This is a genomic window from Aliivibrio sp. S3MY1, from assembly GCF_028765575.1.
GTDB lineage: Bacteria > Pseudomonadota > Gammaproteobacteria > Enterobacterales > Vibrionaceae > Aliivibrio.
In genome coordinates this window covers 57,672-115,342 of sequence record NZ_JARACO010000011.1, presented here as the reverse complement: position 1 = coordinate 115,342, position 57,671 = coordinate 57,672, and the positions used below count along the sequence as shown (strand labels likewise).

Sequence of the window (57,671 nt, the reverse complement as noted above, 5' to 3'; positions counted from 1 at the left end):
ATCCTTACCCGTTAAGAAAGATGAACAGATCATCATCATATCTTGATTAGATAATGACTTTGACTGAGCAAACTCTGATGAGCAATAATTCGTTTGACCTTTTTTAGGACCATCGACAAAAAACGCTGGCATACGAGCGGCACGGTGTAAGTATTTATAAAAGTTCCAACCTTGATCGTATTGACCAGATTCATTTTTATTATAAATGCTACGCTCTTCTGCTAACTTAGCTTCAGATTCCCATAGAGCAATATCAAAGCTATCTTCTGCCCAAACCTTTAGCTGACCAAAGAAATTTAAACGATCGGCATTGGTGCCATCAGCCCACGGATGCTCTCCATTTGCCCACTCTGTTGCATTCTTAATTGATACTTTAATACGTGGCATATCACCAGTATTACGATCTTGAGTATAAAGTGCTAATACATTATTAGCCGTTTCACCAGCCCCTGCAACATTTAACCAATTTGTCGCTTGGTTATGACCGATTTCATGGCCTAACATCCAATTATCAGTTGCTTTAAATAACGATGATTTTTGACGAGGGAAACTCGTACTCATTACTGGATAGCCAGAGTGTGCAGAACCAATTGAGATTTGAATATCATCTACCAAACGCATATTTTGATATTCCAATCCTGATGCAGCATCAGTAAACATAGAGTGAATACCAGAGACTTCATCACGACCATAAAACTCATTAACCCCAATGGTAAACAGATCAAATTGTTTGGTCATCTCTAAAACATCCGCCTCTGAGTGTCCTTTAATACCTGCCGTTGTAGTTGTATAGCTGAAACGATTACCAACAATCTCAGTAATAGGTGCATCACTTTCACTTGGTGATGTAATCCATGAACCTTCTGTTGCTGATGTCATTGTAAACATTGGCGCCGCTATAGCTGAACCACTAAAGTTAACCTCTACTGATTCAGCAGAATTAACCGTAATATAAACCGAACCACCATAAGGCACTTTAAATCCGGCTTCAGCTTCCACATCATTAAAACTCATGCTCACTCGAGGTGGACGGTTAAGCGCCATTTCATGATTTATACGGCCTGTTAAGTTATCCGCCATAGCAACCATAACAGAATCACTTACACTTAAACCGCTTATATAAGCAACTTCACGAGCAGGGATCCACACACCAGCTGATTGACGAGAACCTTTATGAACAGTAATCGTTTTAGCTGGCGTTGTTACTGTTGCTACGCCTGGATAATTACGTACATCAACCTGAACGCCACGATCTTCAGCTGCTCCATTCTTCGCATCGACATCAAAATATGAGCGTCCTAGCATCATTCGTGTTAGTGGTTTTTCCATATAGTTTAATGGGTAAGATGGGTTTAATTTATTTACTCCATCAACCGTTACTAAGAACCCTTTTGCTAACATTTCAGCCTTTAGCGCTTCAGGACAAACAATTACATTATCTGAACTTGGATTACCATAAGTATCATGTGAATAACAATTTAAGAACTCAACCACCGTTTTATGGCCAAACTCGTCCTTAGTTGAGCTATCGTAACGATATTGCTCGTTATTCCACATCCAAGCAGATAAATTGTTATAAATACGGTCTACATCAATACCACTCAAACGAACACCGTTTATACCACCAGAACGATAATACAGCTCATGCTGATAAAGTTCCGTTAGATTAGTGCCCATATTCGCAGCTTCAATCATCGCATTTGATACCTCTTTACTCATTGGTAAACGAGCATAAGCTTGCACCATATCATTAGCGCCAGGATACGTTGTTTTAGAAATAGGGATGCCATTACCTTCACGGCGTTCGATACAATCTAACTGATATTGATAATCACTATTTGTACACATAGGCACGCCATAAATAGTTTGAACATCAGATGTCCATTTATCTAATCCGTCTTGAGCTAGCTTGTTTAACTTAGTATCAATACAAGCCTGTACAGCATCATCAACTAAATCAGGTTGTTGTTGACATTCTTTAGTTGCATTATGACGATTTTCGTCTCTCACTTGCTGAGGGCGATATAATGCACGAAGAATCGCTTTATTATTAATAGATTTATCACCCCAAGAATACGTATTTGTGTCTTCATTGTACTTATATCCTTTCTCAGGGATATTGTTAGCATCGACTGAAGTTGCTTCAAATGCTAGGCCTTCTAATACATACACTTCTTCGGTATAAACAGGACGAAGTGACGTACTACCTTTACCCACTTCTGCAATAAAGTTACTTGGTAGTTTTCCTGCAAACTTCACGACATTATTACGACCAATAGAGCTGATCCCTGCCGTATCTAAAAATCGACCTAACATAGGTAAATCACGATTATATAGACTCTCCATAATCAACACGCTACCGCCTTGATTAACATAATCAATTAATGCATTTACGTCATTATCATCGATTAATGGTGCCTCATAATCTGGACGGTCTGGATTTCGATCTCTTACTGGGTAGGCTTGTAGAATATAAATAGGATTGGTATCTACATTTAGACTTTGAGGTGAAATACCCGATTCCATCGTCATGCCTAAATCCGTAAATTTAGAATTTAACTCAAATGAATAACTATTGAATCCGTGTATTTGAGAAAAATAACCATCAACACGATTGGTCGCAATATTAATACCTCTGTTATCTGTATCTAACCAGCCTAGTGCATTAACAAAGAAATTAAACATATCAAGACTGTCTGTGGTGCCATTCCCATTAGCACAAACTCCATCGTTACTGATTGAATTATAACTATAATTTTCAGGGCAAACTAAAATAGAGTTATATAAGGAATTACCAAGTACTAAAACTTTACCTTCTCCAATTTTTCCTGAAACCACAAATGGTAATTCAAACGTTGCTGTTTCCTTATTCATCTTATATGAACTTTCAACAGAATCAGCTGCAACTGATTGGCCTTTTAAATTCCAATGCGTCTTATTTTTCGCATCAATGTAGGTCGGTGTAGTTAATGAGTTATCCGTTAAATCAAAAAATGGTCGGCTAAATTTATCGGTTACCGCTAATTGACCAAATGGAATATAAGCATTTAGATCACTGCGAGGCATGACTACCGGTGCTGCATTATTATCAATATTAATGAAGGTAGCTGCGTGAGGACTCGGCAAGCGATAACCATCATTTTGATTACCAAAAACATGGAAATGAGTTACGTCATTCTTAACGTCCGCATCATTTTGCCCCATCATGGTTAATAGTGCTTGAGAGGCTGTTTCAGCACGACTCATACTACGCATACTTACATAAGGTGAGAACGTATAACTATCAGCATTAATCGGCGTCAATTCTAATGAAGAAACGATATCAAATGCACTACCACCATCATTAAATTGAGCGATAAATTCATCTTCAATCTTTGGAGGCGTGCCAAAACTTGGATCAAAACTTGATGTATCAGCATTCACCAAGTTCATGTTAATTAACTCAACAATATTATTCGACTCTAAAGCAAAACGATTATGTACGTCTTCTTCTATAGTCCAAGGTGCTGAATGGCTTTTATCAAATTGTTTAATCAGGTTTTCAACATTCTTTGATTTACTTGGATCAGCAGCTAAAGCACCAAGTTGAATATCTAACCCTTTAGCTTTAATTGAACCCAATGTTAATGCTTGAATACCAAAAGTAACGTCATCACCCCAGTTATATTCAAATAAACCATTCTTGTCTGTTTTACCACGATATGTCGGACCATAATATTCCACACCAGCAACAGGCTGACCATCAAACACTAATTTTGATACTTCTGGAATAGCCACTTCTGGTACATAAGCATATTGTTTTTCTGCATTTGAACTCACAATACCACTACTACCAGTAACATCATCAGATCCAGGAGTGATTTCCGGTTCGACATCAGTTCCATGCCCAGGCTCTACACCTACGGGTTTATCGTCTTTTAGATAACTAATATTTTGCATTAAAAAATCATTTTCATTTTTCGTTAATGCTTCAGTCTGGTGCTTAGCAAAATTTATTGTGCTCTCTTCACCATCAATAAACTGATAACCATTCGAGTCAACACCATCAGCATCGACGGTGCTTAATAATGACTGAATATTTGCTAAGGCATCATTATTATTTTCTTTTTTAAGAGAAGAGGTATCACCACTTAATTCAAGAGGTAGACTGATTATATTTGATCTTGTTGCAGAAAGGTCAAATGTAGATAAAGGAGTATTACCAATAAAACACGCAATATTTAATGGTAGTGAGTCATCTTTATACTCAAGAGCAACAAGTCCGGCATTATCAGATTTAATCCCGTCACACGTAGCACCAACTATAGGTTTCGAACCGCTAGTTAATGTAAAACGGTATGGGATACTTTCTGGTTCTGGTTCTGGTGTTGTTGTTGGAGGAGTAATTCCACCGTCACCACCAATATCTGGAGTCGTTCCATTTATACTTATATCTTCTTGATTACAGCCAGCAAGCAGCATTGATATTAACGATGCTAACAATAATTTTTTACTCATGATCCAACCTTTTAAAAGTGCCGAAACAAACGTTCAGTTCACTGAGATCGAAACATATCACAACTTTTTTACTTATTCTCAAAAATAATACAGAAATAGAATTAAAATCATGAACCTGAAATATTTTTCTACAGACATGGTAAATTACCTGTACTTTATTTCACTCTTAATGTTCTAAATTTCCAATAAAAAAGGCTAGCCCATAATAGGCTAGCCTTTTAAAGTTAATCTCGAGAAAAAGTATTAAGCGTATACAGGTAGACGCTTACAGATCTCTAACACTTTTGCTTTTGTTGCTTCGATAACAGACTCATCACCCATGTTGTCTAGAATGTCACACATCCAGCCAGCAAGTTCTTTCGCATCAGCTTCAGAGAAACCACGACGAGTGATAGATGGAGAACCTACACGGATACCAGAAGTAACAAACGGGCTACGCGGATCGTTTGGTACAGAGTTCTTGTTAACGGTAATGTTAGCTGAACCTAGTGCCGCATCTGCTTCTTTACCAGTGATGTCTTTGTCGATTAAATCAACTAGGAACAAGTGGTTTTCAGTAGAGCCTGAAACGATGTTGTAACCGCGAGCAAGGAACTCTGCAACCATCGCTTTTGCGTTAGCAACAACACGTGTTTGGTATTCTTTAAACTCAGGCTCCAGTGCTTCTTTAAATGCAACCGCTTTACCAGCGATAACGTGCATTAGAGGGCCACCTTGACCACCAGGGAATACTGCTGAGTTTAGTTTCTTGTAAAGATCTTCGCCTTCATTAGAAAGGATAAGACCACCACGAGGACCAGCCAGTGTTTTATGAGTCGTTGTTGTCACTACGTGTGCGTGTGGTACTGGGTTAGGGTAAACACCAGCGGCAATAAGACCCGCTACGTGAGCCATATCTACAAAGAAGTAAGCGCCAACTTTGTCTGCGATTTCACGCATACGTGCCCAATCACATACTTGAGAATAAGCAGAGAAACCACCGATGATCATCTTAGGTTTATGTTCTACTGCTAGTGCTTCCATTTCTTCGTAATCAATTTGGCCAGCTTCATCAATACCGTAAGGAATGATATTATAAAGCTTACCAGAGAAGTTTACTGGCGAACCGTGAGTTAAATGGCCACCGTGAGCAAGGCTCATACCTAGCACTGTATCACCAGCATTTAGTAGTGCCATATAAACAGCGTTGTTCGCTTGAGAACCAGAATGTGGTTGTACGTTTGCGTATTCTGCACCAAACAATTCACATGCACGGTTGATAGCTAATGTTTCAACTTTATCAACAAACTCACAGCCACCATAGTAACGCTTGCCAGGATAACCTTCTGCGTACTTATTTGTTAATTGTGAACCTTGAGCTTCCATCACTCGTGGACTAGTGTAGTTTTCAGAAGCAATCAGCTCGATATGCTCTTCTTGACGTACTGTTTCTTCCTGGATTGCTGCAAACAAGTCTGCATCGTAATCGGCAATGTTCATATCACGCTTAAGCATCTGTATCTCCTGACTCAGATAAATATAAAACCCAAAAATAGCCCAACAACGCAAACGATTACGTCACTAGTCTTAACTGCAATGTATTCTACATAATTTGATCTGGATCAGATACCCTAAATTGTATGTTTCTTTGTTATTTTTGTTGCGAATTACTCATTATCAACATGAATGATACTCAATAAGTGTCAATTTTTGACTTTACACGATGTAAAGACTTTATTACAAAAGCAATGCTATATTTACTCTCTAGTAATTGCATAAATTCAAATTCCAACTATTCTTGCGTCCATTATTTTATTGGTATTAAATAAATTTATCATTATGGAAAAAATAAAACACACACACAAGGAAGATGTTATTGCCATACTTACTGGCACCTTCTTAGTTTCTCAAGGTATCTTTTTTTTACAAGCCGCGAATCTACTAACTGGTGGTACAACAGGACTTGCGTTGTTAATTAGCCAAATGAGTAACATCAGTTTTGGTGTTCTTTACTTTTTATGTAATCTGCCTTTTTATGCACTTGCTTGGCAGCGCTTTGGGAAACGTTTTGCAGTAACCAGTTTAATCTCCGGCGCTCTTGTTTCTATCATGACTGACCATTTAAATATGGTAATTTCTGTCGACCATATCAATGATATTTACTGTGCTATTGCTGGTGGATTGTTGATGGGGTTAGGCATGCTGATTCTATTTAGACACCGCTCAAGCCTAGGTGGCTTCAATGTCTTATGTTTATTCATTCAAAAGAAGTTTGGTATCTCTGTCGGTAAAGTTCAAATGGCCATTGACTGTTGTATTTTAACTGCCTCATTCTTCTTTGTTACACCATGGCTACTTTTGGTTTCTATCTTAGGCGCTATTATTCTTAATATTGTATTAGAAATGAACCACAAACCAACTCGTTATATTGTTACTTACGGTTCTTAAATAGATTCTCTCTGATACAAAAATGCCCACGTATTATTTACATGGGCATTGTTACTAATTACTTTACAACAACACAATTGTTGAAAACAACAGGGCCAAGTTCTAACGTAGCTTCGTAACCTTTTCCAAGGAACTCAACTGCAGTACCAGAGTCCTCTATTAACTCAGAAGATACGTATCTCATTCCTGACGCTGTAACAGCATTTTTTAAAAGATATTCTTCCTTAGCTAAAGTTAACAGTGCGTCATCATTATTAAATGTAATATCAAAGTTTCTTCCAGCGTCACATTCATAATGTATTGGTTTTGCAGTCCCCATATCTGTCACGGTTGCTGATGAGCACCCACCAAGCACACCAAAAATAGCCAATACTAATAATCTCTTCATTACTCTTCAACCTGCTTTAATTTTAACTTTGTACCTATAGGATACAACAGAGACACGCAGGTGTTTCAAAAAAGATATTTATTTATATAAATGGCAAGCCACTTCATGCCCATTATCAGAAAGTTCGTGCCTTATCGGTTCTTTAGTGAAGCATTTTGCCTCTGCTTTTGGGCAACGAGTTGAAAAACGACATCCTTTGGGTGGATTAATCGGCGAAGGTACGTCTCCTTTTAAAAGGATCCGCTCCTTTCCTCTAAATTTAGGATGAGTCACAGGTATTGCTGAAAGTAAGGCTTCTGTATAAGGGTGCTTTGGCGAGTGATATAAGGTTTCCGAATCACCATATTCAACAATTTTACCTAAGTACATGACTGCTACTTTGTCAGAGATGTGCTTCACAACCGATAAATCATGAGCAATAAATATCAACGCTAAGTTCATCTCTTTTTGTAAATCGAGTAATAAATTCACTATCTGAGCTTGAACTGACACATCCAATGCAGACACTGATTCATCACACACGATTAATTTTGGTTTTAATGCGATGGCTCTTGCGATACCAATTCTTTGCTTTTGACCGCCCGAGAACTCATGAGGATAGCGCGTTGCTGCGCTCGCAGGTAAACCAACTTTAATCAGCAAGTCTTCCACCCATTGTTTGCGCTCCTCAACTGTCCCCACTCCATGAATAACAAAAGGCTCTTCTAGAATCATCTCTATTGTGTGTCTAGGATTCAGCGACTCGGTCGGATCTTGAAAAATAATCTGCATGTCTTGGCGAAGTGATCGCATCTCTTTATTATTAAGATGAGTAATATCCTGACCTTCAAAAAATATACGCCCTGCAGTTGGTTCAAATAACTTCAGAAGACTACGACCTAATGTACTTTTCCCACAACCAGATTCCCCCACAAGCCCAAGCGTTTCGCCTTTATTAACACTCAATGAAACCCCATCAACCGCATGAACTACATATCCCTTATTAAAGATCCCTTTTCCTGAATAAAAATACTGCTTAAGACCATCAATTTTTAATAATTCATTCATTTAACCACCTCATTATTGGCAATTAATTGATGAGTAAAATGGCAACTTACCTGATGTAATAAACCTACTTCACTTATGATTGGCACCTCAGTGTTACATATGTCTTGCTTGTATTTACAGCGTGTTGAAAATCGACAGCCTGCGGGCATTTCATGCAATGAAGGGACGGTTCCCTGAATGGTTTCAAGCTCTGTTTTTGGCTGTAAATTTAAACTCGGCATAGAAGACATCAGACCTTGTGTGTATGGGTGCTTGGGATTATCAAACAATTCAAAAATACCCGCTTGTTCTGCCACTCTCCCTGCATACATCACGACAACTTCATCACAAATCTCAGCCACCACGCCAAGATCATGAGTAATAAAAATAATCGACATACCCGTTTCATCTTGCAGCGTTTTCATTAACTCTAAAATCTGCGCCTGAATGGTGACATCTAATGCTGTCGTTGGCTCATCACAAATTAAAATGTCAGGTTCACATGCGAGGGCAATGGCGATCATGACACGCTGACGCATACCACCAGACAAATTATGGGGGTACTCATGAATCCGAGATCCCGGTGATGGGATGCCTACTTTTTCTAACATCTCTAAAGAATAGGCGAGACGCTGTTTTTTACCTAAATCAGGACGGTGAAGTTCTAATACTTCGTTAATCTGCTTTCCTATGGTATGCACGGGGTTAAGTGCCGTCATTGGATCTTGGAAGATCATGGAGATACGATTACCACGCATTTCATATAATTTATCAGGACTTAGCTGAACTAAATCCGTCTCATTATATAAAATTCGTCCCCCAACGACATTGCCATACGGCTTAGGTAATAAGCCCATAATAGACATCGATGTGACACTTTTCCCACAGCCTGATTCACCAACAATGCCAATGGTTTTTCCTTTTGGTATTTGAAAGCTAACACCATCTAACACTCTTACTGTGCCATCATCAGTTTGAAACTCCGTCACTAGATTTTCTACTGATAAAACAATCTTTCTATCCATATGCATCTTCACTGTTTTTATTAGTATGTTGTCACTAGGAGATCCCTCTCCTAGCCTTTACGTTACTTCGTTAAACTTATAGTTTGTAAGTGTCATCAATGATGGTCACAGGCTCAAAGGTTTTGCCTGATTTCATTGCTGCTTTGGTTTCTTTCTTCGCGCCGTCATCAATCCAGAAGGTGCTGAATGTTTGAGAGAATCCCCAACCGTGGAATAAATACCCAGTCTGTTTAGTGGCCATCTTTTCTGGCAGTTTCATCCAACGCCAATAACCTGCACGTGCGTATGGCACCATATAACCCGGTACAATCACGTTAGCATCCGCAATCACTTGTTGGATTTCACGGGAAAGCGCTTGTTTTTTCTCAATATCAAATTCATTTTTGAATGAGTCGATCAAACTATCTAGCTCTGGAGAGGTGAAATTAGTGAAATGGTTAGTTTGTGGTTTATTGGCATTATCTGAGTGGAAATATTCCCAATAAGCAGGAATGTCGCCTGTGCCCATATTATGGAAAGAGATATCGTGTTTTTTCTCAAGTACATATTTAAACATACTTGAGCCATCAATAAGATTCAGCTCAAGATCCAGCCCTGCCAATTTTGCCTGCTCTTTTAATACGGCAACACGAGGGGTGAAAGATTGCTGAGAATAAGTGACGGCAAAGCTTAGTCGCTCGCCCTTATCATTAATACGAATACCATCAGGGCCGACCTTAGTGAATCCCGCTTGCTCAAAATATTCGATGGCTTTTTTAGCATCAAACTTAGGCGCTTTAATCTCTGTATTGTCATAACCAATATGACCAAATCCCATGCCATTTGGCTTACGAGAATAATCCCCACGAAGGACTTTCTCTATCATCATGTCAAAGTCAGTCGCAAACATAATGCCTTTACGAACATTAATATCATCTAACATTGGTTTTGCCGTATTCAACCATAGCCCACCCGCTCCCACTGGCGCTTGGTTAAGCACCCATGCTTTTTGAATATAGCCACTTTGATAGTTTTTGCCGGAAGATTTTTCATGCCAAAGATCGGGACGAACCAAATCAAACGAATCCAAATTGCCTTTTTCAAAATGCTTTAGCGCAATATCAGCATCGCGGATCACCTTGATATTAATTTTTTCTACGTTGTAACGATGTTGGTTATACTTATTTTCATAACCCCACCAATCTTCACCTACGTGTTTAAAGGTAATATTTTTACCCTTTTTAATTTTATCAATATAGTAAGGTCCTGTGACAGGCTCTGGCTTGAAGTTGTATTTACGAACAAATTTATCATCAATACCATCGTTGTTTTTATCCACCTTTGGCTTACCATAAAAGTGTTCAGGTCGAGGCATTAAGTTAGTGTACTGAATCAATTCATCACGGTTACGAGCTTTGGCGGACACAACAGCTATCGTATTTTTATCAAAGGTAATGATGTCTGCAATTTCATTAGTAAAAAAGTCGTTATACCAAGGGGCAACAATGTCTGTTGAACGCATTAACTTAAGCATAAACTGATAATCATCCGCGGTGACAGGCTTACCATCACTCCATGTCGCTTTTGGGTTTAACTTAAAATAAACGGTTTTATTATCATCACCAAACGCCCATGACAGAGCTAACCCTGGAAGCCACTCTCCGCTATTAGGATGCTTAATCAATGGGAGTAAATTTGCCTCTAAAATCCACGCTCTAAAAGCCCCATTAGAGTCAGGTCCAACAGTTCGAAAAGTCTGTGGGAAACTTAACGTGTAGGTTCGATACGAGCCACCAAAGGTTGCTTCAGAAGAGGCGAATGTGAGTGCGGTGTCATTGGTTTGCCACTGTAGATTATCAGGCAATTCCGCTGAAAATACATAAGAGCTAAATAACGCAGTAGTGGATAGCGCTAATCTCGTGAGCTTTTTATTCATAGTTATCGATTCCTTTCTTTTTATTATCTCTATTTTCGATATGGCCTAGATCCCTGCTTTCCATCAACCTAGGTTAATACTTAAACGTATCGAGTATGTTTCTTTGGATCAAAGGCTTCTCGTATCCCTTCTCCAATAAAGGTCACCATAATTAATACCGTCACAATCGCAGTCACAACCGAGCTTGCTATCCATGGTGAATCTAAATTTGATTTTCCTTGTTGCAATAGCTCCCCCCAGCTTGGTGTCGGTGGCATTAAACCTAGCCCCAAATAATCCAAAGCAGTAAGAGCGGTGATATTTGCGACAATAGTAAATGGCGCCAAAGTAACAATCATAACCATGGTATTTGGCAAAATATGATGGAACAAAATTCGGCTATTGGATGCGCCGAGAGCTTTGGCTGCCACCACATATTCTCGGGCTTTTTCTTTATAGGTCATGGTTCGCATGTACCATGTCATTCCCATCCAGCCAAACATGACATTAATTAAGGTAAACAATATAAAGCTGGGCTTCATAATAGATACCAATATCATGATGACGTATAAGAAAGGCACCATAGACCAAATTTCAATAAAACGTTGGAAAAACAGATCGAACTTGCCACCAAAGAACCCCATCGCACAACCAACGGATACGCCAATGACATAGGATATTGCCAAGGTAATTAAGGCAAAGCCCATGGCAATCCGAAAGCCATAAACCAATCGCGACACAATATCTCGACCAATCGTATCGGTGCCTAAATAATGTTGTCCTTCAACACTTGGCTCTGTAGGAGGAAAATCCCCTGAAAAATCTTGCTCATAAGGATTCCATGGAACAATAGGCATAATAACAAAGTTACCCTGCTCTTCTTGTTCAAACTTAATTTTCAACTCTCTGTAATTAGTTTCATGGACATAATCTAAACCAAAGATCTCTCCAGATTTTATGTCACCATAGGTTGGAAAATGCCACTCTCCTTGATAACTCACCAATAATGCTCTGCTATTAACGAACACTTCCGCAAAGATAGAAAGCATCAGTAATAAAGACAAAATAAGAAATGACCAATAACCTCGTTTTATCGCCTTAAAACGTTGAACTTTCTTTTGCGTCAGTGGACTTAACTTTAATATCGACGTCATAATTAAGCTCCAAACTTCACGCGTGGATCAACCACTGCAACACACACATCAGACAAAATATTGCCTAGCATCAGCATCATGGCATTAATGGCAAACAACCCCATAACGACTGGGTAATCTCGCTCCATAATCGCTTCGTAACCGAGCAAGCCAATGCCATCAATATTGAAAATAACCTCGATGAGAAATGAACCCGTCATAAAAAACATCAGTGAATTACCAAAGTGACTCGCAACAGGGATCAAACTATTACGTAAGGCGTGTTTACGAACGGCTTTTCTAAATGGCAAGCCTTTAGCGATGGCGGTACGAACATAATCCGCCGCTAAGTTTTCCATTAAGTTATTCTTCATGGTCATCGTAAGTAGAGCAAAATCACCGATGAGATAACAAAATAGAGGTAATACGGCATGCCACATAATGTCTTTTATTTGTTCAAAAGCGCCGAAATCATCAAAGTCATCGCCAACAAAGCCACCCATTGGAAACCATTCCAGTTGATAGCTAAACAAACTAATTAAGAACACACCAATGACGTAACCTGGCAAAGCAAAACCAACAAAAATAGCAATGGAAGAGGTGGAATCAAGAATGGAGCCATGCTTTAACGCTTTTAAATAACCGAGAGGAATGGAAATAAGATAGCTGAGTAGGAAGGTCATTCCCCCATAAAAGAGGGAAACAGGTAAGCGCTCAGCAATCATATCCCATACAGGTTCGTAATAACGGGTCGATTCACCAAGATCGAGAACCACTAATTTTGTTAACCAATCATAATAGGCTTCAAAAACAGGCTTATCTAAACCATAAAACGCATTAAGCTCGGCAATTTGATCTTCTGATAAGGCATTATTTCCATCAGTTACACTGCTTGTTCCACCCGTTTCAGCGCTTCCCTGCATTTGTAAGCTCAGAAGCATACGCTCTACAGGGCCTCCGGGAACAAAACGCGTTAACGCAAAAATAAGTAAGGTAATACCAATAAAGGTTGGGACAACCAATAAAAGTCGTCTAAGTAGGTAAGATATCATCCGTGACTATTGCTCCAAATCCAATCTGCAGACTCCGCTGCATTTGTTTTTTATAATAATTTTATTAACTTAGCTCAATAGTATGCCAACTACAATCCGCTCTATTGAGAGTGTAAGCGAGTTAACAGTTTGCAGAATAGTAAGGAGATTAGAAAGAGAAAGACAAGAATTTGACACTTTTATTAAGAAAGTGTCATAAAATAAACCTCTTTGGATTAGATTATCTACTAATATAAAAGAGAAATATTAAAGCAAGAAAATTACTGAAAAGGGATCTCACTCAAATGAGAAAGGATTTCTTGTTGTTGTTCATCCGTTAATAAATCCCATGTATTCACCGTCTCATCTACGGGCATTTTTTGATGACATAATGCCTTTGGCTGATCATTACCTAAAAGCAGATTTGAACTTTTATCAACGTTATTCATAACTACCACCTTAGTTTACAACTCTACTCATTGAGTCATTTAAAATCCATTTACATAATTAACTTTAAGTAACTTTCTATAATAAAGATACACTCTTTATCTCTTAAAAGTAAGACGGAAAGAAAAAGCCACTTTAAAACAACGTAATAACATAAAAAAACGCCTACAGACTTCTCTATAGGCGCTTAATTACATTCTATTTTCTGGCTCACTTAGTAAAAAACTAAGCAAACAGAAACTTAGGCACATCCGCAATACTATCAAGAACCGTTGTTGCTAACGCTTCGCCTTCTTCGGTTACTGGCTTACCAGTGCGAACAAGAATACGAGTACCAACACCCGCCGCTTGTGCTGCCATCATGTCTTCTTTCTTATCACCAATCATCACAGAGTTTTCCATGTCGATATCTAAGAACGTTTGAGCAGAAATAAACATGCCAGGATTTGGTTTACGGCAATCACACACTTCTTTGTATTGCTCTACTGTTGCTTCTGGGTGGTGTGGGCAGTAATAGATACCATCAAAGTCGATGTCGTTTTCAGCAAAGTTCCAATCCATCCACTCTGTTAGCGTTTCAAATTGCTCTTCTGTAAACATGCCACGAGCAATGCCTGATTGGTTTGTTACCAATACCAGTAGGTAACCCATGTCTTTGCATTTTTTAACAGCATTAAATACACCATCAATGTATTCAAAGTCATCACGCTTATGAACATAGCCACGATCAACGTTAATCACGCCGTCTCTATCAAGAAATACTGCTGGTTTAGACAAGGTGAAACCCTCTATATAATCAAATCGGTTAATAAAAAATTATCGCACGCTTTTGCTTTCTTAGCATCTTATTTATACGTTTAGCCGTCTAGACGTAAAAATACCTATTGACTTAAATCAATATCCGAAATAGCATCAGTAGAATATAAAAAATGAGAGATCGCTCAGATTTTTTAACCTTGGTTATCTTTCTATTTACACTGGCTTTCTATTTACATTAGCTCCCTATTTAAAAATGCAGTTCAAGGCGAATCATGATTGAAATAAACCGCGTTAATAAGGTGTTTTATCAAGGTGCAAAGGAAATTAATGCCCTTAAAGATATTAACCTACATATTGCCCAAGGCACCATCTTTGGTGTGATTGGCTCATCAGGTGCAGGGAAAAGCACACTGATACGCTGTGTAAACATGCTAGAGAAGCCAACAAATGGTGAAGTTATTGTTGATGGTGTTGATTTAACAAAACTCTCTTCAAGCGAATTAAGTAAAGCTCGTCGTAATATAGGGATGATCTTCCAACACTTTAACCTTCTTGCTTCACGAACTGTATTTGAAAACGTCGCTCTACCTTTAGAGTTAGCGGGTAAATCAAAACAAGATATTAAAAAGAAAGTAAGTGAGCTACTCGATCTTGTTGGCTTGTCTGACAAACACAATACCTACCCTGCGAATTTAAGTGGTGGGCAAAAACAACGTGTCGCCATTGCTCGTGCACTTTCAACGGATCCAAAAGTATTGCTTTGCGATGAGGCTACCAGTGCGCTTGATCCTGCAACAACAAAATCGATTTTAGAGCTGATTAAAGATCTAAACCGTAAATTAAACATCACGATTTTAATCATCACTCATGAAATGGAAGTGGTAAAAAGCATTTGTCATGAAGTGGCGATTATCGGTGGTGGTGAATTGGTTGAAAAAGGCATTGTAAGTGACATTTTTGCTCACCCTAAGACCAAGCTTGCACAAGAGTTTATTCGTGCAACATTAGATTTATCAATTCCTGATGATTTCAAATCTCGTCTACAAGAAACCTATGTAGATGGCAGTTACCCTCTTATTCGTTTGGAATTTACTGGTGCCAGTGTTGATGCCCCTGTTATTAGCCAAATCTCTCGCGAATTTGATATTGATATCAGCATATTAAACGCAGATATTGATTATGCAGGCGGCGTTAAATTTGGCCTTATGCTAGCGGAATTTTTTGGTAACCCTGAATCAACAGAGCAAGCAATTGCATTCTTACGCAATCACCACGTAAAAGTAGAGGTATTAGGTTATGTCATTTGATGTGATTTCTGCATGGCTTGATTTAAACAGCAAGCTGTTAGTAAACGCAACGGGCGAAACCCTTTATATGGTTGTGGTTGCTGGTATTGTTGGTTTTGCTATTGGGATCCCTCTTGGTGTTGTTTTACATATCACCAAAAAAGGCGGCTTAATGGAAAATACTGCATTTAACAGTGTGCTTGGTGCGATTGTAAACGTTGGTCGTTCAGTGCCTTTCTTGGTTCTAATGGTTGCCATTATTCCAGTAACAAAACTGATTGTGGGCAGCTTTATTGGTACGACAGCGGCAATCGTCCCACTGACTATTGGCGCAATCCCATTTGTGGCTCGTTTAATTGAAGGCGCATTAATTGAAGTACCAAGTGGCTTAGTTGAAGCGGCACAATCTATGGGCGCAACACCGCTACAAATTATTACTAAAGTATTGCTTCCTGAAGCACTACCTACAATCTTAAATACAGTAACTATCACTCTAGTAACGTTAGTTAGCTACTCGGCAATGGCAGGTACGGTTGGCGGTGGCGGCTTAGGTGATGTTGCTATTCGATATGGTTTCCACCGTTATGATTTAACCATCATGACGGTGACGGTTGTAATGCTGATTGTTTTAGTGCAAATCATTCAATCTGTAGGTGACGCTTTAGTTAAGAAAGTTGATCATCGTTAATCTAATTTTTATATATGGAATTCATTTTTAAGGAGTAAATAATGAAATTGAACCTAAAAACACTAGCAGCTGCTGCTGGCCTAGCATCAGCACTCATTCTAACTGGCTGTGGCCAAGAAGAAGTAAACACAAACCTAATTAAAGTAGGTGTAATGGCAGGTGCTGAAGCGCAAGTAGCAGAAGTAGCCGCTAAAGTTGCAAAAGAGCAATACGGTCTTGATGTTGAGCTAGTGACATTTACCGATTACGTAACACCAAACGCAGCGTTGGATGATGGTTCTATCGACCTAAATGCATTCCAACACAAGCCATACCTTGAGCAACAAGTGGCTGATCGCGGTTACAAAATTGAAATCGCTGGTAATTCATTTGTTTACCCAATTGCTGGTTACTCTAAGCAAGTAACTTCGGTTGACCAAATTGAAGACGGTGCACGTATTGCAGTACCAAACGATCCAACTAACCTTGGTCGTTCTTTACTTCTTCTTCAAGAACAAGGTCTAATCACATTACGTGATGGTTCAGGTCTTGCTGCAACGGTTCGTGATATTACAGCTAACCCTAAAAACATCACTATTGTAGAGCTAGATGCTGCACAACTTCCTCGTTCTCTTGATGACGTTGCTCTATCTGTAATCAACACAACTTACGCAAGTAGCCTGAATCTTACACCAGAGAAAGACGGCATCTTTGTTGAAGATAAAGAGTCTCCATACGTAAACTTAATTGTTGGCCGTACTGATAACGTAAATACTGATAATGTAAAAACGTTTATTAAAGCGTACCAATCAGATGAAGTTTACCAAGCTGCTCTAAAAATATTTAAAGGCGGCGTAGTTAAAGGTTGGTAATCTCTTCTTTTAGCAAGTAGCCCTATAAAAGGTTGACGTGAGAGCGTCAACCTTTTTTAATGTCTAAAGATTATTATTCATAAAGAATACTTCAATGACTTATCACATCGATCCTGTTGCTTTTATCCAATCACCTTACAAAGAAAAGTTTGCGGTTCCTCGTCAGCCTCGCTTAGCGCCTAGTGCCACATCTCGCCTAAAACTGGTGGGCGATGCTAATTCACCAGAAGCGGTTCGTGGAATTGAGCAGTTCTCTCATTTATGGCTTCTTTTCTTATTTGATCAAAATCTCGATGCGGGATGGAGACCAACGGTTCGTCCACCACGTTTAGGTGGCAACGAACGTATTGGTGTTTTTGCTTCACGAGCGACTTTTCGCCCTAATGGCATTGGTATGTCTGCGGTTGAATTAAAAGGCGTTGTTCAAGAAGGCAATCAAACCTATTTAGAATTGGGCAGCGTTGATTTGGTGGACAACACGCCAATCATAGACATTAAACCTTATATCCCCTATTCCGATTCTATTCCTGATGCTCTCGGTGGCTTTGCCGAAAAAGAACCCGATGTTCTTAATGTGTATTTATCAATAGAAGCCCAAAAATCACTTAGCTCACACCCACAAAAAACACATATTGAAACCGTGATAAAAGAAGTGCTTGGGCAAGATCCTCGTCCTGCCTACAAAAAAGGAAAAGCAGATACTAAGGAATACGCGGTAAATTTGTTTGATTTGAACGTAAAATTCACTGTAGATAGCAATTCGATCACGGTAACTGCAATTGATCGCTTTTGAGATCGCTTTTAGGCTGATATCATAGAGGGCTTAATTTTAGATTTGAGCTAATTCTTTACAAGCATACTCAAACTAAGATTAAACTCTCGATTTAACTGTTTAAATCGAGTTATTCCAATATTCATAACTAACAAATGGATGAAAACATGCGCACTAGCAAATACCTTCTTTCAACACTGAAGGAGACTCCAAACGACGCAGAAGTAGTGAGCCACCAGCTCATGCTACGTGCAGGTATGATCCGCCGTCTAGCTTCAGGTTTATATACTTGGCTACCGACAGGTCTACGTGTATTGCGTAAAGTCGAAAATATCGTTCGTCAAGAGATCGACAATGCAGGTGCAATCGAAACTTTGATGCCCGTAGTTCAACCGTTTGAGCTTTGGGAAGAGACAGGCCGTTCTGAAAAGATGGGTCCTGAACTACTTCGCTTTACTGACCGTCATGTTCGTCCGTTTGTACTTAGCCCAACAGCAGAAGAGGTTATCACTAGCCTTGTTCGTAACGAAGTTAACTCTTACAAACAACTTCCGCTAAACCTATACCAAATTCAGACTAAATTCCGTGATGAACGTCGTCCACGCTTTGGCGTAATGCGTGCACGTGAATTCTGCATGATGGATGCGTACAGCTTTGATATCGACAAAGAAGGCTTGCAAAAGTCTTACGATGCAATGCACGATGCTTACTGTAAAGCATTTGACCGTATGGGTCTTGAATACCGTCCAGTATTGGCTGACTCAGGCGCTATCGGCGGCAGTGGTTCTCAAGAGTTCCACGTACTTGCAGAAAGCGGCGAAGATTTGATCGCATTCTCAACAGACTCTGATTACGCAGCTAACATCGAAAAAGCAGAAGCTCTAGCACCGACAACTGAACGTGCTGCTCCTACTCAAGAGATGACAACGGTTGATACACCAAACGCAAAAACAATTGCTGAATTGGTTGAGCAACACGGTATCGCGATTGAAAAAACAGTAAAAACATTATTTGTTAAAGCATCTGATGAAGTTGACGCTGAGATCATCGCACTTATTATCCGTGGTGATCACGAACTTAACGAAGTTAAAGCAGAAAATCTTCCACAAGTGTTATCTCCACTAGAAATGGCAGATGAAGCACAACTTCGTGACCTAATCGGTGCTGGTGCTGGTTCTCTTGGCCCTGTTGGCCTAGAACTGCCATTCATCGTTGACCGCTCTGTTGCTGTAATGAGTGACTTTGGTACAGGTGCAAACATCGATGGTAAGCACTTCTTTGGTGTTAACTGGGATCGTGATGTACAGCTTGGTCAAGTTGAAGATCTACGTAACGTGGTTGAAGGCGATCTAAGCCCATGTGGTCAAGGTACTCTACAACTGAAACGCGGTATCGAAGTCGGTCATATCTTCCAATTAGGTACAGCCTACTCAGAAGCAATGAACTGTGGCGTGCTTGATGCTAACGGTAAAAACTCTATCCTTGAGATGGGTTGTTACGGTATCGGTGTTTCACGTGTTGTTGCCTCAGCTATTGAACAAAATAATGACGAATACGGTATTGTATGGCCAGAAGCGCTTGCACCATTTACGGTTGCTATCGTACCGATGAACATGTACAAATCTGATCGCGTTAAAGAAGCGGCAGAAAAACTGTATGCCGAATTAACAGCGATGGGTATCGACGTTCTATTTGATGATCGTAAAGAGCGCCCAGGTGTTATGTTCAAAGATATCGAACTTATCGGTATTCCACATACCGTTGTGATCGGCGATCGCAGCATGGACGAAGGTAACTTTGAATATAAGAACCGTCGTGCAAATACAAAAGAAGTAGTAGATATTGCAAACATCATTGAGCACATTAAAGCTCAATTAAGCTAATTTCAATTACCATAAATACAGATTAAGCCAAGTCCCAAGACTTGGCTTTTTTGTATCTAAATCAATAGATTTATAATTAATTTTGTTTGAGTTTGGTATTACAAATAGCTCAGTGTAAACTTCATAACAGTTATCATTTTAAAATGGAAAGTCTAATGAAAGTATATGATTGTTGTGAGATGATTCGTGAGCTATATTCATTAATTGGTAGTGGCGATCAGGGCTATATCCCTCAAGCGATTACTTGTGCAATTAAATCATTAAATGATATTGCCGCTGACGAAGCTCTTCCAAAAGCAACTCGTGAAAAAGCTGCATTTGCCGCTGCAAATTTATTAATTTCTGATTTTGAGGATGAGTAATGACACCTGAAAAGATGGCTTCAATGGATCCTGTCATGCTAATGAGCATAGTTAACATGAAGATCCGTGATGAATTTGGTGATCTAAATAGCTACGTTAAATTCTATGAATTAGATAAAGAAGCTTTAATCCAAAAGATGGCTAATGCTGGGTTTGATTACCTAGAAGAAGCAAAGCAATTTAGATAATACCTATGCATTAATGCCATTGGTATAACGCCTAATAAAGGAGAAGAGCTAACCATGCCTTCTCCTTTTTATTTCCTATGACAAAATAAATGACTAAATATTTATATCTATGAGTATAAAACCTCACTCAATCACACATCCTCCCCCTCTTTCAAACACACAAATCCATTTATTTTTATCTGTATCCTTTATTGAAAACAATCAAAGACGCCTAAATAACGGACAATGTTTTTTTGATATTAGTTCCATTATTGCTGCTCGCGTTGACTAGAAAAAAAATCGTGTAAATAAAATGATAATAAAATACGTCGTACTTGTTTGTTTCGAACAAATATCAAACACACTTAGAAAGCACTAAAATTAAACTCAGTCAAATCACTCGATCAAAAAATGAGATCTTAATTCAGGTGACAAACCGTCTTAAAATTAATGTAAAAGCTCTAAAATAATTTTTCCATTTTCCTCTTGATCATATTTATTCATTTTTAAAACCTTAACAAAAAACAATAAAAACAAACAAAATCAATAATATAACCTAACATGTATGTTTTGTGACATGCAGCAAAGCTCGGTAATAATGCATCTTTTTTTTTGATTTTTGTTTGGTTACATTTTGTTACACTTATAGTGTCACTGATTTGAGAATTCACTGGTAAATTTCACTCCATCAGCAAGGAGCTAGAAAACAAAATGTTACATTTAAGTAACATTGGTTCTGGCCTTAATTCTTTAAAGTGAATAAATAAACATGACATTACTAACAAAAAAAATAAAACTTAATGCAATCGCTTTAGCCCTATTTGGTGCAGGTTTCTCAGTTCAAGCTCAAACAAACAACGATATGGTTAACCCAGAAGGTGGTGTTGTTGTGGGTTACTGGCATAACTGGTGTGATGGCCGCGGTTATCAAGCAGGTAATGCACCATGTATGACACTAAAAGAAACCGACCCAATGTACAACGTGGTTGATGTGTCATTCATGAAAGTATATGACACAGCAGAAGGCCGCATTCCAACTTTCCGTCTTGACCCAGCAGTAGGTCTGACTGAAGCTGAATTCATCGACCAAATTAAAGAGCTAAATGCACAAGGTCGTTCAGTATTGATCGCTCTTGGTGGTGCAGATGCACACATCGAATTAAAACGTGGCGATGAAGTTGCTTTTGCTGAAGAAGTAATCCGCTTAGTAGAAGTATACGGTTTTGATGGTCTAGATATCGATTTAGAGCAAGCAGCCGTTACTGCAGCAGACAACCAATGGGTAATCCCTGAAGCATTAAAAATAGTTAAAGATCATTACCGTGCACAAGGTAAAAACTTCTTAATTACAATGGCTCCTGAGTTCCCATACCTGAAAAGTGGTGACAAATACGTTCCATACCTTGAGCGTCTAGAAGGTTACTACGACTGGATCAATCCACAATTCTACAACCAAGGTGGTGACGGTATTTGGGTTGACGAAGAAAACGCATGGATCACTCAAAACAATGATGCAATGAAAGAGAAGTTCATCTACTACATCTCTGATTCATTAATCAATGGTACTCGTGGTTTCCACAAGATCCCTCACGACAAATTAGTTTTTGGTATTCCAACAAATAACGATGCCGCTGCAACAGGTTTTGTAAAGGAGCCTCAAGCACTATATAACGCCTTTGATGCACTGAAAAAACAAGGTCAACCACTGCGCGGTGTAATGACATGGTCAATCAACTGGGATATCGGTACAGACTCAGCGGGTACACCATATAACAGCAGCTTTATCAATGCTTACGGCCCATATATTCATAGCCAAACAACACCGCCACCAGTAGCTGGTAAGCCTGTATTCACTGGTCTAACTGATGTTCGTGTTCAACACGGTACAGCATTTAACCCATTAGCTGGCGTTAAAGCAATGGATAAAGAAGACGGTGACGTATCTGCATCTATCCTTGTTGAAGGTTCAGTAAATACTCATGTTCTTGGTGATAACGTTCTTACTTACAGCGTAATTGACTCTGACGGTAACGAAACAAAACAAGCGCGTAATGTAGAAGTGTACAGCGCATTACCTGAGTTTTCTGGTGTAGCAAACACAACCGTAAAAATTGGCACAACGTTCAACGCTCTAGCAGGCGTAAAAGCAACAGATGCTGAAGATGGTGATCTAACCTCTACTATTAACCTTGAAGGTTCTGTTGACACTACGATTGCTGGTAAATACACATTAACGTACTCTGTAAAAGACAGTGCAAACCAAACAGTAACAGTAACACGCACTGTAACGGTAAATGATGGTTCACAAGTTTGTGTTACCTCTTGGAAAGCAGATCAAGTATACCTAGCTGATGAGACAACAACTCACAATGGCAAAACATGGCAAGCAGGTTGGTGGACTCAAGGTGATGAGCCGGGAAGCACTGGTGAATGGGGTGTATGGAAAAAAATCGGTGATAGCGACTGTGGCGGTGTAACACCAGAACCAGACGTTGAATTAAACGCTAAAGTGACCGATCTTAAAAACGAGTACTCTGTAGCAGATTCTTCAGCAACAGTAACGTTTACAGTAACAACAAATGAAATGGCGTCTATTAACCTTGATGTTATTGACCGTTTTGGCAGCCCAGTAACGACTTACTCTGCATCAGTTAACGGCACAGAAGCTGTATCTTTAAAACTGGCAAATATTGAAGAAGGTTATTACTCTATGCGTCTAATCGCATCAAACGATGATGATTCAGTGGAAGCGCGTTACAGCTTTAACCTTGTTGCTGAAGATACATCTACGCCAACACCACCACCAAGTGATGTTCCTGCGTACGAAGCGGGTGTAAATTACTCCGCGGGCGATAAAGTATTAGCAACAGACGGTGATGTTTACCAATGTAAGCCTTGGCCTTACACTGCATGGTGTTCAAGCTCTGCTTACGCACCAGCAGAAAGCCAATTCTGGGCTGATGCTTGGGATAAACTATAATTGTTTATCATTGGATGAATAATCCACAACAATAAAAATAAGAAGCCAGCATTAATATGCTGGCTTTTTTATGCCTGATAGAAAAGCTATCACATCATTAATTTAAAACGATGCCCATAAAACAGTGATAACTAAAATAGGACACACAAATTTCACATATAAAGGCCAAATTTTACCAAAGAAACCTTGTTGAAATTCAGGATACCCTTGCTCAAGTTCTTTAATTTTAGAATGACGACTCCATACCCAGCCACCAAACACGCAGAACAATAATGCCGCAACAGGTTGTAAATATTGAGTCGCAATCATTGCTACCAAACCAAATAGCTCACCAAAATTAAATACAATTATCACACTGAACACAGCAATCAAAGCACCTAAAACCCAACTTGTTGGCGTTCTTTTTGTTTTGAATCGCTCACTCACTAAAGAGACTGAACACTCAAGCATTGAGATTGAAGACGTTAATGCTGCAATCGTTAATAGTAAGAAGAAAACAATCGAAAACAGATCACCAAACAATCCTAAGCTATCAAACATCATTGGTAATACGGTAAATACCAAAGTATCAGAACTAATTAATGACCCATCTTCTGCATAGATTTGAACGCCCTTGTCCATTGCAACAAACATTGCAGGCATCACCACTAGTCCAGCAATAAATGCCACAGCCGTATCCACTAAAGTAACGTTCATTGCCATCTTAGGGAGGTTCTCTTTTTTACTTAAATAAGACCCATAAATCAGCATTGAACAACCACCAATGGTTAACGAGAAAAAGCCTTGTCCCATCGCAGCTAAGATCAATTTTTTATCCATTACCTTTTCAAAATCAGGGATAAGATAATGCTTTAATCCTTCAACCGCGCCTTGTTGCATCATGATATAAACAAACAATAAGCCAAATAAAACAAACAAAGCAGGCATTAAACGAGTTGACCATTTCTCAATACCGTCTTTAATTCCACCTTGTACGATTAGAATAGTTAATACATAAAAGATTATCGTACCCAGTAAATTACGTTCAATACTGAAGCCTTTAAACCATTCAGAAAGATCATGCAATCCAACAACATTTACCATTGCACCAAGCAAGAAACAAATTAACCATCCGCCAACAATGCTATAGAACATCAACACTGCACTCGGGACACTCAAACCAATCCAACCAACAAAAGCACCTACCCGCTTCCCTATTAGGTTAGAAGTTAATGAACGCATACTATCGACTGGGTTCGCTTGGCCATGACGACCAATCGCCATTTCAACAACTAGCATAGGAAAGGCCACCACAAGGATCATGATAAGATAAACCAATAAGAAAGCCCCACCGCCATTGCTAGCCGCTTGAGTAGGGAATCCCCAAATATTGCCTAACCCAACAGCCGCACCTGCCGCCGCTAATATAAAACCTATACGTGAACTAAAACTTTCTCTATTATTGGTCATCTTCTGTATCACCACACTAGTACAATGTAGGCATAATAACTTCACTAATAATTAAACACCAGTTTTAAATCTCTAATTAACTCATTTATTTACGTAACAAACAAAAAGCTACAAGCTTCTACTTTGTCACTGCAAATAAGCGATATTATATCTGTTCATTATTTATCAATAAAAGTGGCATCGAGGGGCTCTTTTTTTAAACAAAACGAACAATTTCACATAATCTATTAAAAACAAAAACCATTAGAAAAAATAATAACAAAAGCGTCAAAATTATAATCTATTTTTTATTTGACGAAATTAAAAACTACTGATAAATTCGCCCTCATTGAGTCACGGTGTACACATCCTATAACACCTCTCTACTTACTCCACCAAACTCCAGACTACTGAGTGACACACTCAGACAATTAGATGGTAGCCAAATGGGTTAGATATCCGCAGAGTATTAACTATACTTAATGTGGATTTTTTCTATTTGAGACAAATTAATGACAGATAAAATCATTGTCGGATGGCGCGAATCACTTAGCCTTCCAGAACTTGGTATTAAATTAATTAAGGCAAAAGTTGACACTGGCGCCAAAACTTCTTGCTTGCATGCTTTTAAAGTAGAGCCCTTCACAAAGGATGGTGAAGACTGGGTTCGCTTCTGGATTCATCCAGAAAAACGTAATAACGATTTCGTGCAAATTTGTGAAGCACCAATCGTCGACCGCCGAAAAGTAAAAAGCTCAAGCGGTCAAGAAGAACTACGCTACGTAATTAAAACAATGATCCGAATCTCAGGCCAAGAGTGGCCAGTTGAAATTACATTAAGTAACCGAGAAACAATGGTGTTTCGTATGTTACTGGGAAGAACAGCAATGCAAGATCGTATTGTTGTAGATCCATCGTCGTCTTACCTTGTTGATTTTGAGGAAACTGTATAATGAAAATAGGTATTTTATCGCGCAACCAATCTCTTTACTCTACTAGCCGTTTAATTGAAGCTGCTGAAAGTCGTGGACACGAAGTAAAAGTAATTGATGCGTTACGTTGTTATATGAATATCAATTCAGAAAAACCTCAGATCCACTTTAAAGGTGAAGAGCTTGTTGATTTCGATGCAATTATCCCTCGTATTGGTGCATCAGTAACGTTCTACGGAACAGCAGTATTACGTCAATTTGAAATGATGGGTGTATACCCTGTAAATGAATCAGTTGCGATCACTCGCTCTCGTGACAAACTGCGTTCAATGCAATTACTTTCTCGTAAAGGTATTGGTATGCCGATTACAGGCTTCGCAAGCAAGCCTGATGACGTTAAAGACCTATTAGACATGGTTGGTGGTGCACCAGTTGTGATCAAGCTCTTAGAAGGCACTCAAGGTATTGGTGTTGTTCTTGCAGAAACGCGTAAAGCAGCAGAAAGTGTTGTTGAAGCATTCATGGGCTTAAAAGCGAACATCATGGTTCAAGAGTTCATCAAAGAAGCTGGCGGTGCAGATATCCGTTGTTTCGTTATTGATGGCAAAGTAATTGCGGCTATGAAACGTCAAGGTGCAGAAGGCGAATTCCGCTCTAACCTACACCGTGGTGGTTCAGCATCACTGGTTAAACTGACTCCTGAAGAGCGTAAGACAGCGGTAGCTGCTGCAAATATCATGGGGCTAAATGTTGCAGGTGTAGATCTACTTCGCTCTGAGCGTGGTCCACTGGTTATGGAAGTGAACTCTTCTCCGGGCTTAGAAGGCATCGAAAAAGCAACTGGTAAAGACGTTGCTGGCCTAATTATTGATTTTATTGAAAAAACTGCAGCGACTAAAAGGACTAAAACTCGTGGCAAAGGCTAAAAGAAATCAAGCGTTTGAAATACTAACGCACTCGGTTGCACCTGGTGAAAGAAAGGTAATTGAGATTGAAGCCGCTAAGCTTTATACGCACTCACCTCTATCGATCCCAGTAGAGATCATTAATGGCCAGCATGCTGGCCCAATCCTGATGGTAAATGCTGCCATTCATGGTGATGAACTTAATGGTGTTGAAATTGTACGTCAATTAATCAATAACATTGATCCGAAGAAACTAAAAGGCACATTAATTGCTGTGCCTATTGTTAACGTCTTTGGTTTCATTCATAAATCACGCTATCTTCCGGATCGTCGTGATTTAAACCGTTGTTTCCCTGGTTCTGAAAAAGGGTCTTTGGCATCTCGCATGGCAAATACCTTCTTCACGCAGATAGCACAACGTTGTGATTACATTGTTGATTTACATACAGGTGCTATTCACCGAACGAACTTACCTCAAATTAGAGCTGATTTAAGTAATCCTGAAACGTTACGAATTGCACACGCTTTCGGCACGCCAGTGATTGTGGATTCACCTCTTCGAGATGGTTCTCTTCGTAGTGAAGCTGAAAAATGTGAGATCCCGGTATTAACGTATGAGGCAGGTGAAGCATTACGCTTTGAGCCGATCGCTATTAATGCGGGTTATGTAGGTGTACAACGAGTGATGCAAGCTATTGGTATGCTAAAAGCAAGCAGAAAACGCTTGCCTGAGGCCATCATTGCTAAATCAACAAGTTGGTTACGCGCAGAAAGCGACGGTATTTTGCGTACCGTTGTAACTCTGGGTGAACAAGTTGAGAAAGATCAAGTTTTGGCTTATATCAGCGCACCATTAGGCCACAGTGAAATCGAACTTCGTGCTCATAAAGGCGGTATCGTTATAGGTCAACAAACCTTACCTTTAGTTAATGAAGGTGATGCTGTTTTCCATCTAGCTTACTTTACCGAAGACGATGAAATGGTTGGTCAAACGGTTGAAACGTATATCGATGAAATTATCGAAGCGGATACCGACCAATTAACTAACGGTCAAATCACGACATCTACTCTTTAGTTTTTCTATTAGAGTCACTTAATAATAAGAGAGGTTCGCCTCTCTTATTTTATAACGAATTACCACTTATTACTGCACATCTATAATTTCATATTGCTGCTTCTTGCCAGCTAAATTCAATTCAAACTCATCACCAAGTTGCAGTCCTATCATGGCTTTTCCTAGCGGAGCTGACGGCGTTATTAGTGAAAATGTCATTGTATTATGAGTTACTTTTACTCCTCCTGCTGACGGACCGATAAAAAATATACTCTCAACATCATCTTGATTTACAAGCGTCACTAAAGCGCATTGGTTAATTACACTCTCTTCACTATATTCTAAACGCGGTAATTTACGATACGCTAGAATATCAGCTTCACACTCAGCAACTCGTAGCGCTTGTCCATGAGCTAAATAAGAGGCTTCTAAGCCAAAGGTTTCATACTTACTTCGTGCAATCGCTTCTTTATCTGTCGCTTGATCAATGGCTCGTTGCGTGGCTTCTAGTGCCATTTGATGAATTTGACGCAGCTCTTGAATAATGGAACTTAGTAACGCTTCTTTTTCTATCATAAGTGAGATTACTTTATTGGAAATATAAAAAATGGCAGTTACGGATAACTGCCATTTCATGATATCTATTTTTCTATCACATTACTGTGATGACAAATTACTCTTCGTCGTAATCGTATTCGTCTTCATCGTTTGCTGCATCACGAGCGGCTTCATATTCCGCTTTTTGTGCTGCTGATTTTTCTTTTTTACGCGCGATCATTTCTTCTTTTTCGCTGCGTTGTTCCGCTTTACGATCATTACGAACTGCTTGTGTTTTTGCAAATTCAACAAGCTCTTTCTCTGCCCATTCAACTGCTTCTGCTTCGCTTTCAAAACCAAGCTGACGCTTAGATACAACCGTTCTGCGAGAAGTTACTTGGCGCGTAATTTCAGCAGCCCAAGCGTTACGTTTTTCTACAATACGGTAATCAAATTTTGCCATTTTTTTTTCCTAGAATTCGATAGTTAAGGGATAGATCATTGTTAAAAAATCCATCTATAACTGCAGTACAATATCTGCATTCCCTTTAATGCCCGCTATTAAAACACATCTAGCCAAAAATGCATCAAAAAGATGTCAATCTATAAGCGCTTTAAAGGAGAAGTTGATCTTATTTTTTTACCACTAAATGATTGCGGTTGTCTCGACTACTGCGGATCAACTCATCACCTTTCACAATATCAACTGACTTTGCTAATCGATCATATAGAAGTACATTGACAGTCGCAGCTAAATTCATGCAACCAACAGTTGGAACATAAACGACATGATCTGCTCTATCTGCAACCTCTTGGGTAATTGAACCGTCTTCAGGGCCAAAAACATAAATTGCTTTATCTGGATGTTGAAACTCAGGAAGAGATATTGCTCCCTCAGCAAGTTCAACACACACCACTTTCATGTCTACTGGTAATTCATCCAATAAACAGTCAACACTGGTTAGCGGGATCTTATTGGCTACTTTTTTAGTATCCGTTTGAAATTTTGCCGCACGATCATACCTCTCACCCGTATAGCGAACATCATCAACTTGATAACAACCAGCAGCACGCATCACTGCACCGACATTCGTTGGGCTTTTCGGGTTACTCAAACCAATCGTAACGTGCGTATTTTTCATTGCTTCTTCCAACAGATAAAAATAAAGCGTTATTCTAACAAAAAAACCGCTGAAGCCTAAGCTTCAGCGGTTTTTTTTAAAAAGAGCCGTCTTTACCCAACTCTTTTGTTTATTATAGAACAGACTGTTAATTCAATTTTCAGATTTTTATCACATTTTCAAAAAATCATAATAAATAATTGATTATTAAATTAAAGATATTGATTAACACTTAATAAGCCTCAACCAAATTATGCTCTAAATTAGCCAATATTCTTACGTGCGTTTTGGAACATACGCATCCAAGCACCATTTTCACCCCAAGTCTCAGGAGCCCAAGAGTTAGCAACCGTACGGAATACACGCTCTGGGTGAGGCATCATGATCGTTACACGACCGTCCGTTGTTGTTAACCCTGTGATAGCGTTTGGTGAACCATTCGGATTATTTGGATATTGCTGTGTTGGGTTACCGTGGTTATCAACGTAACGTAAAGCAACCGTACCTGAGTTTTCAATCGCATTTAGGTGGTCGTTGTCACGTACTTCTACGCGGCCTTCACCGTGAGAAACAGCGATTGGCATACGAGAACCTTCCATGCCGTTGAAGAATACAGAATCAGACTTCTGAACTTCAACTAGGCTGAAACGCGCTTCAAAACGCTCAGATTCGTTACGAACAAAACGTGGCCAATACTCTGCACCAGGGATGAGTTCACGTAGGTTAGATAACATCTGACAACCATTACATACACCTAGAGAGAAGGTATCTTCACGCTTGAAGAAGTTTTCAAATTGGTCACGCGTAGAGTCATTAAACAGCACTGATTTAGCCCAACCTTCACCAGCACCTAGTACGTCACCGTAAGAGAATCCACCACACGCCACCAGACCGTTGTACTCTTCTAGTACCGCTTGACCCGTTAGGATGTCACTCATGTGAATATCAGTTGCTTCGAAGCCTGCACGATCAAATGCGGCTGCCATTTCAACATGAGAGTTAACCCCCTGCTCACGTAGAATTGCCATCTTAGGTTTAGCACCTAGATTGATATAAGGCGCTGCAATATCTTCGTTTACATCAAAGCTTAGGCTAACGTTTAGACCTGGGTCTGAATTGTCTTTCTTCGCTTCATGCTCCTGGTCTGCACATATAGGATTATCACGTAAACCTTGCATTTTATGCGTTGTTTCAGCCCAAATAGTACGTAATTCAGTACGATTCCGTTCTACTATAACCTGCTCACCAGACTTAATAACCACTTCGTCAGATACTTCAACAGAACCAATAATGTGTGAACATTCACCTAGCTCATTTGCTGCTAATGTTGACAACACCGAATCTAAATCGTCATTACGAACTTGGATTACCGCACCTAACTCTTCATTAAATAATGCAGCTAATGTATCTTCGCCTAATGCTTCAATGTTCGCACTCACACCACAGTGACCAGCAAATGCCATTTCAGCAAGCGTTACGAATAAACCGCCATCGCCTTTATCGTGGTAAGCCACTACTTGATCATTTGCGATTAATGTTTGAATGCCTTCGTAGAAGCCTTTTAGTTGTACTGCGTTGTCTACGTCTGCTGGCTTATCACCAAGTTGCTTGTAAACTTGCGCTAGTGCTGTCGCCCCCATACGGTTTTTACCGTTACCAAGGTCAATGAGAACTAGCGATGTTTCACCTTTGTCGGTGCGTAGTTGAGGAGTTACTGTCTTACGAACATCTTCAATACGTGCAAAAGCAGTGATAACAAGAGACAGTGGAGAAGTCACTTCTTTGTGCTCACCATTATCGATCCACTTAGTCTTCATCGACATTGAATCTTTGCCCACAGGGATAGTTAGACCAAGTGCAGGACAAAGCTCTTCACCTACCGCTTTAACCGCTTCGTAAAGACCGGCATCTTCACCAGGATGACCCGCTGGAGACATCCAGTTTGCAGATAGTTTAATGTGTTTAATATCACCAATGTTTGTTGCTGCTATGTTGGTAATTGCTTCACCAACCGCTAAACGAGCTGATGCACCAAAGTCTAAAAGAGCAACGGGGGTACGCTCACCAAGAGACATCGCTTCACCGTGGTATGTATCATAACTTGCCGCAGTTACTGCACAGTTAGCAACAGGAACCTGCCATGGTCCAACCATTTGGTCACGAGCTACAAGCCCCGTCACCGAGCGGTCACCAATCGTGATTAAGAATGTTTTCTCAGCCACTGTTGGTAAACGAAGTACACGATCTATTGCCTCATTCATTTCAATGCCTGAACGATCAATGGCTGGATTATTCGCTTTTAGTGTTTTCGCATCACGGTGCATTTTAGGGGTTTTACCTAAAAGGATGTCCATTGGCATATCAATTGGCGTATTGTCGAAATGTGAATCTTCTAATTTCAGAGTACGCTCTTCAGTTGCTTTACCAACAACCGCATATGGTGCACGTTCACGCTTACAAATCGCTTCAAATGTCGCTAAGTCTTTATCTGCAACCGCCATTACATAACGTTCTTGAGATTCATTACACCAAATTTCAAGTGGGCTCATGCCTGGTTCATCATTTGGTACATCACGTAAGTTAAAGATACCGCCACGCTCGCCATCATCAACAAGTTCAGGTAATGCGTTTGAAATACCACCCGCGCCCACATCATGGATAAATGCGATTGGGTTTGCATCACCAAGCTGCCAACAACGGTCGATAACTTCCTGACAACGACGTTCCATTTCTGGGTTTTCACGTTGTACTGAAGCGAAATCTAGATCTTCAGAAGAAGATCCAGAGTCCATTGAAGATGCTGCACCGCCGCCAAGGCCGATGTTCATCGCAGGACCACCAAGTACGATTAAGCTTGCGCCTACTGGGATCTCTTTCTTCTGAACATGATCATCACGAATATTACCTAACCCCCCTGCAAGCATGATTGGCTTGTGGTAACCACGGACTTCTTCACCATTATGAGAGTTTACTTTTTCTTCATAAGTACGGAAGTAACCTAACAGGTTTGGACGACCAAATTCATTGTTAAATGCCGCGCCACCTAGAGGGCCTTCAAGCATAATATCAAGCGCTGTAACGATACGACTTGGCTTACCAAAATCCGTTTCCCACGGTTGAACAAAATTAGGGATTTTCAAGTTAGATACAGAAAAACCAACTAAACCCGCTTTTGGTTTACCACCGATACCGGTTGCACCTTCATCACGGATTTCACCGCCAGAACCTGTTGATGCACCCGGCCAAGGAGAGATTGCTGTTGGGTGGTTATGCGTTTCAACTTTCATCAAGATGTGTGTTTTCTCTTGATGGTAACCATAGCCACGAGTTTCTGGATCTGGGAAGAAGCGACCAACTGTAGAACCCGTCATTACGGCTGCATTATCTTTATAAGCAGACAGTACGTTTTCAGGGGTTACTTCGAAGGTGTTTTTGATCATCTTGAATAATGATTTCTCTTGCTTAACCCCATCGATAGTCCAATCTGCATTGAAGATTTTGTGACGACAATGCTCTGAGTTCGCTTGTGCAAACATCATCAATTCGATATCTGTTGGATTACGACCTAGCTTTTCAGTAAAGCTTTCAAGTAAATAATCAATCTCATCTTCCGCCAAAGCAAGACCTAGGGTAACGTTTGCGTTTTCTAACGCTTTACGGCCACCGGCTAATAGATCAACTTCTGCATATGGCGCAGGTTCTGCTGCCGTAAATAATGCTGCCGCTGATTCAAAATCAGTAAAGACCACTTCCATCATGCGATCATGAAGAATGGCTTTTAGTTCAACTAATTGAAGTTCAGAAAGTGTTTCAGACGTTTCTACATAATAAGCCGTACCACGCTCTAAACGTGCGATGTTAACTAAACCACAGTTACGAGCGATATCAGTAGATTTTGAAGACCAAGGAGAAATAGTGCCCGGGCGAGGAGTAGAAAGAAGTAATAAACCTTCAGGCTCATGCTCTTCAATCGTTGGACCATAAGTCAGTAATTTTTCTAACTTAGCAACCTCAGACGCATCAAGGTCTGCCGTTACATCAGCAAAATGGGTAAATTCAGCATAAATACCAGTAACAGGTAAATTTAGCTCGCAACAAAGCTCAAGTAGCTTGTTAACACGAAATTCAGATAGAGCAGGTGAACCACGCAAAATTCTCATGTACTTAGGTCTCTTTGGCAATGAATTAAAGGTAATATTGGAATAGTTTCATGCTGTTATAAATAGTTAACTCGATTAATTATTCATAACTCATGTGGCTATGCCGATGTTACCTCTGCTATTGCGAACGCATTATAAAGGATTTTGTTTTGTGAAGTAACACCAAAAGCAACCGTTTGCGTATTTTTTTTAAAAAAAATGTAAATGCCCTCTTAATCAGATAAATTTGAATAGAAAACAAACAAACATAAAAATAAACTGCCTCAATATCTAATAATTGTTGTAATTTGTTACTGCGCTTTTGCCTCTTGATATCCCATTTGATATAACTACACCTTACTTATTTAAAAGAGCATTCTGACTTGAGCCGCATCCCTTATCATCGTCTTCTAAAATCTTTCCTTGTTATTTCTACACTGGTTTTTACTCTCACAGGGTGCCAAGTAGAATCAGAACCAAAAACAAAGCTAGAGCAGGTCAGAGAACGCGGTGTTTTGCGAGTCAGTACATTAAATAATCAGCTTTCTTATTATATTGGTTCTAATGGCCCAACAGGATTAGATTACGATCTTGCAAAAGCCTTTGCTGAAAAATTGGAAGTAAAACTCGAAATCACTCCGGCATACACTTACTCTGGCTTATTTCCTACCCTTAATCGCAATGAAGTTGATATTATTGCAGCCAATATGACCATAACTCCTGAACGTTTAGCTGAGTATAATCCAGGACCTGTTTATTACTATGTCAGCCAACAAGTCGTTTATAAGAAAGGCAGTTGGCGTCCACGTAACATTAAGAACTTAACTCAACTTGATGAAAACGTAACGATCGTTAAAGATTCAAGTTTTGAAGGCACGCTAAGCAAGTTAAAAGAGAAGCATCCTAAACTTGAGTGGCATGCCGAAGCCGATGCCGATGTGAGTGAGTTATTGAAAAAAGTCGCTAATGGAGAAATTCACTACACACTGGCTGACTCCGTTGAATTATCACTCACACAACGTATTCACCCTGAGTTAGCGGTTGCTTTTGAGCTAACCGAAGATCAACCTATCGCTTGGTTCTTACAAAAAACAGAGGACGATAGTTTACAAGCTCTGGTCATTGAATTTTTTGGCGAGCTAAAAGAAAGCGGCAAACTGGCTCTTTTAGAAGAAAAATATTTTGGTCATGTTGAATCGTTTGATTATGTTGATACACGCGCTTTCATTCGTGCATTAGAGAGCAAACTGCCTAAATGGGAACCTCTATTTAAAAAGTACGCAGGTGACTTTGATTGGCGTTTCCTTGCTGCTTTGTCATACCAAGAATCGCATTGGAACCCGTTAGCAAAATCACCAACAGGCGTACGAGGCATGATGATGTTAACGCTTCCAACAGCTCAATCTGTTGGCGTTAAAAATCGCTTGAGCCCAGAGCAAAGTATTCGTGGCGGAGCTGAATATTTACGTCGTATAGTAAAACGAGTGCCGGATTCAATAACTGAACATGAAAAGATTTGGTTTGCCCTTGCCTCTTACAATATTGGCTTTGGACACATGATGGATGCGCGCCGATTAACTAAGCGCCTTGGGGGAGATCCAGACTCTTGGACCGATGTTAAAGATAACCTGCCACTATTGCGTCAAAAGCGTTATTACAAGTACCTTCGTTATGGTTTTGCTCGTGGCGATGAAGCTCAAAATTATGTAGAGAACATTCGTCGTTATTACCAAAGTATTATTGGCTATGAACAAGAACAAGCAAACAAGTTGATCCAAGGAGAAATTACGGTTGAAGATTTAACCGTAATTGATGTTCCACTTTCTTCTGCAGCGGCGACGATTAGTAATGCCACATCCAGCAAATAAGTCTCTATTTGCTGGTAATAAAAATGGTTAAAAAACTTACTAAATGGCATATTCATATTTCGGTAACAATTAACACATACGCTGAGTTAACTTGTTCTAAAAAATATGCCCATTAAAGTTAAACGTACTTTAATTTTTATTCGTTAAATTAAGGGGGAGCCCATGCTCTCTAATAGAAGAAAACTTAAACCAAGTGCTTCACTCAAAGGCAGCACTCAACGTCGACGTAAGCTGTTAAATAACCATAAGAAAGTACTTCATCGTCAACGTACTTATGCTATGTCACTGTTTGATGAAGGCGAAGCATTCTCTTGTCGCTAATCTTTAGACAAGCGTTTTTTATTCGCACACAGTAAAAAGGCAAATTGCGATAATTCAATTTGCCCTCTCTTACATTTACTTTATCTTCTAGATTATTCCATCATCTGATTTTTCAATTCAGCTTCCCGCTGTACCTTCCGCTCTTCTTTTTTCTCTTTACGTCTGCGTTTAAAAAAAGCTTGTAGCTGTGCTCTACACTCTTCTTCCATCACTCCAGAAGCACACTCTACAAAATGAAATGCGGTTGCCGAAGTAAATAGATTAATCACACTGCCAGATGCACCTGTTTTCATATCTGTTGCACCAAAAACCACATTCTTAATACGGCTGTGTACAATTGCGCCTGCACACATAGGGCATGGCTCTAACGTAACGTATAATGTCGCATCAACTAAGCGATAATTTTCAATTTTACTTCCCGCTTGTTTGATCGCCATCATCTCTGCATGTGCGGTTGCGTCATGAGAGCCAATTGAACGGTTCCATCCCTCGCCTATGATTTCACCATCTAAGACAATCACAGCACCAACAGGAACTTCACCTTCTTCCTCTGCAATTGCGGCCAATTCCATTGCTCGCTGCATATAGACGTTGGCCTTTTTATTTTCTTCTTCAACACTCATTTATTCAGCTAACTCTTGGGCTAAAAACTCAACCAATAGACGAACCTTAGTGGAAAGGTGGCGATTATTTGGATACACCGCCCAAATCCCTTCTTTTGGTTCTCGATAAGGCACGAGTATTTCAACAAGCTCTCCTTTATCCATCGATTCCTGAACATAAAAATCAGGCAGTTGAACGATACCTAAGCCTTTTAACGCTGCATTAGTTAAGGCTGCACCGCTATTACAATGAACTGACCCTTTTACTCTTACGCTTTTTTCTTTTTTCTTTTCAATAAAACGCCAAATAGGCAAACTACCTATCAGACAGTTATGCTGAGATAATTCAGATAAGGTATGAGGCTCACCATGTTTTTCTATATAATCAGGAGAAGCGCACACTCGAACCTGTCTACTTGATAAGCGCTTTGCCATCATGGTTGAATCGGTTAAACGTCCTAATCGAATCGCCAAGTCAAAATCTTGCTCAACTAAATCTAATGTCTGATTTGATAAAACAAGTTCAAGCTCTAACTGTGGATACATCAACATAAAATCACTAAGCAGTGGCGCAATTAACTGCTCACCATACGTCACCGACGATGTAATTTTTAAGCGTCCTTGAGGTGTTGCATTAAGCTCAGTGATCGCTCTATCTGCTTGTTTTAATCCTTCAACTAAATGACGACAATGCTGATAATAAGTCTGTCCAGCTTCCGTTACCGATACTTTTCGAGTTGTTCTTATCAATAATTTAATTGAAAGACGATCTTCTAATGCCGCGACTTTACGACTAATTTGTGCCACTGATGTATCAAGAGCTCTGGCCGCTCCTGTAAAGCTTTGCGCTTCAGCAACGGCAACAAACTCAGTTACCCCTTCCCAATCAATCACAGGCTGTTCCTCACTAGTATTATTACATATTCGTAAAAATTATTTACTATTCTACCGTATTATCAATTAGCGGAAAATACTTATAATGGCACACAACAAGACGACGAGCACAAACAAAAAAGTTGAATTACACTTAAAATGAAACTGCTATTTATGTCGTCGATTAAATTATCCCAATAAGGAAAATACAATGGCTCTTGATATTAAACCAGATCAAACTCACATCAAATCTAAAGCAATGGTAGCTTGGGCTGCTGGCGAACCTCTAAAAATGGAAGAAGTTGATGTTCAACTTCCTAAAGCGGGCGAAGTTTTAGTTCGCATCGTTGCTACTGGTGTATGTCACACTGATTTATTCACTCTGTCTGGTGATGATCCAGAAGGTATCTTCCCATCAATCCTTGGCCACGAAGGTGGCGGTATTGTTGAAATGGTTGGTGAAGGCGTAACAGGTCTTGAAATTGGTGACCACGTTATCCCTCTTTACACTGCTGAGTGTGGCGAATGTAAATTCTGTAAATCAGGCAAAACTAACCTTTGCCAAGCAGTTCGTGAAACTCAAGGCCAAGGCCTTATGCCTGATGGTACTAGCCGTTTCTCTATTAACGGTGAAACTATCTTCCATTACATGGGTTGCTCTACGTTCTCTGAATACACCGTTCTTCCTGAAATCTCTCTAGCGAAAGTGTCTAAAGAAGCTCCTCTTGAAGAAGTTTGTCTTCTAGGTTGTGGCGTAACGACTGGTATGGGTGCGGTTCTTAACACGGCTAAAGTTGAAAAAGGCGATACGGTTGCTGTATTCGGCCTAGGTGGTATCGGTCTTTCAGCTATCATCGGTGCGAAAATGGCTGGTGCAAGCCGCATCATCGGTGTTGACTTAAACGAAAGCAAATACGAACTAGCTAAAAAATTAGGTGCAACTGATTGCATCAACCCTGCAAATTTCGACAAGCCAATTCAAGACGTGATTGTTGAAATGACTGACGGCGGCGTAGATTACTCTTTTGAGTGTATCGGTAACGTAAACGTTATGCGTGCAGCACTTGAGTGTTGTCATAAAGGTTGGGGTGAATCAATCATCATCGGTGTTGCTGGTGCGGGTCAAGAGATCTCAACTCGTCCATTCCAACTTGTGACTGGTCGTGTATGGCGTGGCTCTGCATTCGGTGGTGTTAAAGGCCGTACTGAGCTTCCAGGTATCGTTGACCGTTACATGCAAGGTGAGTTCGCTCTTGATGACTTCATCACTCACACTATGGGCCTTGCAGATGTAAACGCAGCGTTCGACTTAATGCACGAAGGTAAATCTATCCGTACTGTTCTACATATGGATAAATAAGTTTTAACATTTAAAACTTAACGATCATTAACTAAACGTAAAGCCCGTTAGATTCATTTCAAACGGGCTTTATTTTTTAAAGGTGCATATGTTTATTAAAGGAAAAATCCTTCAATAAACGTATAAAGCACCTTCTCCAAAATCACTGGAAATCTTTATTATGTTGACTAAATTGCGTCAATCTTTGCCTTTGCAATTACTACTAGCTGCATTACTTGCATGGTTTTTTACCCTATTTATTTCTCCGACAACTGACGTAACACAAACTTCTTGGTATCAATTAGTCATGTTAGGTAAAGTCACTTATATCGGTTTACTTAAAATGGTCGTTGGCCTCGTCGTTATGTTTTCTTTACTTCAAGGCATAACAAGTATTGGCTCCATCACTCGTCTAAAGCAAGTTGGTCGTAATACCTTACTATTTTACAGCTTTACCACTTTGCTAGCGATCTCTCTTGGTTTAGGTGCATCATTACTATTACCAGCATGGCAACCTCTGACGGAATTTGCACCTGTTGGGGATAATGTTCAGCTCATTAGCGAAGAGTCCGCAGGCGGAGCTGCCATTGCCAGTAAACTGTTAAATATGGCTTTTGTTAACCCAGTTGCCGCATTAACTCATGGTAATTTGCTCGCTATCGTTGTGTTTTCATTTATGTTGGGATTGGCTTTACTCTCCTCATTACCAGAAAAACACCCTATTTTTGATGTACTAAATGGCTTAAATAAAAGCATTAATACGATAGTAGGTTGGATAATTAAATTATCTCCATTGGCGGTATTTGCGATTGTTTTTGATTTTACTATTCGTGGTGGAGAATCTTTATTTCAACAGTTAGCTCTGTTTGCTCTACTGGTTTTTGTTCTGACGTTAATTCATGGTGCTATTGTTTTGCCAACGATTGCAAAACTAGCAACTGGCATTAAATATACAACCTTATTTAAAGCGATCTCTGCTCCTATGGCGATGGCTTTTGCTACCTCTTCTAGCTCTGCAACCTTGCCATTAGCAATGCAAAGTGCTCAAGAAAAACTGGGGGTGTCGCAAAGTACCAGCAGTATGGTGTTACCACTTGGTGCAGTAATGAATATGGATGGAACCGCATTATTTGAAGGGGTTGCTGCTATATTCTTAGCTCAGCTTTTTGGGGTTGATTTAACAACATCAGGGTTAGTTATGATTTTCATTATGGCTATGGTTTCATCCGTCGGTGCTCCCGGAATGCCATCAGGATCTATGTCAGGTATGCAACTGGTGCTTTTAGCCGCTGGGATCCCACTAGAAGCCATCGCGATCTTATTAATAATTGAACGCCCACTTGATACTTTCCGTACTGCTGTCAATGTTGAAGGCGATATGATTGCAGCTTTAGTTATCGATAAATGGCAAACACAATCAGCTGAAAAAGAAACTTTCACACAGGATATGCCTGCATAATTTCAATAATAAAAAGCCCTCATATTTAGAGGGCTTTGTTGTATCTAAAATAAATTACTTCATCTCTGAGTCAGAAAAGCGTTCATTTTATGAGAATGAGTAATTAAGCGACAGCTACCCTAATATGATCATAATTAAAAATAATACATAACAACCGTATTTATCCCTCCTTGCTTAGAATCCGTAGCATAACTGAACCACCTTTAACTATTCTCCCGAAGGCCACTCTTTTTTTCTTCAAATTTGAAGTTCTATCTCATTATTATATACATTTATATGTATAAATTGATCTCTCTTTAATAAGTTCACCCTTATTATTACGTTTACGTAAAAATCATTTTCATTTTAGGGGGATTATCAATTCTACTGAAACACCTATACTAGCCACATCAAAACGAGACAGCAGAAAATAAAAATTCAACTAGGCTTTAGTTGACTGCTCATTCGAATATATTAATAAGGAAAACACAATGGCTCTTGATATTAAACCAGATCAAACTCACATCAAATCTAAAGCAATGGTAGCTTGGGCTGCTGGCGAACCTCTAAAAATGGAAGAAGTTGATGTTCAACTTCCTAAAGCGGGCGAAGTTTTAGTTCGCATCGTTGCTACTGGTGTATGTCACACTGATTTATTCACTCTGTCTGGTGATGATCCAGAAGGTATCTTCCCATCAATCCTTGGCCACGAAGGTGGCGGTATTGTTGAAATGGTTGGTGAAGGCGTAACAGGTCTTGAAATTGGTGACCACGTTATCCCTCTTTACACTGCTGAGTGTGGCGAATGTAAATTCTGTAAATCAGGCAAAACTAACCTTTGCCAAGCAGTTCGTGAAACTCAAGGCCAAGGCCTTATGCCTGATGGTACTAGCCGTTTCTCTATTAACGGTGAAACTATCTTCCATTACATGGGTTGCTCTACGTTCTCTGAATACACCGTTCTTCCTGAAATCTCTCTAGCGAAAGTGTCTAAAGAAGCTCCTCTTGAAGAAGTTTGTCTTCTAGGTTGTGGCGTAACGACTGGTATGGGTGCGGTTCTTAACACGGCTAAAGTTGAAAAAGGCGATACGGTTGCTGTATTCGGCCTAGGTGGTATCGGTCTTTCAGCTATCATCGGTGCGAAAATGGCTGGTGCAAGCCGCATCATCGGTGTTGACTTAAACGAAAGCAAATACGAACTAGCTAAAAAATTAGGTGCAACTGATTGCATCAACCCTGCAAATTTCGACAAGCCAATTCAAGACGTGATTGTTGAAATGACTGACGGCGGCGTAGATTACTCTTTTGAGTGTATCGGTAACGTAAACGTTATGCGTGCAGCACTTGAGTGTTGTCATAAAGGTTGGGGTGAATCAATCATCATCGGTGTTGCTGGTGCGGGTCAAGAGATCTCAACTCGTCCATTCCAACTTGTGACTGGTCGTGTATGGCGTGGCTCTGCATTCGGTGGTGTTAAAGGCCGTACTGAGCTTCCAGGTATCGTTGACCGTTACATGCAAGGTGAGTTCGCTCTTGATGACTTCATCACTCACACTATGGGCCTTGCGGATGTAAACGCAGCGTTCGACTTAATGCACGAAGGTAAATCTATCCGTACTGTTCTACATATGGATAAATAAGTAAAAATGAGGGGCTAGATTCTCTAACCCCTTATTCTACTTTTGATCTCTAAGTGCTTTATATCAAGACAGTATGTTTATCTGCGTGGGTGGCGCAATCTATAGGTAAGCTTACTGAGTGTTTCATTCTTTATTTAAAGCACTTTAAAATCAACCAGTAGATTCCTATTCAATACAGTGATCTCGCTGATATGAATCAATATATAAAAGGGCTCATCATGACAATCGAAAATATCAGCCAAGCAAAAGTTGCCGGTGGTTGGCACAAACAATATACACACACATCATCAGCATTAAATTGCACTATGCGCTTTGCTATTTTTCTACCTGCAAACGCTTCTGAAACAAACCCTGTTCCTGTTTTATACTGGTTATCAGGCCTAACTTGCACTGATGAAAACTTCATGCAAAAAGCAGGCGCATTCAAAAAAGCGGCTGAATTAGGCATTGCGATTGTTGCAATGGATACAAGCCCTCGTGGTGAAGATGTTGCTGATGACGCAGAAGGTGCTTACGACTTTGGTTTAGGTGCTGGGTTCTACTTAAATGCAACTCAAGCCCCTTGGAATCGTCATTATCAAATGTATGACTATGTGACAAAAGAGCTCCCATCGTTAATCGAAGAGCACTTCCCTGTATCAGATAAAAAATCAATTTCTGGTCATAGCATGGGTGGTCATGGTGCAATTACCATTGGCTTGAAAAACCAAAATGCATATCAGTCTATCTCTGCATTTAGCCCTATATCTAGCCCAATCAATTGTCCTTGGGGTCAAAAAGCATTAGGCCTATATCTTGGTGATAATAAAGAGAGTTGGAAAGAATACGATAGCTCTGAGCTTCTGAAAAAAGGCTCTAACTTACCAATTTTAGTTGACCAAGGTGAAGCGGATGGCTTCTTAGAAGAACAACTAAAACCTGAATACCTACTTTCTTCCGCAGAGCAATCAGGTGCGGATGTAGAAGTAAGAATGCAACCTGGTTACGACCACAGCTACTTCTTTATTTCGACATTTATTGATGAGCATTTAGAGTTTCACGCAGCTCATTTAAATAAATAATACTGATTTAAGATAAGCAAAATCATAAATAGAAAAATCCCAGAGCAGGTTCTCCTTCTCTGGGATTTTTCATGTCTATATCGTAATTGTCTATAATTAGATAAACGCTAACACAGGAGAGATACAAAGAAGAATACCTGTAACAATAATTAAGTTCGTTGATAATCCTTTATATTTATGAAGCGTTGGTACTTTATGAACAAGGTAAGCTGGAATTAAACAGCCAACTAAACCAAATACAGGGCTACAAATTGATGTAAAAGAGAGAATAGGTGCATTTAATGCGACAGCAGACCAAGCCAGTAAAACTATAAAGACCGTGATAAGTTTATTAACTAACTCTTTGTTAATCGCCGACTCATCCATACGTCTTAGTAAAATATTCATCGCTAAACCACGACACGCTTCTTGGAAGGCCATAAATACACCAAAGAATGACGTTACGACAGCAAAAATATTAATCACGATGCCTGTAATAGTTGCCCAGCTTCCAGGGAAATAATGAGCAATAATAGCGAGAGCGGAGATGTTTTTATTCATCGCTTCTACGGCTTGCTCTTGACTGATAGCAAAGGTAAATGACACTGCAAAGAAGAAAACAACCACAAATAAGATAGCAAAAGCAATGTTCATCGCTCTTAGTGATTTATAACGCGCAACGTCAATTGATGTCTCACGTGAACGGTATGAGATAACCATAGGACTAAGAGATTGAATAAAAAGAATAGACGTTAGTGTAAATGGAAGCGTGATAATCGCATCTTTTAGCATTGGACCAAACGAACCAATGGCAGGAACGTTAGCAAAATCCCAGCGAGAAACCAGTAATAATCCCATAACAGCAACTAATGAAAGTACCGTTACAGCCATAAAACCAGACAGTTTAAATAGTAACTTCTCACCTTTAGATCCAATAAAAGCAAGAGCACAGATCAGCCCTAAACCATAGAAAACATTCTCATTTAAATGCCCTTCAGTAACGCCAAACGAGTGCAGATAAGAAGAACTGTCATTGGTTACTGCTAATGAGTAAACCAATACCCAAATAACCAACATAATGAAATAAAGAGCTCCTAAAGCTACACCCCAGTTTTTACCTAAATATCCAGTAATTACACCAGGATAATCGGTACACGTTTTTGCTTCAGCAAGGGTGTTGATAAAAAGTTTTTGAAACAAATACATCGCTGGATAACCAATAATTGAAGACAGAAGAAAAACCCAAATCCCCATGATCCCAACTTGAACAGGCAAGAATACGATCCCAGCCCCTATTGCCATACCAATACTGATAACAATCCAACCAATGTCAACGCTATCGAATTTGGTGGCCTTTTTCCATTCAGAATCCGTCATATCACTTTGACCACGACCAAGTCCTGCTAATGTAGCTGTGTTCATATAAAACTCCATCTTTGTAGGGTTCACTATTTTTATAATGTCAAAGCGACAAACCGCCGCCAATTTTGCAACTTTTGAAGAATTTACTCTCTAATTTAAAAATAACAATGCAATTTTATTTGAAATGATAACAAGATCTCAGTTCGTAAAACAAACAAAAAAATGCTGCAAAGTCATTGCAATCCTTTGCAAATAAGCATAAATTCAATTTCATTAATTTAATGCAATTATTTTTGCATAATTCAAAATAACACTTAAAATCAACAATAGTTGCAAAAGAAAGGGTAATACATATGAAGCAAATTATCGTGGCAAAATCAGCACCAGAAGCAATCGGTCCATACTCTCATGGCACCGCATTTAATGGTCTTATCTTTACATCAGGTCAATTACCAGTAGATGGTTCTACCGGTTCTGTTGTCGATGGGGGGATTACCGCTCAATCTGAAATGTCTCTTAAAAACCTAATTTCAGTAATCGAAGCTGCTGACGGTGATGTAAATACCGTTTTAAAAACAACCTGCTACCTTGCTAATATCACTGATTTCGCGGCATTTAATGAAGTATATAAAACCGTTTTCCATACCGACTGCCCTGCACGCTCTTGCTTTGCGGTAAAAGATCTTCCGCTTGGCGTATTAGTTGAAGTTGAAGCAATTGCGCATCAAAAATAATAATTAGATAAAGGTGAACAAAATGAACTCTACCTGGAAGCAATACATTACTATTTTAAAAAGTGTCGTAAAACCTGCTCTTGGCTGTACTGAACCTATTTGTGCAGCCTATGCAACAAGCGTAGCAACACAAATGCTAGGAGAAAAAGCAGATACGATTGATGTTTTTGTCTCTGATAATTTGTATAAAAATAGTATGGGTGTTTTTGTTCCAAGAACAGGTAGAGTTGGTCTTGCTATTGCAGCGGCTGCAGGCGCCACTGGTGGAAACCCTGAAGCAGGGTTAGAAGTACTTGCAAAACTGACAGAATCTCAAGTAAATGCAGCACAACAGCTTATTGATGCAGGGAAAGTTCAAGTAAAACGAGAAGCAACAGATGAATTTATCTATTGCCGTGTTATCGTTAAAGGCTCACAACATCACGCAGAAGTCACTATCAGTGGAGGTCATACCCTCATTGTAGAAAAACGACTTGATGGTAATGTCATTTTTTCCCTTGATTCTTCATTACCAAAAGCCTCTACCGCTTCTATTTGTGATGGCGTCGATATCACTATTTCCTCGATTTATGATTTCGCTACTCAAGCCAACTTTGATGACATTAAATTTATCCTTGAAGCTAAAGAGCTTAATATTGCTCTTGCTCAAGAAGGATTGGATAACCCATACGGCTTAGAGGTGGGCCGTACTTATCAAAAGAACATAGATACAGGGCTGCTTTCAAAAAGTTTAGACAGTGATATTTTAATCTATACCTCTGCGGCATCTGATGCTCGAATGGGCGGTGCAACCTTACCTGCGATGTCTAATTATGGCAGCGGTAATCAAGGTATCGCTGCAACAATTCCTGTCGTTAAAATGGCTGATTTTTATAATGCCGATGAAGAAGCATTAGCAAGAGCGTTTATTATGAGTCACCTTGGCGCTATTTACATCAAATCTCATTACCCACCACTATCCGCATTTTGTGGCAATGCCGTAACCTCTGCAGCAGCAGCGATGGCGATGGTATATTTGGCAGGTGGTACATTCGAACAATCTTGCTCTGCCATTCAAAACACCATTAGTGATACTAGCGGTATGATCTGTGATGGGGCGAAATCAACCTGTGCGATGAAAGTAGGCAGCAGTGCCCAATCAGCAATGAAATCATCCCTACTCGCTTTGAATAATCACTGCGTAACAAAACAGGGGGTTATTGCTGAAGATGTCGAAAAAACCATTAAAAACATCGGTAGAATGATAACCACAGGAATGCCAAATATTGATCATGAAATCATTGAAATAATGGCGTCATAATGAAAAAATGTCACTTACATGCTAAGTGACATCATCTTTTTACCAACATAAAGAAAACATATGCTACATAAACTCTCTACTGCCGATACACTCATACTGAAATCAACTTATAGTATTGTTGATGGCATTGCTGCTATGTTTGGAAAACATGTTGAAGTGGTACTGCACTCTCTTGATTCTGATAATCCATCAATCATTAAAATTGCTAATGGCCATGTCACTGGTCGCGGTATAGGTGCACCTATTACCAATCTTGCGCTAGAAAAATTGAAAACAGGATCCGATGTATCAACCCCTTATTTCACCCGAACAGAGAAAGGGGAGTTAATGCGTTCTGTTACTTCAATGATTCGAAATGAGGCAGGAGTTCCTATCGCTTTACTTTGCATTAATTCTAATCTTGATGTGCCAATGAATAGCTTCTTTATGGACCTATTCCCACAAGCAAATCAACTAGCCGCGTCACCAGAAACCTTTGCCAAAGACAGCATTGAAATGCTGACAGATTCGATAGCTAGAATACAAAGTGAAGTATTAGAAGACGAAAATATTGCAGTGTCTCGAAGAGTAAGAACCATTGTTGAGCGCTTACATCACCAAGGGGCGTTTAATATAAAAGATGCGACTCAAATAACTGCCAATATTCTTAATGTATCTAAAGACTCTGTTTATCGTTATCTAAGAAAATTTAAGTAATCCCCCCCCCTTTTTTACTCTCATAAAAAAGCCCTGAGAACTCAATATTCTCAGGGCTTTTATTTTACTAATACAAATTAACCTGGAAGGTTATATGTGTATGGCGCTTGGATACCTAGTGGAATGCCTAGAGCCCAGTATGCCAGTAAGAAGATTGTCCAACCAATTAGCATTGCGATAGAGAAAGGCATCATTAGAGAAGCCAATGTACCGATACCCGTTGATTTAACATAGCGCTGGCAGTAAACCACAACTAACGGGAAGAATACCATTAATGGTGAGATGATGTTTGAAACAGAATCACCTACACGGTATGCCGCTTGAGATAGCTCAGGAGAGATACCAACACCCATTAACATTGGCACTAATACAGGACCAATTAGAGCCCATTTCGCTGATGCCGAACCGATAAGCAAGTTAACGAATGCCGTTAGTAAGATCATACCAATAATCGTTAATTGGCCAGGAAGATCTAATGCTTTTAAGAAATCAGCACCGTACATAGCTAAAATTGTACCGATGTTTGATTGGCTAAAAGCAACTAAGAACTGCGCACAGAAGAATGACATAACCATATATGCCCCCATCGTGCCCATCGTTTCTGACATTGCTTTAATTACATCATTACTGCTTTTAAATGTACCTGATACACGTCCGTAAACAATACCTGGAATAATAAACAGAATGAAAATAAGCGGTACAATTGACTGCATTAAAGGCGCTGAGAACGACGTAATTTGACCATCAGGAGAACGCAGTGCTGAATCTTCAGGATAAATAAGTGCAATCAACAGTGCGATACCAGCAACCATTGCCCAACCTGCGAACTTAAATGCTTTTGATTCTATCTCTGTAAAAGAGCCTAAATCTGGTGCTGTTTCTGCATCTTTATCAACTGGTGTATTTGCTAAACGCGGTTCGATAATTTTATCTGTTACATACCAACCAATCACAACAATTAAAATTGAAGAAAGGCCTGTAAAGTAAATGTTTGCTAATGGGTTAACAATGTAAGTCGTATCTAGTACTTGTGCTGCTGTTTGTGTAAAGCCAGCCAGTAATGGATCGATTCCCGATGGGATAAAGTTTGCAGAGAAACCACCAGATACACCCGCAAATGCAGCGGCGATACCCGCTAATGGGTGACGACCTGCCGCGTGGAAAATAATACCACCCAGTGGAATAACTAAAACGTAACCGGCATCTGCTGCTGTGTGTGAAACGATAGCAACAAGAATAAGCATTGGCGTTAATAGTTTAGCTGGTGTGAAATTCAGCATTTTCTTTAGGCCAGTTTGAATAAAGCCTGAAGAGTCAGCAACACCAACACCTAACATCGCTACTAATACGATACCTAGTGGAGCAAAGCCTGTGAAGTTCTTCACCATAGTTGCTAAAAAGTTTGCTAAAGAGTCACCCGTTAACAGGTTTTTCACTTGAACAGCATCTTGAGTAACAGGATGAATCAAGTCAAATTGTACTTGTGATAATAGCGCTGAAAGGCCCCAAACAATTAAAAGGCCCCAGAAAAACAGTAGTGCAGGATCTGGGATCTTGTTACCTACTCGTTCGATTGTATTTAGAAAACGATCCATACCACTTGGCTTAGATGCTTTCTCTGCTGCTTGGTTACTCATCCGTAACTCCATCTATTATTAATGTTGTATTTTCAGAAAAGAATTTGGAAATTATGTGACTTCTCTTAACTTTTCTTTTGCCGAAACAGTGTAAACCACTTAAAGAATAAATAGAGTATTTAGTTGAATAATTTAGAAGTACAAACATAAATTTTGTAAGATAAGTTTTCACTGAAACATATAACTAACAACGCAACTCATTGTAATTTACAATTGAAACAAAAAAAGCGCCTTTCGGCGCTTTCTTAAATTAAATCAGAATCAGGGATTATTCCCACTCGATTGTTGCTGGTGGCTTACCAGAAATATCGTAAACAACACGAGAAATGCCACTTACTTCATTGATAATACGGTTAGATACTTTACCTAAGAAATCGTATGGTAAGTGTGCCCAATGCGCCGTCATAAAGTCGATAGTTTCTACTGCTCGTAGAGAAACAACCCAATCGTATTTACGACCATCGCCCATTACACCAACAGAACGTACTGGCAAGAACACAGTGAACGCTTGAGATACTTTGTGATAAAGATCCGCATTGTGCAACTCTTCAATGAAGATAGCATCAGCACGACGTAATAAGTCACAGTACTCTTTCTTAATCTCACCAAGAACACGAACGCCTAAGCCTGGTCCAGGAAATGGGTGACGATAAAGCATATTGTATGGAAGACCTAATTCTAAACCGATCTTACGTACTTCATCTTTAAACAGTTCACGTAATGGTTCAACAAGCCCCATTTCCATGTCATCAGGAAGACCCCCAACGTTGTGGTGGGATTTAATAACGTGCGCTTTACCTGTTTTAGATGCTGCTGACTCGATAACATCTGGGTAGATAGTACCTTGAGCTAGCCACTTAGCATTTGATAATTTCTTCGATTCTTCATCAAAAATATCTACAAATACGTGACCAATGATCTTACGTTTCGCTTCAGGATCTGATTCACCACCAAGTGCTGCTAAGAAACGCTCTTCAGCTTCAACATGAATGATCTTAAGACCAAAACCTTCGCTAAACATTTCCATAACTTGTTCAGCTTCATTTAAACGAAGCAAACCGTTATCAACAAATACACATGTTAGCTTATCGCCAATAGCGCGGTGAGCAAGCATAGCAACGACTGATGAATCAACACCACCAGAAAGACCTAGAATCACTTCATCATCGCCGACTTGCTCTTTAATACGAGCAACGGCATCTTCGATAATCGATGCTGAAGTCCACAGACCTTCACAACCACATACATTAAGAACAAAGTTCTCAAGCATTTTAAGGCCGTTTTTAGTGTGTGTTACTTCTGGGTGAAATTGAACACCGTAATATTTTTTCTCTTCATTCGCCATTGCAGCATAAGGACACGTTTCTGTCTCTGCAATTTTTACGAAATCCGCTGGAATTTCAACAACTTTATCACCGTGGCTCATCCAAACATCTTGAGTTACTTCAAGATCGTTAAACAGCGCTGATTCACCTGTTATTTGTACTGCTGCATAACCAAATTCACGCTCAGTAGATGTTGCAACTTTACCGCCAAGTTGCTCTGCCATTGTTTGCATGCCATAACACACACCAAATACAGGAACACCAGAATCAAATACATATTGAGGTGCACGTGGAGAATTTTCTTCAGTCACACTTTCAGGACCACCAGATAAGATGATGCCATCTGGATTGAAATCACGGATGTCAGATTCTTCTACATCCCAGCTCCAAAGTTCACAGTAAACACCAATCTCACGGATACGACGCGCAACAAGCTGCGTGTATTGAGAACCAAAATCTAAAATAAGAATGCGTTGATCGTGGATATTAGTCGTCATTAGTCTTTCTCAAAAAGTCATTTATTTAGTGTGGTTTCACTATAAAACCACACGCTTAAAATTGAATTTGGTACAAAGTCTTTTTCTTTATTTTTCGAAGCTGAATCATTCGAGCTCTAGGAAAAGGCACGGAGTTTACAAGTGTAAATAAGTACCTTTGACAACGAAATCGGAGGATTCTGCAAAGAAAATTAAGAAAAATTAGCCTAGGCGATAGTTTGGTGCTTCTTTCGTGATCTGAACATCATGTACGTGTGATTCTTTCATGCCCGCACCAGAGATACGAACAAATTCAGCTTTAGTACGCATGTCTTCAATCGTTGCTGAACCTGTTAGGCCCATGCTTGAACGTAAACCACCCATTTGTTGGTGAACGATCTCTTTTAAACGACCTTTATAAGCGATACGACCTTCGATACCTTCAGGAACCAGTTTGTCCGCTGCATTATCAGATTGGAAGTAACGGTCTGAAGAACCTTGAGACATAGCGCCAAGAGAGCCCATACCACGGTAAGATTTGTATGAACGACCTTGATAAAGAATAATTTCACCCGGTGCTTCTTCTGTACCAGCAAACATTGAGCCAACCATTACACATGATGCGCCAGCGGCAATTGCTTTACAGATATCACCAGAATAACGGATACCGCCATCAGCGATAACAGGGATACCATGAGCGGTTGCAACTTCTGCTGCATCTGAAATTGCGGTAATTTGAGGAACACCAACACCCGTAACGATACGAGTAGTACAGATTGAACCAGGGCCGATACCTACTTTTACTGCACTTACACCAGCATCGATTAATGCTTTAGCGCCAGCACCAGTAGCTACGTTACCGCCAATGATTTGTAGATCAGGGAATGAAGCACGAGTTTCACGAATACGTTGTAAAACGCCTTCTGAATGACCGTGAGATGAATCGATAAGTAAAACATCAACGCCAGCTTCAACAAGAGCAGCAACACGCTCTTCGTTACCAGCACCAGCACCTACAGCAGCACCTACACGTAGACGACCACGTTCATCTTTACATGCATTTGGTTTACGTTCTGCTTTATGGAAGTCTTTTGCAGTGATCATACCGGTTAGTTGGAACTCATCGTTCACTACCAATACTTTCTCTACACGCGCTTCATGCATTTTCTCTTGAACTTCTTCACGAGTTGCACCTTCTTTAACAGAAGCTAGGCGTACTTTTGGCGTCATTACAACGTCAACTTTCTTAGATAAGTCTGTTACAAAACGAACATCACGACCAGTAATGATACCAACAAGTTCGTTAGTTTCAGTTACTACAGGGAAGCCAGCAAAACCGTGTTTTTCAGTCAGTTCTTTCACATCTTGGATCGTTGCGTCAGGGCGAACGGTTACTGGAGCAGAGACAACGCCTGCTTCAAAGATTTTTACTAAGCGAACTTGTTCAGCTTGCTGTTCAATAGACATGTTCTTGTGGATAAAACCGATGCCACCCTCTTGCGCTAATGCAATAGCAAGGCGCGCTTCTGTCACTGTATCCATTGATGCTGAAATCATTGGGATATTTAGAGAGATAGTCTTCGTTAACTGAGTGCGAAGATCAGCGGTGTTAGGAAGAACTGTGGAGTGTGCTGGGACGAGTAAAACGTCATCGAAGGTTAAAGCTTCTTTTGCGATTCGTAGCATTTGCAATATCTCACAACATAAGTGTTTAAAGGAATAAATCCCACTTTATCGTTTCGCATAATAAAGTGTTTTGGATTTGATATTGCAGACGGATTATACGCACTGCGCAATCGCTTGGCTATACATTTATTTATTTTTAATTTGCATTACCCCCTTTGATATGTATTATATTGCCGCTAATTCCTATACTCATGTCTAAGGCATTTACATGTCTCTCGATTCTAATCCTCGCATCTTTACAGTCTCTAGTCTTAACTCTGAAGTCCGCTTATTATTAGAAAATGAGATGGGTATTGTTTGGCTGATTGGTGAAATATCAAATCTAACCGTTCCCGTCTCTGGGCATTGGTATCTCACCCTAAAAGACAGTCAAGCCCAAGTTAAATGTGCCATGTTTAAGGGCAATAACCGTCGCGTTACTTTTAAGCCACAAAACGGTAAACAAGTTCTTGTTAAAGCTCGCCTTTCTCTCTATGAACCTCGTGGTGACTATCAAATCATTATTGAGAGTATGCAACCTGAAGGTGACGGCCGGCTTCAACAAGAATTTGATCAATTAAAAATGTCATTGGCTGCTGAGGGCCTATTCGCCCAAACCGCAAAGAAAGCATTACCAGAACAACCAAAACGTGTCGGTATCATTACCTCGCAAACAGGGGCTGCATTGTTTGATATCTTAAATGTATTAAAACGACGCGATCCTAACCTCCCTGTGATTATCTATCCAACCTTAGTACAAGGCACAAATGCCGCCATTCAAATAGCGCAAGCCATTGGTCGAGCAAACAGCCGTAATGAATGTGATATTTTAATCGTTGGACGTGGCGGTGGCTCACTAGAGGATCTTTGGTGTTTTAATGAAGAGATCGTAGCAAGAACGATTGCGGCAAGTGAGATCCCTATCGTCAGTGCTGTTGGTCATGAGATCGACGTTACCATTGCCGATTTTGTTGCGGATGTAAGAGCACCAACGCCTTCTGCTGCTGCCGAATTAGTGAGTCGAGATTTATCTTCTCAACTGCAAATCGTAACGCATCAGAAACGTCGTTTAAATAGTGCAATGGATCGCTATTTATCAGGACAACAACGTCAATTATCAGCACTTCAACATCGTCTTGAAAAACAGCATCCACAAATGCAGTTAAACAGTCAAAGCCAGAAGCTAGATGACCTAAATCAACGTTTAATGACGTATATGCAACAACGCCTGCAGCGTCATCAACATAAAATTGAAAATCTGACTTTACGTTTAAGCAACCTATCACCTGCCAAAAAAGTCTCTCAAGATACGTTACGTATTGAAGAGTTAAAACGTCGCTTATTAGATTCAATGGATAGAAACCTACTGATGCAACGTCATCAATTAGCATTGGCCGCTGAGAAACTAGATACCGTCAGTCCATTAGCGACCTTACAGCGTGGTTACTCCATTACTCGTAATAAGAAAGGGACCGTTGTCACATCAACAAAACAAGTAGAAGCTGGTGAGAACATAACCACTCGCTTTGTCGATGGTGAAATTACATCTACCGTAATTAACTAAGACTCGTCTCTACAAATTCTGTTTTGGCACGAGATTTTGATTTCAACTCATTACAATCATGACAAAAATAGCTTGGTGCACCACACGCATTAAGCTTTTCCATCTCTTTACTGCAATCTGGGCAATAAGCCACTTTTTTAAAATCGACCTGACAAAAATCACAATGATATCCTTCTCGTTGCCAGCGTAATTCAGACTGACATTTAGGACATTCGTTTGTTTGCATCGTCTTTTCCTTCTTAATCTATTCCAAATAAAGACAGTGTCTCTGTACGCATCAAAAAGTGCAGATCTTCATGCTTATAGGGATCTGATCAGCGATCATGCCCTTTAAGAACATTTATATAACCACACCCCGAAAGCATTAGTTACATATCCTGTTTTTCAATTTTAAACGATATTAAACTTCAATTAATGCTATTTAAAATAGAAGATCCAGCACATCAATCAGTATTTTACACATCCATTTCAGTCAAAAAACGGAAATTACACAATATCCAGAATAAGAGTTACATCTTATGTAATTTCAATTTTAAGATCGTTTACTTGATCGAGTTAACATCAATAGTTCTTGTTCACCTTGTGCTTTAAGTTGAACGCTAATCTCTTGATAATCTTTAAATGAAGAGACATGAGTTCCACCACAAGGTAGTTTAGCTATTCCATCTATACCAAAATCTGCAATCCAGTAACGTGAATCAGTTAACGCTTTACCCTCACACTCGATAGAAACCTCATTTTCTAAAGCTAACCATACACTAATCTGTTGATTTACTTGCTCTTCAATTGAATCAAGCGCTGACATCATTTCTGTACTATTTAGCCCACGCTTACGCAGTGTTTTACCTAAACGATAAACATCTTCACAATGGTCCTCGGTCACAAAACTGGTTTCTTGAGCGTAACTATTAAAGTTGTAGTGGCCTAGCTCATCTTTTCTATCTGCATCTTTACGCCAATAACTTGTATGAAGTACTTTATTTAAGGCTAAATAAGCAATATGCCCCGCGCTATGGCCACGACTTAACGCATCTTGATATTCTTTATCAACCCGTAAGGTAACGATATTTTCTACTGATAAATCAACATTTTCAGATATTAAATGCGAAACCACAAACACCCATCCCGCTTCACCACGTTTAATTGGAATGTCTTTATCTATATATAATTCGCCGGTTGCCAATTCAATCGCACCCGTTTGACAAGCAAGAATTGAATATTCATTGTCGCCGATTTGTACTGTTCCTTTATCTTCTGGGTGATCTGGCCAAATATGACTGACTGGATGAAAAGGTGTTTCTTTGGTTACAAACCACTTACCTTGGTCTGTTGCTTTAATCAATTGAACAACTGACGTGTGTTGCCATGTGTTATGACAAAAAAGAATCTCTGTTGCTGATAGTACTTTCATGATTTTTACCTAAAAAAAACGCCCAACAAGGTGGGCGTTTTATTATTCAATATGTATAAATAAGTAATTACAGATTACTTTTTATTACGATTTTTCACAGCGCCAACTAGACGCTTACGTTGACGCTCTTGAGATAGAGTCAACTTGCCACCGCGATCTTCAAATGGGTTTTCACTATTCTGGAATTGAATACGAATAGGTGTGCCCATAATTTCTAATGATTTACGGAAGTAGTTCATTAAGAAACGTTTGTAAGAAGAAGGCAATTCTTTTACTTGGTTACCGTGAATAACGATAAGTGGTGGGTTATAACCACCTGCGTGAGCATATTTCAGTTTCACACGACGGCCACGAACCATTGGTGGTTGGTGATCATCTTGAGCCATCTTCATGATACGAGTAAGAACAGATGTACCTACACGCTTAGTCGCTGATACATACGCTTCTTGTACTGATTCATATAAATGACCAACACCTGTACCATGTAGAGCTGAAATGAAGTGAAGACGAGCAAAGTCAACAAAGCCTAGACGACGGTCTAGCTCTGATTTCACTTTCTCTTTAACTTCATTATCAAGACCATCCCACTTATTCACAGCAATAACTAACGAACGACCCGCGTTCAATGCAAAGCCTAATAAGCTTAGATCTTGATCTGAGATATTTTCACGAGCATCGATAACAAGCAATACTACGTTAGCATCTTCAACTGCTTTCAATGTTTTGATTACAGAGAATTTCTCAACCGTTTCATTGATACGACCACGGCGACGAACACCAGCAGTATCAATAAGCACGTATTCTTGACCTTCACGTTCCATTGGAATGTAAATAGAGTCACGAGTAGTACCTGGCATATCGTAAACAACCACACGCTCTTCGCCTAAAATACGGTTAATTAACGTTGATTTACCTACGTTAGGACGACCGATAATCGCAAGTTTGATTGGTTGATCTTGAAGACGCGCAAAATCTTTTTCTGCATCTTCTTCTGTTAGATCTTTTTCTTCTTCTTCGAAATCTTCAAATTCAGTAAGATCCATGATCTCACCGTTTTCATCTTTCAAAGATTCTTCAATTAACTCTTCCATAAAAGGAGCAAGAGCCAACTCAAGTAAAGACGTTACACCACGACCATGTGAAGCAGCAATTTGATAAACTTTGTTCATCCCTAACTGCCAGAATTCAGCACTTGCCGCATCAGCATCAATACCATCGATCTTATTTACTACTAAGAACGTTGGTTTTTCACGTGAACGTAAGTGTTTTGCAATCGCTTCATCAGATGATGTTAAACCAGCACGACCATCAACCATAAATAACACAACATCAGCTTCTTCAATCGCAGCTAATGACTGTTCTGCCATTTTAGTTTCTACACCTTCTTCTGTTCCATCAATACCGCCGGTATCAATAAGAATAAATTCAAGCTCTTCTAATTTAGCGCGGCCGTATTTACGGTCACGAGTTAAGCCTGGAAAGTCAGCAACTAATGCATCCCTTGTGCGTGTAACACGGTTAAACAGCGTCGATTTACCAACATTTGGACGCCCTACCAGAGCAACAACAGGAATCATATATACCTCTTAATTTAATCATAGGCATAGCGCGAGCTAATACCAATTTGATGATAGTTTTTTTAATATGAACGGATAAAAACCATCACCAAATTGGATTATCTTTCACTATCTAAAAACAATAAAAGGCCCCACAGTCAAAAGGACTTGGAGCCAATTCACAATTATAGCAAATAAAACTTATTTAATTCGCATTTTTTTGATATCGCCTTCGCGAGTGACAATTAAAAAGCTATCTTCAACAATAATTGGCGATACTGCGATACCATCACTGTCGATCTCTTGTTGAGAAACGAACAGTCCAGTATCTCTATCTAACCAATGTAGATAACCTTCACTATCAGCTAAAACGATATAATTATCAATAATCATCGGTGATGTAAGCTGACGGTATTCAAGCTCTTCATTGTTCCAAAGCTCAGTACCACTTCGAGCATCTACTGCCACAACGTGATCTTTCTCTGTTACTAAGAAAAGACGCTTACCATCTGATGACATATTTATCGCTGATGAGTAGTTGCGCTTCCATGCTGGTTGCCCAGTACGAAGCTCCAGTGCTATTAGCTGACCATTATAACCAATGGTATATAATCGCCCACCTAAAATAAGTGGAGAAGCATCAACATCAACGAGGCGATCTATTTCAGTTGCGCCTTTTGGTGTACCTACTGGTTGCTGCCATAACAGTTGACCTTTAGAGATCAATGCAGCGGCTAAACGACCATTAGACATTCCCCAGAACACACCACCAGAAATACTAACTGGCGCACTGTCCCCACGCAGGGTTAAGTTAGGCACTTCACTGTTGATCTGCCATTTTTCATTACCCGTCTCAGCATCAAAAGCAATTAATGCACCGCGACTCGTATGAATAATGACATAACCTTCATCAGCTAATGGCTTAGCAAGTACTTCACCATCTACATTTTTACGCCATAACTCTTCACCGGTTTCAGCATCAAGGGTGATTATCTCACCGTTTTCTGAACCGATGAAAACTTTGCCATAAGTCAGAGTTAAACCACCAGATAAACGAGCGGTATCATCTTGCTCTAAATCTTTTTCCCAAAT

47 protein-coding genes (2 of these 47 cut by a window edge) are annotated in these 57,671 nt (G+C 39.7%); 22 read left to right on the top strand and 25 right to left on the bottom strand.

From position 1 onward, the window contains the following. Window positions 1-4,497, bottom strand: the 5' portion of a protein-coding gene (locus PVK62_RS09565) for an SslE/AcfD family lipoprotein zinc metalloprotease (RefSeq protein ID WP_274443913.1). The gene continues 216 nt to the left of window position 1, outside the view; the window shows 4,497 of its 4,713 coding nt (coding positions 1-4,497); it begins with the start codon at window positions 4,495-4,497; the stop codon falls past the left edge of the window. Window positions 4,498-4,740: 243 nt separating this feature from the next. Continuing rightward, a complete protein-coding gene (glyA, locus tag PVK62_RS09560; RefSeq protein WP_130044725.1) occupies window positions 4,741-5,991 on the bottom strand; it encodes a serine hydroxymethyltransferase in 1,251 nt (416 codons plus the stop codon). 324 nt (window positions 5,992-6,315) lie between these two features. Between glyA and PVK62_RS09555 the strand changes: the two genes are divergently transcribed. Then, on the top strand, window positions 6,316-6,924 hold the full coding sequence (locus tag PVK62_RS09555; RefSeq protein WP_274443914.1) for a YitT family protein: 609 nt from the start codon (window positions 6,316-6,318) through the stop codon (window positions 6,922-6,924). Between the two features lie 58 nt (window positions 6,925-6,982). Here PVK62_RS09555 and PVK62_RS09550 read toward each other — a convergent pair whose 3' ends face one another. The 8 genes from PVK62_RS09550 to gmhB form a co-directional block, all read right to left on the bottom strand. Further along, window positions 6,983-7,312 carry an MliC family protein gene (locus PVK62_RS09550; protein WP_274443915.1) on the bottom strand — a complete coding sequence of 110 codons (330 nt, stop codon included), beginning with the start codon at window positions 7,310-7,312 and terminating at the stop codon, window positions 6,983-6,985. A 78-nt stretch (window positions 7,313-7,390) separates the two neighbouring features. Continuing rightward, complete coding sequence (locus PVK62_RS09545) at window positions 7,391-8,359, bottom strand: ABC transporter ATP-binding protein (protein ID WP_274443916.1); 969 nt, start codon at window positions 8,357-8,359, stop codon at window positions 7,391-7,393. Next, the gene (locus tag PVK62_RS09540) at window positions 8,356-9,363 is read right to left on the bottom strand and encodes an ABC transporter ATP-binding protein (protein ID WP_274443917.1); all 1,008 of its coding nucleotides are present in this window, start codon (window positions 9,361-9,363) and stop codon (window positions 8,356-8,358) included. The genes PVK62_RS09545 and PVK62_RS09540 overlap by 4 nt, the downstream gene beginning before the upstream one ends. A gap of 76 nt (window positions 9,364-9,439) precedes the next feature. After that, complete coding sequence (locus tag PVK62_RS09535) at window positions 9,440-11,278, bottom strand: extracellular solute-binding protein (protein ID WP_274443918.1); 1,839 nt, start codon at window positions 11,276-11,278, stop codon at window positions 9,440-9,442. An 80-nt stretch (window positions 11,279-11,358) separates the two neighbouring features. After that, complete coding sequence (locus tag PVK62_RS09530) at window positions 11,359-12,411, bottom strand: ABC transporter permease (RefSeq protein WP_443111768.1); 1,053 nt, start codon at window positions 12,409-12,411, stop codon at window positions 11,359-11,361. Between the two features lie 2 nt (window positions 12,412-12,413). Next, complete coding sequence (locus tag PVK62_RS09525) at window positions 12,414-13,442, bottom strand: ABC transporter permease subunit (RefSeq protein ID WP_130044718.1); 1,029 nt, start codon at window positions 13,440-13,442, stop codon at window positions 12,414-12,416. Between the two features lie 260 nt (window positions 13,443-13,702). Next, a complete protein-coding gene (locus tag PVK62_RS09520) occupies window positions 13,703-13,870 on the bottom strand; it encodes a hypothetical protein (RefSeq protein ID WP_274443919.1) in 168 nt (55 codons plus the stop codon). A 223-nt stretch (window positions 13,871-14,093) separates the two neighbouring features. Then, window positions 14,094-14,645, bottom strand: a complete 552-nt coding sequence (gene gmhB, locus PVK62_RS09515; RefSeq protein WP_045101430.1) for a D-glycero-beta-D-manno-heptose 1,7-bisphosphate 7-phosphatase — start codon at window positions 14,643-14,645, stop codon at window positions 14,094-14,096. A gap of 254 nt (window positions 14,646-14,899) precedes the next feature. Here gmhB and metN point away from each other — a divergent pair, with 254 nt between their 5' ends. The 8 genes from metN to PVK62_RS09475 all read left to right on the top strand — a co-directional run bounded on the left by metN (window position 14,900) and on the right by PVK62_RS09475 (window position 23,616). Beyond that, window positions 14,900-15,934 carry a methionine ABC transporter ATP-binding protein MetN gene (gene metN, locus PVK62_RS09510; protein ID WP_274443920.1) on the top strand — a complete coding sequence of 345 codons (1,035 nt, stop codon included), beginning with the start codon at window positions 14,900-14,902 and terminating at the stop codon, window positions 15,932-15,934. Continuing rightward, a complete protein-coding gene (locus PVK62_RS09505) occupies window positions 15,924-16,601 on the top strand; it encodes a methionine ABC transporter permease (RefSeq protein WP_274443921.1) in 678 nt (225 codons plus the stop codon). Before metN ends, PVK62_RS09505 begins: the two co-directional genes overlap by 11 nt. A 41-nt stretch (window positions 16,602-16,642) precedes the next feature. Further along, window positions 16,643-17,452: a MetQ/NlpA family lipoprotein gene (locus PVK62_RS09500; protein ID WP_274443922.1), complete on the top strand. Its 810-nt coding sequence runs from the start codon at window positions 16,643-16,645 to the stop codon at window positions 17,450-17,452. Between the two features lie 94 nt (window positions 17,453-17,546). Then, entirely contained in the window at window positions 17,547-18,245 is a 699-nt protein-coding gene (gene tsaA / locus PVK62_RS09495) for a tRNA (N6-threonylcarbamoyladenosine(37)-N6)-methyltransferase TrmO (RefSeq protein ID WP_274443923.1), read from the top strand. A 146-nt stretch (window positions 18,246-18,391) separates the two neighbouring features. Then, window positions 18,392-20,107, top strand: coding sequence for a proline--tRNA ligase (locus PVK62_RS09490; protein ID WP_274443924.1), 1,716 nt, complete (start codon window positions 18,392-18,394; stop codon window positions 20,105-20,107). Between the two features lie 155 nt (window positions 20,108-20,262). After that, a complete protein-coding gene (locus tag PVK62_RS09485; protein WP_274443925.1) occupies window positions 20,263-20,469 on the top strand; it encodes a YaeP family protein in 207 nt (68 codons plus the stop codon). Next, on the top strand, window positions 20,469-20,657 hold the full coding sequence (locus PVK62_RS09480) for a DUF4250 domain-containing protein (protein WP_274443926.1): 189 nt from the start codon (window positions 20,469-20,471) through the stop codon (window positions 20,655-20,657). Before PVK62_RS09485 ends, PVK62_RS09480 begins: the two co-directional genes overlap by 1 nt. A gap of 748 nt (window positions 20,658-21,405) precedes the next feature. Continuing rightward, window positions 21,406-23,616 (top strand): immunoglobulin-like domain-containing protein, encoded by a 2,211-nt coding sequence (locus tag PVK62_RS09475; RefSeq protein WP_274443927.1) that lies wholly within the window; start codon window positions 21,406-21,408, stop codon window positions 23,614-23,616. 102 nt (window positions 23,617-23,718) lie between these two features. Here PVK62_RS09475 and PVK62_RS09470 read toward each other — a convergent pair whose 3' ends face one another. Continuing rightward, a complete protein-coding gene (locus PVK62_RS09470) occupies window positions 23,719-25,065 on the bottom strand; it encodes a sodium-dependent transporter (protein WP_443111767.1) in 1,347 nt (448 codons plus the stop codon). 491 nt (window positions 25,066-25,556) lie between these two features. On the opposite strand from PVK62_RS09470, the gene PVK62_RS09465 reads away from it, so the two are divergent. The 3 genes from PVK62_RS09465 to PVK62_RS09455 are packed head-to-tail and all read left to right on the top strand — an operon-like array spanning window position 25,557 to window position 27,956. Next, window positions 25,557-25,997 (top strand): ATP-dependent zinc protease family protein, encoded by a 441-nt coding sequence (locus PVK62_RS09465; protein WP_122035935.1) that lies wholly within the window; start codon window positions 25,557-25,559, stop codon window positions 25,995-25,997. Then, on the top strand, window positions 25,997-26,902 hold the full coding sequence (rimK, locus tag PVK62_RS09460) for a 30S ribosomal protein S6--L-glutamate ligase (protein WP_274443929.1): 906 nt from the start codon (window positions 25,997-25,999) through the stop codon (window positions 26,900-26,902). Before PVK62_RS09465 ends, rimK begins: the two co-directional genes overlap by 1 nt. Next, on the top strand, window positions 26,889-27,956 hold the full coding sequence (locus PVK62_RS09455) for a succinylglutamate desuccinylase/aspartoacylase family protein (protein WP_338000110.1): 1,068 nt from the start codon (window positions 26,889-26,891) through the stop codon (window positions 27,954-27,956). Before rimK ends, PVK62_RS09455 begins: the two co-directional genes overlap by 14 nt. 69 nt (window positions 27,957-28,025) lie before the next feature. Here the strand turns inward: PVK62_RS09455 and PVK62_RS09450 are convergent, their stop codons facing one another. The 4 genes from PVK62_RS09450 to purL all read right to left on the bottom strand — a co-directional run bounded on the left by PVK62_RS09450 (window position 28,026) and on the right by purL (window position 33,753). Continuing rightward, a complete protein-coding gene (locus tag PVK62_RS09450) occupies window positions 28,026-28,511 on the bottom strand; it encodes a GreA/GreB family elongation factor (protein WP_274443930.1) in 486 nt (161 codons plus the stop codon). A gap of 97 nt (window positions 28,512-28,608) precedes the next feature. After that, window positions 28,609-28,935, bottom strand: a complete 327-nt coding sequence (locus PVK62_RS09445) for a DUF3622 domain-containing protein (protein ID WP_274443932.1) — start codon at window positions 28,933-28,935, stop codon at window positions 28,609-28,611. Window positions 28,936-29,104: 169 nt separating this feature from the next. Beyond that, window positions 29,105-29,614, bottom strand: coding sequence for an RNA methyltransferase (locus PVK62_RS09440; protein ID WP_274443933.1), 510 nt, complete (start codon window positions 29,612-29,614; stop codon window positions 29,105-29,107). Between the two features lie 242 nt (window positions 29,615-29,856). Continuing rightward, window positions 29,857-33,753, bottom strand: coding sequence for a phosphoribosylformylglycinamidine synthase (gene purL, locus PVK62_RS09435; RefSeq protein WP_274443934.1), 3,897 nt, complete (start codon window positions 33,751-33,753; stop codon window positions 29,857-29,859). A gap of 362 nt (window positions 33,754-34,115) precedes the next feature. On the opposite strand from purL, the gene mltF reads away from it, so the two are divergent. Both mltF and PVK62_RS09425 read left to right on the top strand, forming a co-directional pair. Then, window positions 34,116-35,600 carry a membrane-bound lytic murein transglycosylase MltF gene (mltF, locus tag PVK62_RS09430; RefSeq protein WP_274443935.1) on the top strand — a complete coding sequence of 495 codons (1,485 nt, stop codon included), beginning with the start codon at window positions 34,116-34,118 and terminating at the stop codon, window positions 35,598-35,600. Between the two features lie 162 nt (window positions 35,601-35,762). Next, window positions 35,763-35,921: a hypothetical protein gene (locus PVK62_RS09425; protein ID WP_274443936.1), complete on the top strand. Its 159-nt coding sequence runs from the start codon at window positions 35,763-35,765 to the stop codon at window positions 35,919-35,921. Window positions 35,922-36,013: 92 nt separating this feature from the next. Here PVK62_RS09425 and tadA read toward each other — a convergent pair whose 3' ends face one another. Both tadA and PVK62_RS09415 read right to left on the bottom strand, forming a co-directional pair. Then, a complete protein-coding gene (gene tadA, locus PVK62_RS09420) occupies window positions 36,014-36,544 on the bottom strand; it encodes a tRNA adenosine(34) deaminase TadA (RefSeq protein WP_274443937.1) in 531 nt (176 codons plus the stop codon). Next, the gene (locus PVK62_RS09415) at window positions 36,545-37,417 is read right to left on the bottom strand and encodes a LysR substrate-binding domain-containing protein (protein ID WP_274443938.1); all 873 of its coding nucleotides are present in this window, start codon (window positions 37,415-37,417) and stop codon (window positions 36,545-36,547) included. It abuts the gene before it with no gap. Window positions 37,418-37,607: 190 nt separating this feature from the next. Here PVK62_RS09415 and PVK62_RS09410 point away from each other — a divergent pair, with 190 nt between their 5' ends. From PVK62_RS09410 to fghA, 4 genes are all read left to right on the top strand, one after another. Then, window positions 37,608-38,756: an S-(hydroxymethyl)glutathione dehydrogenase/class III alcohol dehydrogenase gene (locus PVK62_RS09410; protein ID WP_274443939.1), complete on the top strand. Its 1,149-nt coding sequence runs from the start codon at window positions 37,608-37,610 to the stop codon at window positions 38,754-38,756. 160 nt (window positions 38,757-38,916) lie between these two features. After that, window positions 38,917-40,194 carry a dicarboxylate/amino acid:cation symporter gene (locus PVK62_RS09405; RefSeq protein WP_274443940.1) on the top strand — a complete coding sequence of 426 codons (1,278 nt, stop codon included), beginning with the start codon at window positions 38,917-38,919 and terminating at the stop codon, window positions 40,192-40,194. Window positions 40,195-40,664: 470 nt separating this feature from the next. After that, the gene (locus tag PVK62_RS09400; protein WP_274443939.1) at window positions 40,665-41,813 is read left to right on the top strand and encodes an S-(hydroxymethyl)glutathione dehydrogenase/class III alcohol dehydrogenase; all 1,149 of its coding nucleotides are present in this window, start codon (window positions 40,665-40,667) and stop codon (window positions 41,811-41,813) included. Window positions 41,814-42,031: 218 nt separating this feature from the next. Continuing rightward, the gene (gene fghA, locus PVK62_RS09395) at window positions 42,032-42,874 is read left to right on the top strand and encodes an S-formylglutathione hydrolase (RefSeq protein ID WP_274443941.1); all 843 of its coding nucleotides are present in this window, start codon (window positions 42,032-42,034) and stop codon (window positions 42,872-42,874) included. 96 nt (window positions 42,875-42,970) lie between these two features. Here fghA and PVK62_RS09390 read toward each other — a convergent pair whose 3' ends face one another. Continuing rightward, on the bottom strand, window positions 42,971-44,275 hold the full coding sequence (locus PVK62_RS09390) for a hypothetical protein (RefSeq protein WP_274443942.1): 1,305 nt from the start codon (window positions 44,273-44,275) through the stop codon (window positions 42,971-42,973). Between the two features lie 293 nt (window positions 44,276-44,568). On the opposite strand from PVK62_RS09390, the gene PVK62_RS09385 reads away from it, so the two are divergent. The 3 genes from PVK62_RS09385 to PVK62_RS09375 are packed head-to-tail and all read left to right on the top strand — an operon-like array spanning window position 44,569 to window position 46,945. Further along, window positions 44,569-44,949 carry a Rid family detoxifying hydrolase gene (locus PVK62_RS09385; protein WP_274443943.1) on the top strand — a complete coding sequence of 127 codons (381 nt, stop codon included), beginning with the start codon at window positions 44,569-44,571 and terminating at the stop codon, window positions 44,947-44,949. Window positions 44,950-44,971: 22 nt separating this feature from the next. Beyond that, window positions 44,972-46,249, top strand: coding sequence for an L-cysteine desulfidase family protein (locus PVK62_RS09380; RefSeq protein ID WP_274443944.1), 1,278 nt, complete (start codon window positions 44,972-44,974; stop codon window positions 46,247-46,249). 60 nt (window positions 46,250-46,309) lie between these two features. Further along, on the top strand, window positions 46,310-46,945 hold the full coding sequence (locus PVK62_RS09375; protein ID WP_274443945.1) for a helix-turn-helix transcriptional regulator: 636 nt from the start codon (window positions 46,310-46,312) through the stop codon (window positions 46,943-46,945). Between the two features lie 77 nt (window positions 46,946-47,022). Here the strand turns inward: PVK62_RS09375 and PVK62_RS09370 are convergent, their stop codons facing one another. The 3 genes from PVK62_RS09370 to guaB all read right to left on the bottom strand — a co-directional run bounded on the left by PVK62_RS09370 (window position 47,023) and on the right by guaB (window position 52,069). Continuing rightward, window positions 47,023-48,582, bottom strand: a complete 1,560-nt coding sequence (locus PVK62_RS09370; RefSeq protein WP_274443946.1) for an AbgT family transporter — start codon at window positions 48,580-48,582, stop codon at window positions 47,023-47,025. 268 nt (window positions 48,583-48,850) lie between these two features. Beyond that, window positions 48,851-50,404, bottom strand: coding sequence for a glutamine-hydrolyzing GMP synthase (gene guaA / locus PVK62_RS09365; RefSeq protein ID WP_274443947.1), 1,554 nt, complete (start codon window positions 50,402-50,404; stop codon window positions 48,851-48,853). Window positions 50,405-50,605: 201 nt separating this feature from the next. After that, window positions 50,606-52,069, bottom strand: coding sequence for an IMP dehydrogenase (guaB, locus tag PVK62_RS09360; protein WP_274443948.1), 1,464 nt, complete (start codon window positions 52,067-52,069; stop codon window positions 50,606-50,608). A gap of 208 nt (window positions 52,070-52,277) precedes the next feature. Between guaB and xseA the strand changes: the two genes are divergently transcribed. Continuing rightward, a complete protein-coding gene (gene xseA / locus PVK62_RS09355; RefSeq protein ID WP_274443949.1) occupies window positions 52,278-53,612 on the top strand; it encodes an exodeoxyribonuclease VII large subunit in 1,335 nt (444 codons plus the stop codon). Here xseA and PVK62_RS09350 read toward each other — a convergent pair. The 4 genes from PVK62_RS09350 to bamB form a co-directional block, all read right to left on the bottom strand. Then, window positions 53,605-53,838, bottom strand: coding sequence for a zinc ribbon domain-containing protein (locus PVK62_RS09350; RefSeq protein WP_122035971.1), 234 nt, complete (start codon window positions 53,836-53,838; stop codon window positions 53,605-53,607). The two genes, xseA and PVK62_RS09350, sit on opposite strands and share 8 nt — an antisense overlap. Window positions 53,839-54,144: 306 nt before the next feature. Further along, a complete protein-coding gene (locus tag PVK62_RS09345) occupies window positions 54,145-55,023 on the bottom strand; it encodes an alanyl-tRNA editing protein (RefSeq protein WP_274443950.1) in 879 nt (292 codons plus the stop codon). Between the two features lie 74 nt (window positions 55,024-55,097). Further along, window positions 55,098-56,600, bottom strand: a complete 1,503-nt coding sequence (gene der / locus PVK62_RS09340) for a ribosome biogenesis GTPase Der (protein WP_274443951.1) — start codon at window positions 56,598-56,600, stop codon at window positions 55,098-55,100. A gap of 180 nt (window positions 56,601-56,780) precedes the next feature. Continuing rightward, on the bottom strand, window positions 56,781-57,671 hold the 3' portion of the coding sequence (bamB, locus tag PVK62_RS09335) for an outer membrane protein assembly factor BamB (RefSeq protein ID WP_274443953.1). 267 nt of this gene lie beyond the right edge of the window; 891 of the gene's 1,158 nt are visible here — the last part of the coding sequence; the start codon falls outside the window, past its right edge; the stop codon is at window positions 56,781-56,783.

Coding starts and splice junctions, on each gene's coding strand:
- PVK62_RS09375 (WP_274443945.1), top strand. CDS start 46,310: ATGCTACATAAACTCTCTACTGCCGATACACTCATACTGAAATCAACT.
- tadA (WP_274443937.1), bottom strand. CDS start 36,544: ATGAGTGTTGAAGAAGAAAATAAAAAGGCCAACGTCTATATGCAGCGA.
- tsaA (WP_274443923.1), top strand. CDS start 17,547: ATGACTTATCACATCGATCCTGTTGCTTTTATCCAATCACCTTACAAA.
- PVK62_RS09380 (WP_274443944.1), top strand. CDS start 44,972: ATGAACTCTACCTGGAAGCAATACATTACTATTTTAAAAAGTGTCGTA.
- fghA (WP_274443941.1), top strand. CDS start 42,032: ATGACAATCGAAAATATCAGCCAAGCAAAAGTTGCCGGTGGTTGGCAC.
- PVK62_RS09555 (WP_274443914.1), top strand. CDS start 6,316: ATGGAAAAAATAAAACACACACACAAGGAAGATGTTATTGCCATACTT.
- PVK62_RS09385 (WP_274443943.1), top strand. CDS start 44,569: ATGAAGCAAATTATCGTGGCAAAATCAGCACCAGAAGCAATCGGTCCA.
- PVK62_RS09410 (WP_274443939.1), top strand. CDS start 37,608: ATGGCTCTTGATATTAAACCAGATCAAACTCACATCAAATCTAAAGCA.
- PVK62_RS09440 (WP_274443933.1), bottom strand. CDS start 29,614: ATGAAAAATACGCACGTTACGATTGGTTTGAGTAACCCGAAAAGCCCA.
- PVK62_RS09490 (WP_274443924.1), top strand. CDS start 18,392: ATGCGCACTAGCAAATACCTTCTTTCAACACTGAAGGAGACTCCAAAC.
- xseA (WP_274443949.1), top strand. CDS start 52,278: ATGTCTCTCGATTCTAATCCTCGCATCTTTACAGTCTCTAGTCTTAAC.
- PVK62_RS09390 (WP_274443942.1), bottom strand. CDS start 44,275: ATGAACACAGCTACATTAGCAGGACTTGGTCGTGGTCAAAGTGATATG.
- PVK62_RS09540 (WP_274443917.1), bottom strand. CDS start 9,363: ATGGATAGAAAGATTGTTTTATCAGTAGAAAATCTAGTGACGGAGTTT.
- der (WP_274443951.1), bottom strand. CDS start 56,600: ATGATTCCTGTTGTTGCTCTGGTAGGGCGTCCAAATGTTGGTAAATCG.
- PVK62_RS09350 (WP_122035971.1), bottom strand. CDS start 53,838: ATGCAAACAAACGAATGTCCTAAATGTCAGTCTGAATTACGCTGGCAA.
- PVK62_RS09530 (WP_443111768.1), bottom strand. CDS start 12,411: ATGACGTCGATATTAAAGTTAAGTCCACTGACGCAAAAGAAAGTTCAA.
- PVK62_RS09345 (WP_274443950.1), bottom strand. CDS start 55,023: ATGAAAGTACTATCAGCAACAGAGATTCTTTTTTGTCATAACACATGG.
- PVK62_RS09370 (WP_274443946.1), bottom strand. CDS start 48,582: ATGAGTAACCAAGCAGCAGAGAAAGCATCTAAGCCAAGTGGTATGGAT.
- PVK62_RS09405 (WP_274443940.1), top strand. CDS start 38,917: ATGTTGACTAAATTGCGTCAATCTTTGCCTTTGCAATTACTACTAGCT.
- guaB (WP_274443948.1), bottom strand. CDS start 52,069: ATGCTACGAATCGCAAAAGAAGCTTTAACCTTCGATGACGTTTTACTC.
- PVK62_RS09520 (WP_274443919.1), bottom strand. CDS start 13,870: ATGAATAACGTTGATAAAAGTTCAAATCTGCTTTTAGGTAATGATCAG.
- PVK62_RS09505 (WP_274443921.1), top strand. CDS start 15,924: ATGTCATTTGATGTGATTTCTGCATGGCTTGATTTAAACAGCAAGCTG.
- PVK62_RS09470 (WP_443111767.1), bottom strand. CDS start 25,065: ATGACCAATAATAGAGAAAGTTTTAGTTCACGTATAGGTTTTATATTA.
- guaA (WP_274443947.1), bottom strand. CDS start 50,404: ATGACGACTAATATCCACGATCAACGCATTCTTATTTTAGATTTTGGT.
- PVK62_RS09425 (WP_274443936.1), top strand. CDS start 35,763: ATGCTCTCTAATAGAAGAAAACTTAAACCAAGTGCTTCACTCAAAGGC.
- PVK62_RS09550 (WP_274443915.1), bottom strand. CDS start 7,312: ATGAAGAGATTATTAGTATTGGCTATTTTTGGTGTGCTTGGTGGGTGC.
- PVK62_RS09480 (WP_274443926.1), top strand. CDS start 20,469: ATGACACCTGAAAAGATGGCTTCAATGGATCCTGTCATGCTAATGAGC.
- PVK62_RS09475 (WP_274443927.1), top strand. CDS start 21,406: ATGACATTACTAACAAAAAAAATAAAACTTAATGCAATCGCTTTAGCC.
- PVK62_RS09500 (WP_274443922.1), top strand. CDS start 16,643: ATGAAATTGAACCTAAAAACACTAGCAGCTGCTGCTGGCCTAGCATCA.
- PVK62_RS09445 (WP_274443932.1), bottom strand. CDS start 28,935: ATGGCAAAATTTGATTACCGTATTGTAGAAAAACGTAACGCTTGGGCT.
- purL (WP_274443934.1), bottom strand. CDS start 33,753: ATGAGAATTTTGCGTGGTTCACCTGCTCTATCTGAATTTCGTGTTAAC.
- rimK (WP_274443929.1), top strand. CDS start 25,997: ATGAAAATAGGTATTTTATCGCGCAACCAATCTCTTTACTCTACTAGC.
- PVK62_RS09525 (WP_130044718.1), bottom strand. CDS start 13,442: ATGATATCTTACCTACTTAGACGACTTTTATTGGTTGTCCCAACCTTT.
- PVK62_RS09545 (WP_274443916.1), bottom strand. CDS start 8,359: ATGAATGAATTATTAAAAATTGATGGTCTTAAGCAGTATTTTTATTCA.
- glyA (WP_130044725.1), bottom strand. CDS start 5,991: ATGCTTAAGCGTGATATGAACATTGCCGATTACGATGCAGACTTGTTT.
- PVK62_RS09450 (WP_274443930.1), bottom strand. CDS start 28,511: ATGATAGAAAAAGAAGCGTTACTAAGTTCCATTATTCAAGAGCTGCGT.
- PVK62_RS09485 (WP_274443925.1), top strand. CDS start 20,263: ATGAAAGTATATGATTGTTGTGAGATGATTCGTGAGCTATATTCATTA.
- PVK62_RS09400 (WP_274443939.1), top strand. CDS start 40,665: ATGGCTCTTGATATTAAACCAGATCAAACTCACATCAAATCTAAAGCA.
- metN (WP_274443920.1), top strand. CDS start 14,900: ATGATTGAAATAAACCGCGTTAATAAGGTGTTTTATCAAGGTGCAAAG.
- PVK62_RS09535 (WP_274443918.1), bottom strand. CDS start 11,278: ATGAATAAAAAGCTCACGAGATTAGCGCTATCCACTACTGCGTTATTT.
- PVK62_RS09465 (WP_122035935.1), top strand. CDS start 25,557: ATGACAGATAAAATCATTGTCGGATGGCGCGAATCACTTAGCCTTCCA.